We start from the raw sequence: 57,671 nt of genomic DNA on the forward strand, positions 1-57,671 counted from the left end.
TTGCGAAAATTTGCGTAATTAGCGGTTAACTTTTTTCATCACAAATAACACAAGAATATTCGTGGCTAACTTTCTTCTTTACTACAAAGTATCATACAAGAAATTCGCGTAATTTGTGGTTAAATATTCCCTCATTATAATTATAAATATTTGTGACGAAAAAAAACATTAAACCAATTCCAAAAGTGTTTTAGTATCGATAACTTGTGCAAATTCATTATGCAGACTTGCCAAAGATATTTGATGAATCATTTCTGAATCATATTTTTCTCCGTTGATACCAATGCGGTCGAAAGTGGCGGTGGCATCAGAAATTAAATAAACCTCAAATCCAAAATTCCCTGCCATTCTTGTTGTTGTAGAGACACAATGATCTGTAGTTAAACCCACAATCACAAGCGTACGGATTTCCAGAGCATCGAGTCTTTCTTTTAAATCTGTTCCGATAAAAGCGCTGTTGACATTTTTTGCAATTACAGGCTCTCCGGAAATTGGTTTTGCTTCGTCTTTGATTTCAAATTCGGAATTCGAAACATGTAGTTTTGAATTAGCGTTTGAAGAACTGTGAACGATATGAAAAACAGGCAATTCAAACGTTCTCCATTGTTCCAGAATTTGGGCGATTTTTGTTTCCGCCTCTTTATTGTTTCGGTTTCCGCCCCAATATTCTTCATCATTAAAACCTTTCTGAACATCAATTATAATCAAGGCAGTATTTTGGTCTTTAAGTTTCATGTTTTTATTAATAAAGCTCGGTATATAGTAATAAACCGTTATTGTTTCTTTCTCTTTTAGAATCTTTTAAACACTCATTTTTATGATACAAAAATAAACCATTAATTTCATTTCTGACACTTACAATAAAATACCCAATATTCCTTTGGCTTTTAACTTACATAAAAAATAGAAGTCAAAAATGATTATGTAGCCAAAAGACTATTTATGGACTGATAAAGTAAAAATGCCTATAGTAGAAGTAAAACTATAATTATCAATAATATAACTGATTTAATTACTTATTTTAAGAGAAAATGATAATCCTAATGATAAAACGACAAGTAAATTACTTGCAATTTCGTATTCCTATTTATTTAAACGTACATTTGGATTAAAACCTACTTTAATAATGGATAATAGAAAGAACATAAGGATTTTACTTACTGATGACGATGAGGATGACAGGGAATTTTTTGCTGAAGCTTTAGCAGATTTGCAACTCGAGAATCCCATCGAATTTTGTAAAAACGGTGTAGAGCTTCTGGACCGTCTTTATGATCCCAATTTTATTGTTCCGGATATCATTTTTTTAGATCTTAACATGCCAATATTGTCGGGATTCGAAACCTTGCAACAGATCAGGGAAGATGTTAAATTCAAAGATATTCCTGTGATAGCTATTTATTCAACTTCGGCAACAGAGGATGGTGTAAAGAACACTTTTGGATTGGGTGCCAATGCCTATGTTGTAAAACCTATTGCTTTTGGTGATTTAAAAAAATTACTAAAAAAAGTTATTGAAACTGATTGGAAAGAAAAACTGGAGAATGTAAGATTTGAATCTTTTATTATTTCAGTCTAATTTCAGGCACACACAATTGTAATATCTGCATTGATTTATATTACTTAATACCTAAAAATTGAAATCATGCATACGCAGAAAAACAATTTGCCGCAGGCTACAGCACAGGATTTTCCTATTGTAGGTATTGGTGCTTCGGCAGGAGGATTAGAGGCTTTCAGACAATTTATTGATGCCATTCCTTTTGATTCTGAAATGGCGTATGTTATTGTACAGCATTTACATCCGCTGCATGATAGTATGCTCACAGAATTACTTTCGCGCGTAGCGAAAATTCCAATAAATGAAATCACTGATGATATTCATTTGGCCCCCAACAATATTTATGTCATTCCGGAAAATAAAATGCTGACCTCTTATGATGGCGTTTTAAAGTTAAGTCCGCGAGTAAAAGACACCAAAAATCAGGCAATCGATGTGTTTTTTAATTCCCTTGCCGAAGTGCATCTCGATCTGGCATATGGTGTATTATTATCAGGAAACGGATCTGATGGCACTATTGGCCTTAAAGCAATCAAAAAACACGGAGGCATTACTTTCGCGCAGGATATTGACGCTGCAAATAACGAAATGCCACAGAACGCAATCAATGCCGGTGTGGTTGATTATGTATTATCACCCACTCAAATTGTGCAGAAATTAATCGAACTTTCTAAATCAACAGTTTTAGACGGCGAAGAAAATGATCCCAATGATGAAATCGTATTTCAGGAAATCATCAAAATTTTGCGTCACCACAGCGGAGTCGATTTTACCTATTATAAGCAAAGTACCATACGGCGCCGTATTGCCAGAAGAATGGCGCTGAGTAAAATCGTCAGTCTCAGGGATTATCTTAAAGTTTTGCAGGGCGATAAACTGGCACCTCAGGATTTATTCAATGATTTACTGATTCCCGTCACAGAGTTTTTCAGGGATACTAAAATCTTTCAGATTATGAGAGAAAAAGTATTTCCGTTAATGATAAACAGGGTAACAGAGGAAAATTGCATACGCATCTGGATTGCAGGTTGTTCTACAGGCGAAGAAGCCTATACACTTGCTATTGCGCTTCATGAATTTTTAGGTGAAAATCTGGAGGGAAAAGAAATTCAGATTTTTGCTTCGGATATTTCAGAAGTGGCTATTGCCAAAGCCCGAATTGGATTTTACAGAAAATCGCAAATGCGAAATGTTTCTGAAACCATTCTGACCAAATATTTTACTGCCAATACCAACGGATATAAAATTAAAAGACAAATTAGGGATCTATGCATTTTTGCTGTCCATAATTTTCTGACGGATCCTCCTTTTGCCAAAATGGACCTGATTACGTGTCGCAATGTTTTTATTTACATGGATTCGTTTTTGCAAAAGAAATCACTGACTACTTTTCATTATGCTTTAAAAGAAAACGGATTTTTGCTTTTGGGAAAATCAGAAACGGCTGTTCCCGCGGCAGAACTTTTTCAGCCTTTCGAAAAAGCGGGAAAAATTTATACCCGAAAACAGGTTTCAGGCAGATTTGTACATTCCGGAATGGGTGGAAATGATAAATTAAAAAATTTAAAAACAGATATTCTGAGAAAAGAGATCGTCAAGGAAGATTTTAGAAAAAGTGCCGAATCATTATTAATTTCTAAATATACTCCGGCCAGCGTTATTGTAAACGAACAAATGGATATTGTTCATATCAACGCTTCAATAGCTGAATTTATAGAGCTTTCGACAGGAAAACCGACTTTTAATTTGCTGAAAATGACTCGCGAAGGTTTGGCTTTTGAACTTCGAAATACCTGGCACAAAGCCAAAGAAACAAATGCTCTGGTAATAAAAGAAGGTATTCAGGTAAAAAATAAAGGAACAATAAGCGAAATTACGATTGAAATCCAACCCTTAGAAGATACTTCGGAACCGTATTTTTTAGTATTGTTTTATAAAACAGTGATACAGAAAGAACAAATAGTTTCAACTGAATTTACGGCAGAGGAAATACGTGAGAATTTGAATTTGAGAAGAATTGCGCAACTCGAAAAAGAACTCGCCAAAATACACGACGATGTAAATGCCATTAGCGAAGAGCAGGAAGCATCGAATGAAGAATTGCAAAGCGCCAATGAAGAATTGCTGAGTGGGAGCGAGGAACTGCAAAGTCTGAATGAAGAACTGGAAACCTCAAAAGAAGAGTTGCAGTCGAGTAACGAAGAGCTTTTGCAAATCAATCAGGAACTCCTGAACAAGCAGCAGCAAATCAATATTTCTAAAAATTATACTGAGGCTATTGTAGCAACTCTAAGAGAACCTATCGTAGTGCTGGACACTAATTTAAGAATAAAAAATATCAACAGGGCATTTTCTAAAAAATACAATATCACCAAAGAAGAAGCCACCGGAAAGCTGATTTACGAAATACAGAATCATCTTTTTGATAACATTCCGATGCGTGCGATGCTTGAAAAAGTATTGCCCGAAAAAACACAACTTGATGACTATCAAATCTCTGTAAATCTTTTGCCTTACGGCGAAAGTGTCATGTTGCTAAACGCCAGGCAGGTTACGAATGAAACCAGCAAAGAACAATTGATTTTACTGGCTATTGAAGACATTACAGAACGCCGAATTATCGAAAAGAGATTGCAGGTATTATCAAGCGGTTTTGAAGCAAAAGTAGAAGAACGTACGGCTGATTTGCTAACTTCTAACAAAGAACTCGAAAGTTCGATCAAAAATTTGCACGACGCCAATGTGCAGCTGCAGGAATATGCTTATGTAGCGAGCCATGATCTGCAGGAACCTTTGCGTAAAATACTGATGTTTATTAGCAGGCTTCTCGAAATGGATGAAAAAATTTCTGGCGAAGCATTACTCTTAATCGAAAAAATAAGCAAATCCTCTATCAGAATGAATACCCTGATAAAAGATTTACTGGCCTACTCATATCTTAATAATCCTGAAAGACAGTTTGTAAAAACAGACCTGAATGCGATTATAACCGATATTCTGACTGATTTTGAGTTGATGATTGAAGAGCGTGATCTTGAAATTAAAGTAGGGCAATTGCCTGTAATTAATGCGATTCCGTTGCAAATGAACCAGCTTTTTTATAACCTGTTAAGCAATGCCCTTAAGTTTTATAAAAATGACGGTTCGATTTCTAAAATCGAAATTAACTCACATACAATGACTGCCAGGCAGGTTAAAAAATATCCTGTTTTGGATGCTGCTTTAGCCTATTGTGAAATCATCGTAAAAGACAACGGCATAGGTTTTAATAAACAATACGAGAATAAAATTTTTACCATCTTCCAACGATTACACAACAATGAAGTCTATACCGGAACGGGAATTGGCCTTGCTATTGGAAAAAAAATTGTAGAAAATCATAAAGGAATTATCTTCTCAAAAGCCGAAGAAAATATTGGGGCAGAATTTCATATTATAATCCCCATTTAATAGTAAAGTATTTTAGGAAATATAAATTTCCCTGATACTATTGGGTATCCTGATAAAGCATAACCACCAAAATGATGTAACCGAATGCTGAAGTTATATCATTTGTTTTTTGACATTACTGAATTTTACCCATCAGCAACATATTTCGTTTACTAAAAAATTATTACTTACTTTTTCTTATCATGACAACAAATCCGGGTTTTACAACACCGATTAGCTTTTTAGAAAGACTAAAAAATCAAACTGCCAACGCGCATAAAAATCTGGAAAATTTACCAGTTTCTTCTTCTATACTTTCACCTGATCTTCAAATAAGCGATTATTGCCATTATCTGGCGCTTATGTATGAGGTGCACAAAAGTACGCAAGATCATATTTTTCCTTTGTTATCAGCTGTTTTTCCTGATTTGGAAGAAAGAAAAAAAATGCATCTGATCGAAAATGATCTTGATTTTCTGAACTATAAAATCACAGGGTCAAATGCCGTTTTTAGAGATCATGACATTAGTATTCCCTTTGCAATTGGAATAGTATATGTTGTAGAAGGATCCTCGCTTGGCGGAAGGTATATTCTTAAAAATATTGAAACCATTCCGGTGTTAAGCAACCAGAACGGAGTTTCATATTTTGCCGGATATGGTAATAAAACAGGCAGTTACTGGAAAGGTTTTTTAAGCGCACTGACAGAATATCAAGAAAAGCACAACTGCGAAGAAGAAATTATCGACGGCGCTGTTTATGCTTTTGATTGTATTCATAATCATTTTCTGAAGACGATCAAAAATGAAAATTAAAGATATTGTAAACCGCGATTTGGTCACTCTAACCAATTGTGAGCACGAACCCATACACATTCCCGGAAGTATTCAGCCGCATGGTTTTTTGCTTGGCATAACCTTAGATTGGAAAATTGATTTCTGTACACCCAATATTTCAGATTTTCTCGATGTGGCTTTTGATCAGATATTGGGAGAAAAATTCGATATCGTTTTTGGCATAAAAGCACAAAAAGAATTGCATGATTATATACATGACAGTAAAGTACCGCTTGTTTTTCCGCTTGAAATAACCCTAATCGATAAAAATTTTCAGGTAACGATTCATAAAAGCAATTCTATTTATATTCTGGAGGCAGAACCACAATCTGCTGGAAAAGAACAACTTGCTAACATATATGCGCAAACGATTCAGTTTGTGTCTGATATGAACAATACACGGACGCTGAAAGATTTATGTGCACTTGTTGCCGAAGGAACACGGGAAATAACCGGTTACGATCGCGTTATGATTTATAGATTTGACGCTGATTATAATGGTGAAATTTATGCCGAAAGCAGGAGGGAAGATTTAGAACCTTTTTTGGGACTTCATTATCCGCATACTGACATTCCAAAGCAGGCAAGAGAACTGTACATGAAAAATCAAATCCGATTAATAGCAGATATTGGTTACGAACCGGTTCCTATTTTTACGATTGATGATGAGCCGGATAAAAATCTTGATTTAAGTCTTTCTGTTCTTAGAAGTACTTCGCCCATTCATGTAGAATACTTAAAAAATATGGGTGTTGGTGCCACCTTAACCATTTCGCTTATTCATCATAATCGTTTGTGGGGGCTGATTGCCTGTCATCATTATTCACCCAAAAATATATCTCCTGAAATTCGGCTCGCGGCCAAGCTTCAGGGACAGTTTATTACCTCCCAGATCGATTTGCGACAGTCGAATGACGAATACGAAATTGCCCGTAAAACCAGCAGGGCACTCGAAAGGTTAACTGCCTTAGATCTTCCGTTAGTACATGAATCTTTTAAAATCATCTGTGACCATCCTGAATTACTAAAGCTTTGTAATGCTGCAGGAGTTTCGATTTCGATTGGGAATAAAATGTATAAAAACGGATTCACGCCATCTGACGAAAAAATAAAGAAAATTATCTCTGCTATAGATGCTTCTGAATATACAAGAACATTCAGTACCCATAAACTCAGTGATTTTGTTCCCGGTTTAGACGGTTACGAAGATGTTTCGGGTATTATTTATCACTCACTTGGCAATGGCAACACAATTATTTGGTACAAACCAGAAACTGTTGCTGAAATAAGCTGGGCAGGAGATCCGGAGAAAGCGATAATTATAGACAGCAAAGGGCTGCATCCCAGGAATTCCTTTAATTTATGGAAACAGATTATAAAAAACCAGAGCAGTATCTGGCTGCATTCTGAAATTAATGCAGCGGCAAGTTATGCACATGCGCTGCACAATCAGATCATTATGCTGTTGCTGAGCGAGGAAGAAGAGAAATACCGCAGTTTGAATGAGGTATTAAAAGAAACCAATTCAGAACTTGAAAACATCAACTGGATCAGTACACATGATTTGCAGGAACCTTTACGTAAAATTCAGTTTATTACATCAAAAGTGTTGTCAGATACTAATGAAATTCCTTCTGTAAGTATTATTGATTCTTTGCAGCGCGTGACCAAATCTGCCAACAGAATGCAAAATTTACTGGTCGATATCCTGAAATATACCCGAATAAAACATACAAAAGAATCCGTTCAAAAGGTGAGTCTTAATTATATTTTCGAAGAGACCCTGCAGGAAATGAAGGAAATCATTATCGAGAACAAAGCCGTTTTTGAGTGCGAAAGCCTGCCGGAAGTACATGCGATTCCGTTTTTAATGAAACAGCTTTTTTCTAATATTCTGCACAACTCATTAAAATACGCCTCCTTAGATCGGCTTCCCGTGATTACCATAACAAGTTCTAAAGAAGCAGAAATAAACGAATACTCTAATAAAGTCTACTGCCATTGGGTCAAATTTTCAGACAACGGGATAGGCTTCGAACAAGAATATGCCGAATCAATTTTTAAAATATTTACAAGACTGCATACGCTCGAAAAATACGACGGATCCGGCGTTGGGCTCGCACTTTGCAAAAAAATAATGCAAACCTGCAACGGCAATATCCGCGCCGAAGGAAAACTAAATAAAGGCACAGAGATCACGATTTACTTTCCTTGTGATCCTTTAGATTCATTGAGTTGATATTTTTATTTTATTTAAAATATATGGCGATGCAATAATGATGCATCGTCTTTTTTTTTATTTTATGGATTATGGGTTTTCATAAAATGAAAAATTTATGAATAGTATATTTATTTATGACGAACTGGGTAAAAGTATATTATTTGCTGATTTTGCATCAGAAGTAGATGTATTTTGGACAAAGTTTTATCTTACTATTTAATGATGACGCATAAAAAAAGAGACCTATAAGCCTCTTTCTCATTTAGTATATGTTTTAAAAAATCTTACTTCTCTTTTAGTAATTTCTCCAAATATTCAATTTTATCTTGTTCTGCTTTCAACAGACGTTCGTAAAGTTTTTTATTTTCATCATAAGATTCAACCAATTTATCTAAAGGATTAAACGTACAATTATTTGCAAAAATACTTCCAGTCGTTACAACATTATCTGTGAAACTATTGAAATAATTAATTGCGGCTTCGTCTGAGAAATTTTTAATCGCTTCAACAGTTACTCCCAAAGCTTTTGCCACAGCAATAAGTTTCTCTTCGTCAATCGTTTCACTATTTTCTATAGCAGATACAGCTTGTTGGTTGGTTCCTAAAGCTTGTGCCAAAGCTTCTTGTTTCATATCACGAAGTTCACGAATACGGCTGATTTTTCGCCCTATATGATTTGGTTTTGTAAGTGTGCTCATAATTCAAAGATAATAATTAAGTGTAATAAGTCGCAATATGTAAAAAACATATTTATCGCTGTACAATACGGCAAAAAATGATTGGGTACTCTGCAATCTATTTCTTTCTTCGCTGAGTCATGCAAAAGTACAATTTTTCTTATGATGAAATAGTAAAAGTTTAATTGTAAAATGATTAACAAGCGATAACTAAAACGATATACGCCATGAAAACCAATGAAATCAAAAAATTAGAGAATCTTAGAAAATTAACTGCCAAATATTGCAATATTTTAACTCCGTCTGGCGATGAAACAGGCACTCACACGGCTCAAATTAAAGTACTTAATTATTATGAACTGGGCTGTACGATTACCGAAATCATAAAATTATGTATTATAGCCTTAGAACAAGACGCACATCAAACGTCGGCTACAATTAAATATTCGCCTATAAATGTGGCGCTAATTTTAGAAATGGTGTTAGAAATGTTTCCTTTGGATGAATTTGAACTGATAACAGAAATTAATGAGTTGCTTGTTGAATAAACAAAAGTCTTATTTTGTTGTTATAAGGCATACTAATAAAAACGTATGATTTACAAATCAACAATACCGTTTTACTAAAAACCGTAGAAATACGTGTTGTCTCGTCTTTTTTTATTGTTATTGAAATCCAAAATCCCTAGCCCGGACAGCAGCGGCATCCTTTTATTTTTTTTCTTTAGAAAAATAAAAGATATAGCGAATGGCCGGATAAAGCTCGTTATAAAACCCATGAGAATTTTGTATCTTAGTTTTTAGTAACCCAATTTTATGCTGATCACGGATTTTCCTGATCAAATGAAATTATAAAACGACACAAGATGCCCTGGAATCCGGAAATTTATAATAAGTTCAAAAATATTCGTTATCAGCCTTTTTATGATCTGATTGATTTTATCAAACCCGTAAACGGAATGAAAGCCATTGATTTAGGCTGTGGCACGGGAGAACAAACGGCTATTTTAGCAGATAAATTCAAAGAGGCTGATTTTCTGGGTGTCGATTCTTCGGCAGAAATGCTGGATCAATCAAAAGCTTTAGAATCAGATAATTTGCATTTCAGGAAGGCAACTACAGAAGAAACACTGGCGTCAGGAGAGAAATGGGATTTGATTTTTAGTAATGCGGCTTTGCAATGGTCGAATGATCATGAAACTTTATTTACAGCATTAATAGATCTCGTGAACCCAAAAGGACAATTTGCAGTACAAATGCCTGTTCAGCCGGAAAATAAACTCAACGTTATTCTTGCCGAATTGGTAGAAGAAGAACCTTTTAAATCTTATCTGAAAGGCTACAAAAGAGATTCTCCGGTTTTGAGTATCGACGAATATGCACAAATACTTTTTGATGGCGGACTTGAAGACATTCAGATCCTGCAAAAAGTATATCCCATAATAGCCAACGATCACGAAACGCTTTATAATTTTATATCAGGCTCAGCTTTGATTCCGTACATAGAACGTCTGGATGGCTATGAACAAGAACTTTTTATAAAAACCTATAAGGAGAGAATTGCGGCGTATTTCCCTAAACTTCCCGCGATTTATTCTTTTAAGAGACTCTTGCTTTATGGAAGGAAAGGATAGGTTGTTTGATTGTTAATTGAATTAGATAATTAGATAATGAGTCAATTAGATAATGTGAACTTCGATGCCAAACTTTGACAAAGTTATGGGAAATCTAAAATCTAAAATCTAAAATCTAAAATCTAAAATCTAAAACCTAATGTCGTTCTTTTTTTACTTAACAAATACTTTAAGTAATACAATTCTTAACGGCTTGTTTCAGTGTGTTTTCAACATTTGTTTAAATGCGTATTTTCTAAAAAAAATTAAACCATTACAGTTGATAGATAACAAAAAATATTGTTCATTTGCGCCATAATTTAGAATTGGTTTAAATAACAATAAAATGACAACAAAAATATTATCAACTTCCTGTTCTGTAATGCGTTCAGGGAAAATGATACAAACCTTAAAACAGAAATTGACTTTCATCCTCATGTTGAGTTTGCTGACAAGTGGAGGTTTTCTTCAGGCTCAAACGGAATCAAACGGGCAAATAAAAGGTACAATCATCACAAATGACGGAAATGCAAGTCAGGGTGTTATCGTGAAGTTAATCGAAATAAATAAGAGTGCCGTAACGAATGCATCCGGTAACTATGAGTTTAAAAAAGTGCCTTTCGGAACATATACTTTAGAAGTTACCATGTCCGGTTATGTGTCTTCTACAGAAACGGCTGAGGTTACAGAACAGTCACCATCAGCGACGGTAGATATCCGCGTAAATTCATCTGTACAAAATCTTGAAGATGTTGTAATTCGTACCGGAGGAAATCGTTTTGCCAAGAAAGAAAGTATTGACGTAGCAAAAATGCCTCTGAAAAACATTGAAAATTCACAGGTTTACATCATCGTAAGCAAGGAATTGATGAAGGAGCAGGTGATTACAGATTATAATAGCGCATTTAAAAACGTTCCCGGTGCAGGTATTGCCGAAGTAAGAAACCAGGGCCGTACCACTTCTATATCAAGAGGTTTTCCGACTCCGCAAGTGGTTAGAAATGGAGTAGGAAGTTTTACGTATACCACAATTGACCCTTCGAATTTAGAACGTATTGAGGTGATCAAAGGGCCATCAGCAACGCTTTTTGGAAGTACATTGTCATCTTTTGGGGGATTGTTTAATCGTGTTACGAAAAAGCCTTTTGACACCTTCAAAGGCGAAGTTTCCTATTCTGCGGCAAGTTGGGATCTTAACCGTTTAACGGCGGATATCAATACGCCAATCAATGAAGATAAAACGGCTTTGCTAAGAATAAATACAGCTTTGCATAGCGAAAGAAGTTTTCAGGATGCCGGATTCAACAGAAACTTCTCTTTTGCGCCAAGTTTCTCTTATCAGGTAAATGACCGTTTAACGCTTTTGATCGATGCCGAATTCAGTATTTACAAAGCAACTTCGCCTACGAGACTTGCGCCGTTTGCTGTAAAAGGAACTGAAAGCAGCATTGAAGCACTTAATATTCCGTATAAATTGTCTTTTGCCAATAATACCATTAATTACACCAGCCAGCAATATAATATTTTTGCTCAGTTAAAATATAAAATGTCGGATGAATGGACGTCTCAGACTATTTTGTCCAGAACAAGATCATCCTCTGATGGTTATGTGGTGTCTTTACAGATGATGTCTCCAACAACAATCAGACAGCAGGTTACGTATCAGGAATCTCCTTTTTACGGAACAGATATTCAGCAGAATTTTATTGGTGTTTTTAAAATTGGTAAACTAAAAAACAGGGTAGTAGCAGGTCTGGATTTTTATAGCTTGCGCGCCACCCGTAATGATGCGATTGTCAATATGCCGGCAATGGATTATAAAAAACCGGGTGATGCCTACAACAATTTTAATATTGAGAAAGTGGCTCCGATGTTTGCTAATCCTAATTTAAAATTCAACAATTTCGTATCCAATGATGAGAACACATACAGCGCTTACGTTTCGGATGTTTTGAATGTAACGGATCAATTGTTGGTAATGGGTGGTATACGTATGGACCGATACGAGAATAAAGGAACATATTATCCTAGCAAAGATTCTATTGCAGGAAACTACAATCAAACAGCATTTTCACCAAAATTTGGATTGGTTTATCAAATTGTAAAAGACAAGGTTTCTGTTTTTGGTAATTATATGAATGGTTTCAGTAACGTTTCAGGTTCTGATTTTGACGGAAATACGTTCAAACCCAATCAGGCGAATCAGTACGAAGGAGGTTTTAAATTTGATTTGAATAAAATCTCGGCTACGCTTAGTTATTACGACATACAGGTAACAAACATTACGCGTGACGATCCGGATCATGCCAACTTTTCTATTCAGGACGGAACTCAGGTGAGCAAAGGTTTTGAAGCAGAATTGATTGCAAATCCAATTTCAGGATTGAACATTGTAGCGGGTTATACCTATAATGACAGTAAATACGAAAAAAGTAATGCCAGCGTTCAGGGCTTACGGCCAACTACGGCGGGATCCCCAAGAACGGCTAATTTATGGGCGAGTTACAGAATCGTAAAGGGTCCGGCGCAAGGTTTAGGATTTGGTTTTGGAGGTATTTACGGCAGTGAATATTACCAGACGAATACAACATCTTTCAAATTTTCTATTCCGTCCTACACGGTTTTAGATGCCTCGCTTTTTTATGATCAGCCCAGATACAGATTGGGTCTCAAAGTAGACAATGTAACGAATGAAAAATATTGGTCGTACAGGCTTGCGGCACAAAATCCAACGCGTATAACAGCCAATCTTACTTTTAAATTCTAATTATTATTTAATAATTTGAAATAATAAAAAGGGGAATATTTCAAAAATGAAATATTCCCCTTTTATATTAGGGTTTAATATTTCACCTCGCTGGAGTTCTTTGTTGTGTGTGTTTTATTTTCTATAAATATAGCATCCCTCTGGGACTTGAAATAGATGATCTTTTTCTTTTGATTTCTATAAATATGTCATTCTGCCTGGGTTTAAATGAATGTTTTTATTATAAAATCGTTTAATAAAAGCTCCATAGAAGCGATATATTTATAGCTATTGAATTTCTATGTGTTGGATTTTTTTCACGCAGATTTTAAAAAAGATTTAAGCAGATGTGTGCAGATAATTGGTAAAATTAAAATCTGCAAGATCTGCGTGAAATGATATTTTAATCTGTGGCTTCTATTAGGGACATTATTGAAGTTTTGTAATCTCCACCCATAATCGTGTAAAGTTTTCTGATGTGATGTGAATTAATTTTAATCCTCTGAAATAGATTGCATTAGAACAACAATTCAAACCATAATCATTATGATACATAAAATAGAAACAGCAAAGAATTTAATTGCTTTCAGAGCACTTGGACAAGTAACAACAGCTGATTTTAAAACTGTTATACTTCCTGAATTAGAAGGCTTATCTAAAGCGTCAAACGAGATTAATTTTTTGTTTGCACTGGATACAGATACTCAGAATTTTACTGAAAATGCCTGGTTTCACGATGCTGTCCTTGGATTGCAGCAATTTGAAAACTGGAATAGGGTTGCCATCGTTTCAGATTCGGATGAAATGAATTTTAATGATGGATTTGTTTTTAATGCCACCGGAGAATTGCGTGGTTTTAAAAAGGGAGCTTTTAATAAAGCCCTGAAGTGGGTCGAAGGAAATTCAACTTTATAAACCTATTATTATGAGAGCAATATGGACAGGATCAATCAGTTTTGGGTTAATTAATATTCCCATTAAAATATTTTCTGCCGTGCAGGAAAGTACGCTTGATATGGACATGCTGGACGAAAAAGACCATGCCAATATCAAGTTCAAAAGGGTAAATGAAAATACGGGTAAAGAAGTGTCTTACGGTAATATCGTAAAAGGCTATAAAATCGATGATAAATATGTGATTCTCGAAGATGCTGATTTTGAAGCTGCCGATGCCGAGAAAACCAAAACGATTAATATTCAGAGTTTTGCTTTAGAAAATGAAATCAACAGTATTTATTATGAACAGCCGTATTATCTCGAGCCTGACAAAGGGGCCCTTAATGCGTATGCTTTGCTCAGAGATGCGCTTGAAGCGTCCGGTAAAGTAGGAGTGACGAGTTTTGTTTTGCGAAACAAAGAAAGCCTGGCGATTTTGAAACCTTACAAAAATGTGATCTTATTAAACCGAATCAGATTTGAACAGGAAATCAGGGATACTTCAGAATTAAAACTTCCTCCGGCTTCTAAAAAAGCTACGAAAGAAATGGATATGGCTGAAAAACTAATCGATCAGCTGACTGAAAAATTCGATATCAGTGCTTATAAGGATGAATATACTGCGAAGCTTTTGCAGATTATAAAAAATAAAGCCAAAGGCAAAAAACAAGCGGCTCGAAAATTACAAGTCGTTCATAAACAAAGCGACGATTTAATGGCGATGTTAAAAGCAAGTCTGGATAAGAAGAAATCTTCTTAATCCGGACTTTTGTTTTCCAGTTTATGCAGTATCTTTTTGATATTGGCACCTTTTCCTAAAACAGGTTTCCATAAATCGCCTTTTTTATCAAAACGTTTCAGCACATTTTTGATGGTAAATTGCGACGGATGCAATTTCGAATTTACTTCGCTCCATTCTAATGGCGTCGAAACTGTTGCTCCCGGTTTAGGTCTTACAGAGTAAGGTGCTGCCAGTGTCTGCCCGCGACGGTTTTGCAGATAATCGATATAAATTTTATGATTTCTTTTTTTGATGCTTCGTTCTAATGAAGTTGTTTCAGGCAAACGGGATTGTATCTCAATAGCTAACAATTCGCCCAATATTTTAATGGAATCATAATCATATTGCGCACCAAGCGGAATGTAAACATGTAATCCTGTTGCTCCTGAAGTTTTGCAGTAACAATCTGTCTCAAGTTCGTCAAGGACTTCTTTTACGATCAGGGCGGTTTTTACAACTTCTTCGAAATTATCTTTTTCAGGATCAATATCGATCACAAGCCAATCGGGATTTTCGATATGTTTTATGGTAGAATTCCACGGATTCATATCAATACAGCCCAGATTTGCCATATACAACAAAGTCGGTTTGTCATTGCAGATCAGGTAATTCAGGAATTCTTCATTCGATTCAGAAAACACTTTTCTGGTTTTCAGCCAGGACGGAATCTTATCGACATCAACGTCTTTTTGATAAAATCCCGGAGCATTTATTCCGTTAGGAAAACGGTTCATCGATTGCGGACGGTCTTTGAGATAAGGCAATATAAAATCTGCTGCTTCATTATAATACTGTACAATGTCTCCTTTGGTAATTCCGTCATCAGGAAAATATATCTTGTTTTGATTGGTCAGATGCAAAGTCGTCTTGCCGATTTTTAAATCGTAATCGTTTTCTGTTTTCTGAGTTGGTTTTTCTTTCATAGCAGCAGCATTTACTTTCGTTTCGGTTGTAGTATTTGATTTAATATTTGACGGTACAAAAACTTCCGCAGGTTTCTTGTCTACTCTTAAACCCAGATATATAGGATGTCTCAGATGTTTGTCATTTGTCCATTCTGAGAATTTTACCTGACAAACCAGCTTTGGTTTTACCCATTGAATTTCATCCCTGAGTCCAATTTTTTCGCTAAGCGGAGATTCATCAACAAAAAAGGGCTGAAGTTTTGTATACAATTCTTTTAAAACAGCATCAGTAAAACCTGTTCCGCATTTCCCTATAAACTGAAGCCTTTTTCCATAATACTGACCAAGCAAAATGGCTCCAAAATATTTTCGGGATTTCTTAGGCTGTGTTATTCCAATAATAATGGCTTCTTCCTCATTTGCAATTTTAATTTTAAGCCAATCATTATTTCTTTTATCAGAAGCATAAATACTGTCCGCTTTTTTTGCAATAATACCTTCGCCTTTATTTTTTATAACCCTGTCAAATTGGCTTATTCCTTTTTCTATGGTATGTTCTGAATAGAAAATATTTGTAAAATCATATTTATTAAATAATAATTTCAGGAGTTCTTTTCGTTCCAGCAATGACAATTGAGTGATAGTATTGCCATCTAAATTAAGAAGATCAAAAACATAATATTTCAGAGTGCCCAAACCGGTTTTAAGATAGTTTTGAAGGAGCTGAAAGTTTGCTTTTCCATTTTCGTCTTCTACCACAATTTCACCATCTAAAACGGCAATATGATCTATTTTTTGAAGTTCATCTGCAACGGGCTTGAAATTAGAATTAAAAGATAGTTTATTTCTGCTAAATAATTGTACATCAGAAGGATTAATTACAGAAATAGCTCTGTAGCCATCGTATTTATTTTCAAAAATCCAGTCAGCATCATCAAAAGCTTTTTCTTTTGTACCGGCCAACATTGGTTTGATAAATACTGCCGGAGTCCGGGATGAATAATTACTTTTTGAAGATGTTTTTTTTTCGGTATTATTCTCAGCATTTTTTTTTGATTTTTTCTCTAATTCCTCCAAAGTTCTCTGAGATATAACCGATTTGTTTTTATTCAAAATATCATTTTCTGTCGCATACGGATCATGCTTTTTGATGAGTAACCAGGCGTTTTCCTGTTTTCCTTTTAGCTTTATCAATGAGAATTCGCCTTTAAGTTTTTTTCCTTTTAAAATAAAACTTAAGTGGCCTTTATTAAGATCTGCCAATAGTGCTTTTGCAGGGTTTGCAGAAGGCTGATCTGGTGTATAAGTGCCATTATCCCACACAATAACATTTCCGGCGCCATAATTTCCTTCAGGTATTGTGCCTTCAAAATCTTTATAACTGTAGGGGTGATCTTCGACCATCATGGCCAGGCGTTTATCGTCAGGATTCATAGAAGGTCCTTTAGGAACTGCCCAGCTTTTTAAGACACCATCGATTTCTAATCTAAAATCATAATGCAAATGCGATGCGGCGTGTTTTTGAACAACAAAAATCAACTCTTTAGCTGATTTTTCTCTTTTGCCTTTTGGTTCCCGAGTTTGTTTGAAATCTCTTTTCTGATTGTATTTAGACAGTGACATAAGCTTTTACCAATATTAAAACAGATGAAGAAAGGGAGTAAACTGCGGTTGCAACCAATCCGAAAATAATGTGTGCCAGAAGCAGCTGAAAGTAATAGCCTTTGAAATCGATAGCAGGCTGATGATCGCTCATCTTAAACATGAACATCCAGCCCAGAATGCCAATAACACCGCTAAGAAAACCGAATATAAAGCCGACTAAAAACGAAACGGGTAAAATATTTTTTATCCATACTACATGATACACCACGACAAAGAGAAAACCAATAAAATAATGCAGCAGCCAGGCGAGTGTGGCTTTAGATTTGGCCGGTAACTCAACGTTTAATCGGGTTAGCATAAAGGTGAGCAACACAGGTTCTTTGTACAATTCCCGAAAGCTTGCCGATGCCGCATAACTAAATAATGTCATGGCTGATGTAGCAGCGACGGAAACGATTATTAACTGAAAAAAAATAAAGATATCCATAAGTAGTGTTTTAAGTGATTTATAAACGGCTAATCAAAATGGCTGTCAGAAGATGGAATAAAAGAAAATAAACCATTGCCGTGGCGAATGGTTTATTTTTAGTAAAGCGTTCCGCTTAAAACTCCCTGGGATTATTGACAGGATCTTTTTCTTCAAGATCCTGATCAATGTCGTATTCCTGATCGAGTTCGTCTTCTTTTAAGCGATCTTTGGCAAAACTGTTGATTTCGCGATCGTTTTCGTCATAGTCTTCTACAAGATCATCGTCTAAATCACTTTCGTCAAGATCTTCCTCTTCAAAATATTCTTCGTCGTCATCGTCTCTGTCGAGTGCATTGGAGAAATCCTCATCCAAATCATCCGGATCTTCATCCTGATTTAAAATTGGATCCTCATCAAAAAAATCTTCATCAGTTCTTTTCTGGTATTCATCAACATAACTTTCGTCGTTGTTGCGGCTAACAGCATAAAGGTCATTTTCTTTTTTTTCAGATCCCAGACGAATGTCATCTTCCGGATGGTAAAAATTACGATCGTCCCGACCATAATTTTCGTTGTTTCCTGTTATCATACTGCAATGATTTAAAGGGTTATTTTTTAGTCGTTGGCGACTTTTTTGTAGCAGCAGATTTTGAAGCACTTTTTGAAGTACCCATTTTTTTATCTGTTGATTTTTCACTTGTAGTGCTGGTGTTTTTGTGGCTTGAAGTGTTCATAACATTTGAGATTAAATTAATAGATAATAAAAAGACATTTCGTTCATGTTGTTGAATTAGAAATGGTTAAGTCAAAATTAGGAGAAACAATTTTTATTTGATTATAAAATTCAATCTGGTAATTGTATAATTTTCAGCATTTTATATTGGGATGATTTTTTTTTGAATCGTTTTCTAAATGAAAATTATATAATCACAAAGGAATATTTTGTAAGTTATTTATTCTTATTTTTTAAAATATTTACATAGGATTTAGTAGGTAAAATTTACGAACATCTGAAGTACGAATTTTAAAGGTATTGGCTATGAATAAAAAAGGACCCATAGTAGTTATAGAGAATAAGCAGGAAGACCGTAAATTATTTATTGAGGTTTTTGCGGATCTTAATTACGAGAATCAAATTATATATTTTAATACGGCCGAAACGGCTTGCAATTATATGCTTCGTCATCACATTAAACCTTTTTTGGTCTTTTCTGATATTGTATTGTTGAATGTCATGAATTATAAGGTGATGGAAACGAATTCTGATAATAATGGGGTAGGGACGATATTCAATTGTCCGTATTTGTTTTTTACGACATTATTTGAACAGAGCTTCGTGATCGATCCGTATTCTTTGCCTACACATAGTTATTTTGTGAAGCCTTTTGATTATGAAAAATTCAGGCAGGTTATCAAGACCATTATTGAATATTGGAACGAACCAAAATCAATTGAGCAGTATAATAAAATCGAGATTAAGGCAGTGAAAATTGAATAAAAAAAAATCCATTCGTTTAGGCGAATGGATTTTTTGTTTTTAAAAAAGGATTTTTTTAAATAGTAAATTTAAAAATTACCGAATAGCATATCTTAGTTTAAATCCGTAAGAAACCAGTCTGATATCATTTGAATGAGAAGTATCAAGTATGCTGTTGTATTGCAGCTGCACAGGTAGTTCCGGATGGTACTGCACGAGATTTTTACTTTCTTTATTATCATAAATAGTATTTAATCCGTAATCTAAATAAACGCCAATATAAATGGCGCTTCGATCTCCCAGTTTTTGTTTTAAACCGGTTTCGAAAGTAGCCGAATAGGACACATCGGTATCGAGGTCTTGTTTGCTTGTTTTCAGGTTGTTTACACTTTCAAAGCCTGCAAATGCGGGGCTAAATAATTCGACATTATACTGCGGGTAATAACCGCTTGTCGTTAGGTTGCCGTAGGTACTTTCGTAGCTTCCGTTGGTTGCAAAACCTACTTTGGCTCCGGCTGCAAGATATAATTTTGTAGCTCCGGGAGTTTCAAATTGAATCCCTATTGGAATATTTACGTATCCTAATTTTTGCTGCTCGCGTAATCCTGTTGCTTTATATCTAAATTGAAATGCTTCATTTTCAGCATCAACAGCATTATACTGTCCGCCATAAAATCCGTATTTTACATCAGAACTGTACGTTTGATATTCGACACCAATACCAATACTTAGACCTTCGTTTAAATAATAAGAGTATCGAATTCCTGCATTTATACCGTTTCCGGGTACTGATTCTCCGGCAGTATTATACTTGAGAAACGACATTGGGCCTCCTACAGCTATCGAAAATTCTTGTTTTCTATCCTGACCGTAACCATTTAGGCAAGATCCTAAAATTACTGTAACTACTGATAGTGATGTTATATAGTTGCGTATATATTTTTTCATCTTATTTTTTTTTAATGCCAGTGCTATTCGAAAACAGCACTGACAGATTTTATTTATTTACAATTACTTTTAGTGTTTTCTTGATATTGGCAGTTTCAAGCACTACAATATACATATTGCTTTCAGCATCAGGTAACTGAATTTCAGTTAATACTTTAGAGGACTTCAGCGTTTTTACCAATTGTCCGGAAACAGAATAAAGGCTTATCTGCATGTTGGCTAATTCTTCTGCAGGGAAATCTGCTTCAACAGTGATAACTTTTCCTGCCTGAATTGGATTTGGATAAAGTTTCGCAGCCAACGATTTTTGTACGGTAATTTTAGAAGTACAAGTGCTCAGTATTTTTCCGTCTTTGGTCGTCAGTTTTACACTAAAGTCTGCAGAAGAATCTAACGAATTAGACAAATCATCTCCTGCCGAATAGTATTGGCCAGTTCCAACCAGCTGACCATTTTTGAACCATTGGTACGACACAAATTCGTAACCTCCGTTAGTCTGAGGATTGTTATTGATAAGCAATAAATTATTGAATTTTTGATGCACAATATCATAGAAACCAAACGGTTTTTCTACAGTTAAAGCATAATTAGCAGTTACTGTTCCATCTTGTGAAGTCACCGTAACATTTTGTGTATAAATTCCCGGTTTAGGCGTCGTAATCGTAAAATTGGCAGAAGGCGTAATAGTTGCACCTGTTTCGTTTAAAAAGGCAACATATACATTATTTTCATCACATCCCATTATATAATTAATGTCCTTGGAAGGATTCTGATATACTTTATTGCCTAGTGTAATTTTGCTAACGGTTACATCATTGTTTTTGATTACAAGAAGTTGCTCGACAGTAGTAGCAGGCAAATAGTTATCATTACCGTCCTGATGTGCAGTAATTAACAAATCGCCTGATCGTAACAAATTAACGAACCCAATTGCCGAAACATTAGCAGGTGGCAGGGCAGAAGTGTATGTAAAAGAATAACGAATTGGTAAACCTGAACTCGAAGTCGCTTCTAAGTTGAAGTCGTTGACTGCTCCAAGGATTTTTGCAGGTATAGCACCAAAAGTAATCTGTTGCGCTGCTTTATTAATAGTCAGTTTTGCCGTAAGTGTAATTGATGAACAATTTGGCGTAGCTGCTGTAGGTGAAACTATTGCAGTAACGGTATAAATACCGGCATTAATAGCACCATTTAAAGTACTTGCTGTTGGCGTAATAGAATACGCTACTGTAGCTCCAGCAGGAAGATTGGCAACCTGTACTGCATGAAGATTTCCATCAAAAGTAGCTATTGCATCGCTAAAAGTGACCTGATCTAACGGAGACGCTGTTACAGTAACCGTTTGATTTTGACTTGAAGTGTTTCCGTGTCCGTCATTATAGGTCCACGTGATTGTATGCGTTCCTGCGTTTGTGTAGCTTAAAGGATCGGTTGTTGTAGCATTTATAATTCCGGCACAGTTGTCAGTAGCTGTCGGCACAGGAATCTGAGCTGATACAACAGAACAAGTACCCGTAATAGCAGGTAAAGTTGCTATATTAGGAATTGGTGCTGTTACATCCGGAATTGTTATAATCGTTACAGGTTTTGTAACCTGACATCCGTTTGCATCTGTAATGGTTACCGAATAATTTCCTGCCGTAAGTCCAGTCGCTGCAGCATTTGTTCCTCCAGCCGGTGACCAAACATAAGTGTAGTTACCAGCTCCGCCTGTTGCAGTAACAGTGGCAGTAGCATCGGCTGCTCCAATACAAGTTACATCAGTTTGTGCAACCGTAACATCAAGGATAGAAGGTTCAGTAATAGTAACCGTTTCAGTTATGCTGCAAGTATTGGCATCAGTAACCGTTACGGTATAAGTTCCCGCCGCAAGTCCTGATGCAGTTGCAGCAGTTCCTCCTGTTGGCGACCATGTATAAGTATATAAACCCGTTCCTCCGGTTGCCGTTACTGTTGCAGTACCGTTATTAGCACCGTTACAATTTACGTTTGTTGACGCAATTGAAGCTGTAAGTGCAACAGGTTCTGTTATGATAAAGCTTTGTGTTGCCTGACATAAGTTAGCATCTGTTACCGTTACGGTATAAGTTCCTGCGGTAAGTCCTGTTGCTGTTGCAGAAGTTCCACCTGAAGGTGACCAGGCATAAGTATATGCACCAGTTCCGCCAGTTACATTTACTGAGGCAGTTCCGTTGGTTTCGCTATTACAAGAAACATCATTTTGACTTCCTGCAGAAACCACTAATGGAGCAGGCTCCGTTATAACAAAATTTTGAGATGTAGTACAATTATTGGCATCTGTTACAGTTACCGTATAATTTCCTGGATTAAGTCCTGTTGCTGTTGCTGCCGTTCCGCCAGATGGTGACCACGCATAAGTATAGGTGCCTGTCCCTCCGGTAACATTCACAGTAGCAGAGCCATTGTTTTCTCCGTTGCAGGAAACATCAGTTTGATTTCCTATAGAAGCAGTTAACTGAGTTGGTTCAATAATAGTAACCGTTTCAGTTGTACTACAAGTATTGGCATCAGTAATTGTTACGGTATAAGTTCCCGCTGCAAGTCCTGATGCAGTTGCAGCAGTTCCGCCAGTTGGAGACCATACATAGCTGTAAGCTCCAGTTCCGCCCGTTACAGAAACAGTTGCAGATCCGTTTGTTCCTCCGTTACAACTTACTTGTGTTGGTGTAATTGTTGCAGTAAGAGCATTAGGTTCTGTAATTGTAAATGCTTGTGTAGCCTGACATAAGTTGGCATCTGTAATTGTTACGGTATAAGTTCCTGCTGTAAGTCCTGTTGCTGTTGCAGAAGTTCCACCTGAAGGCAACCATGAGTAAGTATATGCTCCGGTTCCTCCTGTTACAGTTACAGAAGCTTGTCCTGTAGTCGCAGCATTACATAATAAATTGGTTTGAGAAGGAGTAACTGTTAAGGCTGTTGGTTCTATAATTGTAAAGTTTTTTACAATAGAACATCCATTACCAGAAGTTATTGTTACACTGTAATTACCAGCTGTAAGATTACTCGCTGTATCACTATTTCCGCCAGACGGTGCCCATACATAAGTAAAAGGTCCCGGAGCTCCTGATGCAACTACACTGGCTGAACCTGTGTTTGTACCATTACATAAAACATCAGTTTGACTTGTAGCAGCAGTTAAGGTATTTGTGGTTGTAATAATAAAGTTTTTTGTTATTGTACAGCCATTTGCGTCTGTAATTGTACAAGAGTGATTTCCTTCTGCTAATCCCGTTGCTATTGCACTTGTTTGTCCCGAAGACCACGAATAAAAATAAGGGTTTACACCGCCGCTAACAGTTACACCTGCCTGGCCAGCTGATGAACAGGTTGCATTTATTTGGCTTGTTGTAGCACTTAGGGCTACAGGTTGAACAATATTGATGGAATTCGTTACGAAACAGCCATTATTGTCAGTAATTAAACAGCTATAATTTCCAGGTGCCAGACCAGTTGCCGTTGCTGCAGTACCTCCAGAAGGTGACCATAGATAAGTATAATTGCCATTTCCGCCCAAAGGAACTACAGTAGCAGTTCCGGTTGTTCCGCCATTACATAATACATCAGTTTTACTAATTGACGATGTTAAAGACGCAGGTTGATTTATTGTAATACTTGCTGTAATAGTACATGTATTTCCATCTTGAATAGTTACAGTATAAGTTCCTTGAGAAAGTCCTGATGCAGTCGCAGCGTTACCTCCGGTAGGTGACCATGAATAAGTATATCCTCCAACTCCGCCAGAAGCAGTTACAGTTGCAGATCCGTTAGTTCCTCCATTACAAGAAACATCAACTTTTGTAATTGTAGCAGATAATGCAGAAGGACTACCAACAGTGACAGGCTGAATCAATTTACATCCTTTTGAGTCCGTAATTGTACAAGTATAATTTCCGGCAGAAAGCCCTGTAGCAAAAGCTGCAGTTCCTCCAGAAGGTGCCCATGAGTAAGTATAAGTAGGAGTTCCTCCGGATACCGTTACGCTTGCAGTACCATTAGCCCCACCAAAACAACTAACTCCTGTTGAAGCTGTACTTGCTGAAAGTGCTGCTCCAGGCTGGCTGATGCTAAAGTTTTGAGATGTCATACACTCATTATCATCGAAAATGGTTACAGTATAATTTCCAGCGGATAAGCCTGAAGCTGTAGCTCCTGTACCACCAGACGGTGACCAAGAGTAAGAGTAAGAACCGGTTCCGCCTGTTACATTTACGGTAGCTGATCCGGTTGTATCTCCATAACATTTTACATTAACAGTTGCTCCCTGAGAGGCAGTTAATGGGGTTAAAGGTTCTGTTATTGTAATTGATTTTGTAGTTGAGCAGCTGTTAGCGTCTGTGATTTTTACAGTATACGTTCCTGCCATTAAACCGGTAGCAGTAGCAGCTGTTCCTCCTGATGGTGCCCATAAATAGGTATAAGTTCCTATTCCTGTTCCTCCGGTTGCACTTACAGTTGCAGATCCAGTTGCAGATCCGTTACATAATATATCAACTTGCGAAGATGTTACAGCTAAGGCTGCAGGTTCAGTAATAGTAAAAGGTAAAGTTTTTTGACATGAATTAGCATCGGTTACGGTTACTGTATAAGTTCCAGCGGCCAATCCTGATGCAGTTGCAGCATTACCACCAGTAGGTGACCATGAATATGTATAGCCACCAGCACCTCCTGTAGCTACAACAGTTGCAGTACCATTAGTTCCATTATTGCAGCTTACATTGTTTACTGTACCTTGTGATGCTACTAATACTGGTGGTTCAGTTATTGTGAAATTTTCTATTTTTTCGCATAGGTTAGCATCTTTAATCGTTACACTATAAGTTCCCGCTGTAAGGTCGCTTATAGAAGCAGTAGTCGCATTGTTAGACCAGAGAAAGGTATAAGGAGCTGTTCCTCCGGTTGGGCTAACTGTTGCAATACCAGTTGCAACACCATTACAAGCAATATTAGTTTGTGATGCGCCTGTAATAATAGTAGGTATTGTTAATGTTCTTGCTGAAGATGTAGCTGCAGGTGTACATAAACCTGTCGTTACAACTCGGTATACATATCCATTTATACCGGCAGTAACACCTGTTATGGTAAGTGTTGCTGTAGTTGCTCCGGAATAAGGAGCAATATTTGGAATATTAAAGAAACCAGCACCTTGATTTACCTGCCATTGATATCCGGTAGCATTGGAAGCAGCAACGGTAAAAGTAGCATTTGTACCTAAACAGGTAATACTATTACTAGGTTGTGTCGTAATGGCTGGTGCAGAATTTACGGTAAGAGCTGCAGCGTTTGAAACAGCTGCCGGCGTACATCCACCTGTAGCGACAACTCTGTAAGCATAACCATTTAATCCAGCAGTTGCTCCGGTTATAGTAAGTGTTGTAGTAGTTGCTCCAGAGTAAGGAGCTCCATTTGCAATATTAGAAAAACCAGCACCCTGATCTACTTGCCATTGATATCCGGTAGCACCAGAAGCTGTAGCAGAAAAGGTAGTATTCGCTCCTGCACAGATTGTACTGGCAGAAGGTTGTGCTGTAATACCCGGTGCAGAATTAATAGTAAGTGCGGCAGCGTTTGAAACTGCATTTGGTATACATGTACCTGTAGCGACAGCTCTGTAAACATATCCATTAAGTCCAACAGTGGCTCCTGTTATAGTAAGTGTAGCTGTAGTGGCTCCTGAATAAGGTGCTCCATTTGAAATATTAGAAAAACCAGCACCCTGATCTACCTGCCATTGATAGCCAGTAGCATTCGAAGCAGTTACAGAAAAAGTGGTATTGGCTCCTGCACATATGGTAGAAGCTGAAGGGTGCGCTGTTATAGCGGGAAGAGGATTAACCGTAATGACTACAGTAATCGGTGTACCAGGACAACTATTAAGGCTGGGTGTTACGTTATAAGTAACAATACCATTGCCACTAAGAGTCTGATTGATAGAAGTTCCCGAACTAGCAGAAGTACCAGTAACTGTACCACTTGTTGTCACAACTGTCCAGGAGAATGTAGCACCACCTGGTGTTGATGTTAAAGCAATATTTGGAGAAGTTCCGCTACAAATTGATGAAGAAGCAGGTGTTGCTGTAGCTACAGGTAAAGAAGTTACATTTAATTGTGCCAAACCATTCGACGCAATTGTATTGGAGCATGAACTTGTAAGTACAACTCGGTAAGAATAGCCATTCATTCCAGAAGTAATAGAACTTATGCTAAGGTTTGCAGTATTAGATCCGGAGTAATTAGGACTAGCTCCTCCATTGGTAATATTGGTGTATCCAGAGCCGCTGTCTACCTGCCATTGATAAGTTGCAGTATTTGTTGCAGCAACTGTAAATGAAGCAGTTGACCCTGTACAAGCTGAATAAGAAGCAGGCTGGGTCGTTATTGATGGCGATGAAGCTGCTAATGTAGGTTCTGTTATTGTTACAGTATGGGTTGTAGGACATCCAATATTATCTGTAGCCGTAACTGTATAAGTTCCTGCAGTAAGATTTGTTGCAGTTGCTGCTGTTCCTCCAGAAGATGACCATGAATAGGTATATGGAACAAAACCACCTGAAGCTGATACGGTGGCTGAACCGTTGTTTCCGCCATTGCAAGTAACATTGCTTTGTGCAGTTGTAGTAACGATCGTATTAGGAACGGTTAATGTTGCCGGATTAGAAGTAGCTGTGCCAGTTCCGATTGCAATACATCTATAGGTGTAACCGCTCATAGCTGCCGTTACTCCTGTTATGGTTAAAGTTGCCGAAGTTACGCCGGAATAAGGTGCCGTATTAGAAAGGTTTACGAAACCGCTTCCTGTATTTTGCTGCCATTGATAACCAGTGGCATTCGTTGCCGTAATTGGAAAATTAGTGGTACCGCCAATACAAAGCGTTCTGTTAGGCGGATTACCAGTAATTGCTGGTGGTGTTCCTAAAAAAGGAGCAGCTGATGGCATGGTAAGTGAAATATCAGAAAGTGTCCAGTTTGCCGGATTCATGACTGCGGTTCTAATTTGTGCTATAGTAGTAATAGGATCAGTACTGCTTAGATTAAACTTTGCAGCGCTGGGAGTAGAACCTCCTGTATAAAATGCACTTGTACCTGCAATTAGAGCCGGAGGCCTGATAGAGCCATTTGTTCCGTTGGCACAGGCATCAGGATCCCAGGTTGCCTGAGAGGTTCCCGGTGCAGTAGCACAACGAAAATAATGTAATCCACTAATAAGGGTAACTCCGCTTCCGGTAACAGAGCCTGCACCGCCTTGAAAAGCGATAACCTGATCTCCCGTAAAAGATAAATTTAGTCCATTTGTCATAGTTCCTTCGGTAATAACTACGGTACCATTTGTTGTTGTAGCACCAGTAGCCACGTTATAAGTCGAAGCAGTCATACCTTTTATCATGACCTCTGTTCCTGCCGCAATAGCAGTTCCACTAGTCCATGAAATGGATCCTTCGTTACCACTTACAACTTGCCAGGTTAAGGTTTCAAAATAGCCTCTGTCTGTAAAATTAATTACAGTCCCTGCAGGTATAGAGGTAAGAAGTACAAACGAAAATACATCACCACCATCGGTTTGTGAGAAATTTGAATCGTAGCCGGTAAAAATAAGGTCACCGTTTGCCAGAGTCTGAGAATTCACAATGTAGCTTTGTAAAAATATCCCCAAAAACAGGGCGATATTTAAAAATTTTTTGATTTGAGAGTAAAAATGTTCCATAATTAAGATAGTTAAATTATAAAGTGGCAAATTGTTCACCGTTTTTGATACCAAAAGCGAGCAATTTATGCCCACTCATAAACCCTTCATCCGTATAAACTGTGTTGATACGCAATTGGGTATTATTATAACATTGTATGATTAATCCCTTGTTTTCATTTATTTCTAAAATAGTTCCGGGAGCATGCTGATCTGCGCGCAGTGTATCCGTTTGTGAGACTTCTACTATTCGTACATTTAAACCATTCCAATGCGTGTAAGCTCCTTTATTCCAGGGATTACATGCATTCACTAAAGCCTGAATTGATTTTGAATCCTGATGTTCCCATTGAATGCTGACATCAGCAATAGTGGGTTTTTTATAGTATTCCGCTACTGTTTCATCCTGATGCATACCTTCATCATTACGATGCAGAAGCGTTAATACTTCTGGCAAAATATAAGAAGCGAGGTACGATAAATGAGTGCATAACATTCCATGTGTAAAATCTGTATGCAGCGGAAGCGTTTTTCGCAAGATTATTTTTCCCTTATCAATTTCTTTTTCGATAGCGTGAACAGAAATTCCAGTTTCATTTTTTTGTTTTTTGATCGATTGAAAAACAGGATCTGCTCCACGCATTTCCGGCAACAGACCATAGTGGAAATTATAAAACAAATTAGGATGTTGTCTGATCAGTTCTTCAGGGACTTTCCATGGAAAAGTCATTGTAAAAATGAATTTAAGATCCTTAATTGCCGTGATTTCCTGAAGCTGAAATTTTAGTTTCGATTTTTCAATTATTATTAAATTAATTCCTGCGTCTGAAGCAAAAACAGCACAAAAGGCTTTTACATCTTCATTTTCTACAGGTACTCCAATAGAATGTAGTCTTCCAAGGCTATGTAAAGTTTGTATAGCCGGAAAAGCCATTCTGTTATTACATAAAATCACTATGTCTCTTATAGTACTCATGATTCCAGGCAGGCATAAGAATTAATCCAGGAATTTGAAGGTATATCTTGAACAGCCAGAATATGATATTGTAAGCGTTCACGTTCTTTCTCCAAGTCTGAAACTTCAGTTATATTTTCTAAGAGGCAATTGCCTGTTTCTTCATTTTTGGTTACAGTAGCGTAATATAGTGGTGCTTCGGAAAACCCAGTGTTTGGATTCATGTATACTTTTCCTCTCGGAGAGTCAACAGCAATATTGTCTAATGACTGGCCATCTGAATTTGTAATAAACAAAGCAGCTTCCCATCCTAAAAGAGAAAAGAGATTCGCTTTCTGCTCTTTAATATTTTTCATCGTAGCTATAAAATCTACATTTTCCTTATTGTCAGTAACTGAAGACCATGCAACTGCACAGCTCCAGTTGTATCCTGGATAAGGTATTTTATTGAGCCATAATTCTTCGGCTGTAAAGCCACTTCCGTATGTTTTTGAAGAAGCAATATTTTTTAATTTTGATGATTCTCTAAAGAAATCTTCTGCCATGTCTCCGCAAAATGAGGTAAATATGGAGACATCCTTATGCTGTTCAATATATTGATCTAATGGACTTAAGTTTAGTTCTGAACGTTTCAAAGGAGTAATGTGGTTATAACTAATAGTGGCTCCTTTGTCTTCTGCAGCAGTCAAATAGGTGTAGGGTGGGCGATATCCTGCATCATAAAAAGAACAGGTAAATACAAAATTATTTTGACCTTCTTCGATAGCTTTACGAACAATAGCCCGTGAGCATAAATTACCTTCTAATGAAATGAAATAAACGTTAGATAATTTTTTTTCAAAATTTTGAAAGTGGTAACCGCTGTCTAATACAATCAGTAATTTACCCGAACTTTCAAAAAGCGGTTGTATAAATTCAGCAGTAACAGGGTTTATATAAGCAATTATAATATCTGTACCATTTAAGAGTAATTGTTCAGAACAAGTATAAATTTCCTTATTGTTACCGCCAACTCCTATACTGGCAGTTACAATTTCATGTTTTTCGTCGTGGCTTGTTTTTTTCAGCGCAGATTTAAATCCATCCATTATGTCAAAAGACATCGAAGGGTAAATGACAGATCGGGGCAGGAGTAAAGCTATTTTCATAAGCAATTGAATAGATATTTAAAAAAAACAAAGCAACCCATTAGAAACTCTAATGGGTAATTCATGTTAGTTTCTTGAAGGGAAAAGTCCCTGAAGGCATATTATATAATTCAGGCCCAAATAAGGCTGTTGAATTGACATAGGCTGGTTATTTCCGGTTTGTCCTATTGTTATTACAGCTGTTACTGGCTTTAAAGCACTATCTGGTGTAGCTGTAGAATAAAAATTAGGTAAAGAGGCCAGACTGGCATCTGATGCAGACCCTGTATCTCCTGTATCTGCAAACGCCTTTAATGTCAATGAACCCTGAGCTGCATGTGTATGCAATGGCAGATTTGAAAGAGTTGCCGTTACAGTATTTGTACCAGTTTTGGCACCTAATGGAAATTGAGTAATTCCTTGCGCAGGACCTGTTCCTGCAGCAATTCGTCCTCTAAAATCAGGCAATTGAAAGGTTTGAATTCCGTTACCTCCGTATGTAGTCCCTAAAAGACTGAATAATGCCACGTTAGTGTTAATATTAAGTGTTTGACCCGCACAAATTGCCCAAAATTTAGGTGCAAAATTTCCAGCGAATAATCGAATTTCTGAAATTATTCCTTCCATAATTATTGTTTTTAGTTAGTTTCTAGTTGGAAAAATACCCAGCATACAAATAATGTAATTTGTAGAAAGATATGGTTGTATAATACTGAAAGGAGTAGTGTTGCCTGTATTTGTAAGAGTAACCGTTGCCGCAGCGGTTTTTAGCGTATCGTCGCCTGCTATTGCGGTATAAGCTTTTGTTAAACCGGCTAAAACATTTCCTGTTGGTGATCCTGTATTTCCTGGTGCATTAACGGTAGCTATTGCAACTGACCCGGTTCCAATATGACTATGTGTAGGCATTTGATTTATGGTCATGGTAGTTGTTTCTGTTCCGCCTATCTGACCTAGTTCAACATTAGGCAGACCTATGCCCTGACCAACACCAACTGGAACACGGCCACGAAGATCAGGAAGATTAAATGTTGATACACCATCTCCGCCATATGTGGTACCTATTATGGCAAAAAGAGCATCATAGTTAGCAATACTTTGTGAAGACCCATCGCAATAAGCCCAATTTGCTGGTGGGAAGTTTCCGGCAAATAATCGGATTTCTCCTAAATTTCCTTCCATAATTAATATATTTTTAGATTTAAATTATAGTTTTTGAGTTTGTTCGTTTATGAGCGGGGAGGAAAATTTCCAACTAAACAGATCATGTAATTCATGCCCAATGTGGGTTGAGTTATAGTGATTTGCTGCCCCGAGCCAATTGGCCCAACAGTTACACCGAATGCAGTAGGTTTCATATCATCTTCACCTGGTGCTGAACTGTACATATTGGGTTTAGCGGCAAGAGTGTTTCCAGCAGGCGTATCAAGATCACCTGCATCCGAATAAGCGGGAATTGAAATCGAAGCCGAAGAGACATGTGTGTGTGAAGGGAGTTCTAAACTTGTTAGTGTTATCCCATTTGTTCCGGATATCTGACCTAAATCATAATCTGATAAACCTACTCCCTGACCCCTTCCAATAACTGTACGACCGCCCAAATTGGGCAGTGCAAATGTAGTGGAGCCATTTCCGCCATATGTGGTACCTATAATAGCAAATAATGGTGTGTTGCTTTGTACCGCAAGTATCTGACCATTACAAAATGCCCAATTGACGGGTGCATAACTTCCTGCCATTAGACGTATTTCTCCAATTGTTCCTTCCATAATTATATTGATTTAAATAGTTAATGATTAGATTTAGTTTTAGATCACGACTATTTTTTTTATAAAACAGAACGCTACAGTATTTTTAATAGAACGCTAATTTGCTTTTTGTAGAGTGACTATATATAATTCAGATTTTGAAACAGAAACTTTCAAAAAGTAAAACCTTTCGAAGATTTAGCATTTTGTTTTATACCTCAATAGTATTGTATGTTAATTAATGCTGCTTGTTTAATTTCATTTTAAAATTAGATATCTATTACCTATCACAAGAAAAAGATGTTACAGAACAGCTTTTTTTTGTCATGAAATCTACTTTTTAGTGTCAGATGGATTGACTGAATAAACAGACTCCTCTTTCACTTAAAAAATTAAAATTTATAGAAAATTTAATGGTGGGAATATCTTTTTAAGGCTTGTAGAGATGGGGCTTTATTTGTTTGAACGAATAAATTTACAAAAAAATAACGTAACTATCAGAACTACAGACTTTTTTTAAAGTAAAAATCTTATTTAATACTAAACAGGAGCAACCGGGCTTTAATTCGGTTTACGACTATACTATTTAACGATTCCTGAAAAAAAGTCTGCATTAAAAAGCGCAAACCTTTTTAATGTAATTAAATTAGGGTTAAAAAATAATGGCGAAATTAATAAGACTTCATTTTTTTATAAGTTTTAATCATTTAAATTGAAAATCGATCCGGTTATTGCTGTAAAATGGCAAAACTTAGAGAGATCTTTCCTGAAGTAAAGGATTATTTTGTCACATCGACTAAATTTGTAAGGTGCGAAAAGTTATTATCTACATATTCATTTTTCTAATCGTATCCAATATTGGGTTCTTTCAGCAATTTTATAAATTGCCAATATTGATTGAGCATTACAAAGAACATCAGCAAAGGCAAAACGTAAGTTTTATTGATTTTCTCGAGATGCATTATTGGGGAGAAGATATCAACGATAATGATTCTGACCGTGATATGCAGCTTCCTTTTAAGCATATTTCGAGTGCTTCCTTTCAAGTTGTATTTGTTCCGGCAGAAAAACATACATTTGATATTCCTTTTGTTGCTGATTTTTCAGCGTCAGATATCATTCCGTTTACTTCAAACTTATATTCTAATCCTGCTTTGTTTGCAGTATTCAGACCTCCATTAGCATAATTTAATTTTCGAAGATTTTTATTGTGGTTAAGGCATATTTATGTTTTGACCATGACATTATTATTTCAAAAAAATTAAATTATATTATGCTCAATAAGATCATTCAGTTCTCAGTTAAAAATAAACTGGTAATTGGTGTCTTCACCTTGCTTTGGATTATCTATGGCGTCTTTGAAGTTACCCGTTTACCAATTGATGCCGTTCCTGACATCACCAATAATCAGGTTCAGATTATTACAACAGCCCCGTCGTTGGGCGCAGAAGATGTAGAACGTTTAATCACTTTTCCTATAGAACAGGCGATTAGTAATATCCCACAGCTGAAGGAAAGCCGTAGTATTTCCCGTTTCGGACTTTCGCTTGTGACGATTGTTTTTGATGATGATACAGATGTGTATTGGGCGCGTCAGCAAGTATCAGAACGTTTGCAGAAAGTAGAAATTGCCGAGAATGCGAGTATTCCGGAAATGGCGCCTGCCACTACCGGATTAGGCGAAATTTATCAATATGTCCTGAAACCGCAGCTGGGTTATGAAACGAAATATTCTCTGGAAGACCTGCGTACAATCCAGGACTGGACAGTTCGGAGACAACTTCTTGGAACTCCCGGAATTGCCGATGTGGCCACTTTTGGCGGAAAGCTAAAACAGTATGAAATTGCCGTAAATCCGTCAAGATTAAAAGCGCAAAACCTTACCATAAAAGAGGTTTTTACCGCATTGAGCAGTAATAACGAAAATACGGGAGGCGCTTATATCGAAAAAGGACCAACAGTCTTATATATCCGAAGCGTTGGTTTGACCCGAAACATAAAAGACATCCAGAATATTATTGTAAAAAATACACAGGCAGGAACTCCCATCCTGATCAAAGATATTGCTGAGGTAAAAATGTCTTCGGCCATACGTTACGGAGCTTTGACGACTGATGATATTGGCGAATCTGTTGGCGGAATCGTCATGATGCTGAAAGGCGAAAATGCCAATAATGTTATCGTAAATGTCAAAAAACGCGTTGCTGAAATCGAAAAGATTTTACCAAAAGGGTTAAAAATTGAACCGTTTTTAGACCGTACCAAAATGGTCGATAATGCGATTGGTACAGTGCAGAAAAACCTGATCGAAGGGGCCTTGATTGTGGTTCTGGTTTTGGTACTTTTTCTGGGCAATCTACGAGCGGGATTTATCGTGGCTTCCGTGATTCCGTTAGCGATGCTGTTTGCTATTATTATGATGAACACCTTTGGCGTGAGCGGAAACCTGATGAGTCTCGGCGCTCTTGATTTTGGTTTAATAGTCGATGGAGCTGTTATTATTGTCGAGGCCATATTACATCATCTTCACAGTGCCAAAAAATACAAAGGAATCGAAAATATTTCGCAGGAAGAAATGGATAAAGAAGTAACAGGTTCTGCAGGCCGAATGATGAATGCGGCTGTATTTGGACAAATTATTATCCTGATCGTATACCTGCCAATATTATCATTAGAAGGAATAGAAGGTAAAATGTTCAAACCAATGGCACAAACTGTTGCCTTTGCAATTTTAGGCGCTTTCATTTTATCGCTTACCTATGTACCTATGGTGAGTTCATTATTTATTAGTAAAAAAGTAAGTCACAAACCCAATTTTTCTGATCGGGTTATGGCAAAACTAGAAGTTTATTATGAAAAATGGCTGGCAAAAGCATTACAGTTTAGAAAAGGGATTATTGTTTCGGCATTGGTTCTCTTTGGGATTGCCCTGCTTTTATTCAGCCGAATGGGAGGTGAGTTTATTCCACAACTTGAGGAAGGAGATTTTGCGGTAGAAACCCGTTTATTGTTAGGAACCAATCTTTCGACGACAACAGAAACAATTCAGAAAATTTCATCAGCGTTAAAGAATAAATATCCGGAAGTAGAAAAAGTAGTTTCGAGAATTGGTAGTGCCGAAATCCCGACAGATCCAATGCCTATTGAAGGCGGTGATATGATTATTGTTCTAAAGGACAAATCAGAATGGACAAGTGCTTCTTCGTTTCCGGAACTTGCTGATAAAATGACCGAAACGGTAAAAGAAGTCGCTCCGGGAGTGACAACTGGTTTTCAGTTTCCGGTGCAAATGCGTTTTAATGAATTGATGACCGGAGCCAAACAGGATTTAGTTTGCAAAATTTATGGAGAAGACCTTAATAAATTGGCGCAATACGCAGAGCAATTGGGTGCAATAAGTAAAACCGTCGAAGGTGCTACAGATCTTTATGTAGAAAAAGTAACGGGAATGCCTCAAATCGTGATCGATTATGATTGGGCCGAAATGGCGAAATACGGGATTTATGTTTCAGATATCAACCAAACCGTAAATGCTGCTTTTGCCGGAGCTGTGGCAGGAAGTATTTACGAAGGCGAAAAACGCTTTGATATGGTGGTAAGGGTTGAAGCGAGCGGACGAAAAGACATCTCTGATGTTCGTAATCTGTTAATTTCGACACGTTCCGGAATGCAGATTCCGCTGTATCAGGTCGCATCTGTAAAAGAAGTCGAAGGCCCTAATCAGATTCAGCGTGAAGATGCTAAAAGAAGGATTATTGTTGGTTTTAATGTCAGAGGACGTGATGTAGAATCTATTGTCGAAGAATTACAGAAAAAGGTCAACAGCCAGATCAAATTCGATCCCGGATATTATATTACGTATGGCGGTACTTTCGAAAACCTGCAGCAGGCAAAATCACGTTTGGGTGTTGCCGTTCCCGCAGCTTTATTCATGATTCTGGCGTTATTGTATTTTGCTTTTAGATCCTTTAAAGAAGGCATTATCATTTTTACCGCAATTCCGTTATCTGCAATTGGTGGTGTTTTTGGACTAGCCTTACGCGATATGCCTTTTAGTATTTCTGCCGGTGTTGGTTTTATTGCGCTGTTTGGCGTCGCCGTATTGAATGGTATTGTTTTAATATCCGAATTCAACCGAATACAGAAACAGGGTGAAATTACAGACCCGCTCCAAATTATTATTACAGGAACCAAAAACAGGTTACGTCCCGTATTGATGACGGCTGCTGTGGCTTCTTTAGGATTTCTGCCAATGGCTTTGAGTAACGGAGCAGGAGCAGAGGTTCAGCGTCCGCTTGCAACTGTCGTAATTGGCGGACTGATCACAGCTACTTTACTGACTTTGTTTGTACTTCCGGCGATTTATTTAATGACGTATCACACAAAGGTGTTTTCGAAAAAAATTAAAAAACATAAAATGGATAAACTGACTTTATTGCTTGTTGCTTTATTGATTACAGCTTCAACTCAGGCACAACAAACTTCAATATCTCTGGATGAATCGTTATCAATAGCCATTCAGAATAATAAAAGGGTAAAATCAGCCCGACTGAACGAACAATCAAAAGAACAATTGCAAAAATCAGCGTATGATATTCCTAAGTTGGCTTTAGATGCAGATTATGGACAGTTTAACAGTGGTATCAATGATACGCGTTTTGGCGTGAGCCAGACTTTTGCTTTTCCAACACTCTACAGCCATCAGAAAAAAGCTTTGCAGGAAAACTATAATGCGGCAAAAGCGGTATCACAATTAACGGCACAGCAGATTAAGTCGAATGTGAGAAACTTGTTTTACTCTTACATCTGGCTCAACAGTAAAAAAGAATTATTGGCTTACGCCGATTCTATTTACAGGCTGATGGAACAAAAATCAGATTTGCGTTACAAAGCAGGTGAAACCAATGTATTGGAGAAAAGCGCTTCGCAATCAGCACGACAATTTTATACCAATCAGCTTACAATGGTCAATAAAGACATTGCCATTACGCTGAAATCATTTAATACCGTGCTTCAGGATAGTATTATTCACGTTCCGTCAGCAGTAAATATCAAAAATGATTTTAGTATTTCGTTAAACGAAAAAGCAAATACAGCTGAACTCCCTCAGATCAAACTTTCGAATCATGAAGCCGAAGCCGCTAAGTGGAAATGGAAAAGTGAACAGGCCAAAATGATGCCGGACATTACTGTAGGATACAACAATCTGAGTATTATTGGAGCGCAAACCAGTTCAGCCGGACAAGAAGTTTATTATGACAGCAGTCACAGGTTCAGTTATGTAAATCTGGGATTAGCTGTGCCTTTGTTCTTTTCGAGCCAGTCATCACGCAATAAAGCAGCCAAAATTGAATATGAAAATTATAAAATGATGGCGGAGACGACAAAAATCGAAATGACTACTGAACTTGCAAATGCTGTAAGTGAAGTTGAAAAATATAAAGAAAGCCTGAATTATTATGAAAATGAGGGACTCAAAAATGCTTCGGTTATTATCGATGCGGCCAACAGCCAGCTGGAGAACGGAGATATCGATTATCTGCAATGGGTTTTGGTAGTCAATCAGGCCATTACGATCAAAAATGAATATCTGGACAGGATTAATGATTACAACAAAGCGATCATAAACCTGCAAACCCTTAATAATTTATAATAGAATGAAAATATATATCATCACAATTTTAGCTCTTTTATTCTTAGCTTCCTGTAAAGGAGATAAACAAGAACAACAAAGTAAAAAAGAGATCCAAGAAGAAGAAACTATCCAGCTAAGCCCTGAGCAGGTTAAGAATGCCGGACTGATCGTGGGCAATCCCGAAGAAAGAAATGTAAAAGGAATATTGCAGCTTCAGGGAACGGTGACTGTGCCGCCAAAGAGTGTAGTGACAGTTAGTATTCCGCTTGGAGGCTATATCAAAAAAACCGACTTAATGGCTGGAATGCACGTTAAAAAAGGGCAATTGTTAGCCGTGCTTGAGGACATGCAGTACATACAATTGCAACAAGATTATCTAACGGCGAAAGAGAAATTTCAATTGGCTAAAAGCGAATACGACAGGCAAAAAGAACTGAATGCAAAAAAAGCGAGCAGTGACAAACTGTTCGAGCAAACGGCGACTGAAATGCAGACGCAACGCATTTATATGTCATCACTGGCGCAGAAATTAGCATTGCTGAATATTAATGTAAAGACGCTTACCGCTTCGAATATCAGTAAAACAGTTGCTATTGTTTCGCCTATAAATGGCCTGGTTTCTAAAGTAAATGTAAATGTGGGTAAATATATTGCACCAACAGATATGCTTTTTGAATTGATGGATAGGAGTGATATTGTTCTTGTGATGAATGCTTTTGAGAAAGACATTCATTTGCTTTCGACAGGACAAACCGTTACTGCCTTTTCTAACTCCAACCCGAAGAAGCGATACAGTGCGAAAATTTCTTATATCAACCAGAGTCTCAACGATGATCGTGCAGCAGAAGTAATCTGTAAAGTCAATACATATGACAGCTCGTTGATTCCCGGACTTTTTATGAATGCTGAAGCAGAATTTGAAAATGAAAAAGCCATTACAGTTCCGGAAGACGCTGTAGTAAGATGGCAAGGCAAGTTTTTTGTTTTTGCTGCTGCCGGAAATAATAGGTATAAAATGGTTGCGGTAGAACCCGGAACAACAAGCGAAGGCTACCGTCAGATAAAATCTTCACTGATCAATGCATCATCAAAAATTGTAACAAAAAATGCTTACACACTTTTGATGACTTTTATGAACGGCGGAGACGAATAAAAGTTTAGTTTAGTTAATTGTGAAAGGGGGAATAGTGGTAAAGCTATTCCCTTTTTTGTTTCTCTCTATTTCTGAATCGTTCTCAGTGCTTTTTTTATGATGTAAGCCGTTTCTTTTGAAGTACTTTTTCCCTGCCATTCAGCACAAACATCCAATACAAATTGAGGCTTGGTTTTACTGGCATCATTCAGCCAGTTGGCTACGCTGTTTTGTACGTACTTTGAGCTGTCTGATTTTAAAGGCTCCAAAAGAGGCAGACCCAGTTCCGGATGTTGTTTTAGCCGCTCAATATGTTCACTCCAGACACCTCTTGGACGGGTCGCTTCACTGGCAAAGCGCCTGATATTCTCATCTGAATGATACACCCATTTTGATAAAATTGCCAGACTTTCATCAAGATTTTTGATTAAGGCAGCTCGTGTAGCAAGCCAGCATATTTCTCGCACTCCAAAATGTTGGTCTGCCGCAAAAGGCTGCATCTGAATCAGTATGTCTTCAATTGGCAGTATATTGTTTTTGCCAATTGTGTATGTCGCCCAACAGCGCACCAAATCTGATGGGTGTAACTTTATTAATTCTAAAATTTCAGTATCATTTTCTTGTATCGCCAATTCCAGTAAACCAGTTCCTATTGCTTCATTAATGGTGTTGACCGTTTGTTTTTTCAAAGAGTCAAGGCGGTCAATAATAGGTTTTAAATACATAGTCCGTTTGGATTGCTGAAGCAGATTGCCCAGCAGCACTTTCTGATCTACGGCAAGCCATTCTGTTAAATTAGCAGTTTCAATTTCCCCCTTGTTCAATTGATTTAAAACAGATGCCGGAATATCTTTTGTAGAACGCGATCCTTTGCGTTTTATTTCATTCATAATGATTGTAGTAATTCGTCAATATCAAGTCGGTTTCTATAATCTGCATCAGCAAATTTATAAAGAATCGAACCATCACAATCTACTACAAAAACAGCAGGAACAGGCAAAGTATTGTCATGATTTTGATTGAATTCTTCCAGATGTATTCCCATTGCGTGATAAGTGGGCAAAGCAAAATCCTGAAGCTCAAAACTAAGCCCAAGTTGTTTGGCCAGCATATTGTTGGTATCGGTTAAAACGTCAAACGTCAAAAGATGTTTTTCAATAAGCTGCATACTTTGATCTGTACTTTGTGGCGAAACAGCTAAAAGAGTAACATTTTTATGGGTGATTTTGGTGAGGTTTTCCTGAAGTGCCCTAAGTTCTAAATTGCAGTACGGACACCAGCTTCCGCGAAAAAAAGCAAGTATCATTTTTCCTTTTCGAAGAATGTCTTTAGAATTGATCAATTGGTTTGCTGCATTGGGCAACGAAAAAGGAATTAGTTTGTCACCAATTTGTGCAATTTTATACTCAATATTTTGTGTTTTCAGATCGGCAACTGATCTTTCGAATATTTCTAATACTGTTACAGGTACCTGTTGAGTCAATTCCTTGTTAAGGCTTTCTATTTGCTTTGCCAGAGTATTCATGTCTTTTTAATTTGTTTATTTTTGTAAAGGTTTAAAATAGATTCAACATGGGCAATACCGCATAATATTGTCTCATAGGGATAAAAAAGTCACTATTATGGAAATACAGGAGAAAGCAGCCGAAAATAAAGTTTGTCCCTTAGAAATTGCAGTAAATACGATCAGCGGAAAATGGAAAATTCCTATCGTCTGGCAAATAAATGAAGGAAAAAAACGTCCCAGCGAATTTTTGCGCGGTATTGGTAAAGTAGACAGACGTGTTTTGAACCAGCAGCTCAAGGAAATGGAGCAGGACGGAATTCTGACTAAAGAATCTTTTAACGAACTTCCTCCACGGGTAGAATATTCTCTTACGGATATCGGAAAAAAATTGGTAGAGGCGCTGTGGTTGTTAAACGACTGGGGAAAATTACTGATTGACAAAAAAAAGGTTTAGTTTTGCGTTTAGACCAAACTTATAGTAAAACTCATATTCAGGTACTTTATGAAGGCAGTTATTTTTGACATGGATGGCGTAATTATTGATTCGGAACCTTTTTGGCAAAGAGCAGAATTTGAAGTTTTTTCATCATTGGGCGTATCGTTAGAAAAGGAATTTACTGATCTGACCAAAACAATGACTACTATAGAAGTAACGAAGTTCTGGTACGAAAAATTTCCCTGGGAAAGCCACAGTCTCGAAGAGGTTGAAGAAATGGTAATCTCAAGAGTAATGGAGTTGATAGGGGAGATTGGTGCCGAAATAAACGGTATCGAATTCTTTATTAAAAAACTGAAATCAAATGGTTTTAAAATTGGTTTAGCCACAAATTCGCCATATAAAATAATACCCGTAGTTTTAGAAAAAGCCGGGATTGCTTCCTATTTTGACAGTATATTCTCAGCAGAATTTGTGGAGTTTGGCAAACCTGATCCCGCTATATATTTAATGACATCAAAAGAACTGGGCATTGATCCTGAAAACTGCATTGTTATAGAAGATTCTTATTCCGGAATGCTCGCTGCTAAAAATGCGGGTATGAAAGTAGTAGCCTTTACTAACGGAAATCAGGATCTGAATCTAAGCTTAGCCGATTATAAAATGGAAAGTTTTCTGGAACATGAATTGACTATATTTTCATGATGGCAATCTTATTTAAGCAGTCTGAACCCCAAAAATATACCCGACTAATGCCGACATAGCCATTGCAAAAGTTCCCCAGATGCAAATGCGCAAAACCGCTTTTATCATTTTTGATCCGCCTGCTTTCGCAGCTAATATTCCGGATAATGCCAGAAAAAGTATCGAGAAACCGTATTGATAGAAAACCATGTCTTTGATGGGCGCAAAAAACGCCACAAGAACGGGTAACAAACCTCCAACAATAAACGATACAGCCGATGCAAAAGCTGCCATCAGCGGATTGGCCTGTGTGATTTCGTTTATTCCGAGTTCATCTCTTGCGTGAGCTTCAAGTGCATCATGAGCAGTTAATTCCGTGGCGACTTGTCTCGCCAATGTTTTGCTTAATCCTCTCTGAACATAAATATCTGCTAGTTCTTCAAGTTCAGTTTCCGGCATCGTTTTAAGCGCGAAACTTTCTCTTTCTAAATCAGCAGTTTCTACATCAGATTGCGAACTTACAGATACATATTCCCCTGCAGCCATAGAAAGTGCGCCGGCAACCAAACCGGCTACAGCAGCAAGTAAAATAGGTTCTCTGCCAACACTTGCAGCGGCAACACCAATCACCAAACTGGTCGTAGATAGAATTCCGTCATTGGCACCCAGAACGGCAGCCCTAAGCCAGCCGCTTCGATTAATATAATGATTTTCAGTTTCCATAGCGTTAATTTAATTGAATGCAATTACCTCTGAATTCTTCCTATGAAATTACTTCAAAATAGCTTTGCTTATCGACGGAAAGGCAATAGAATGATTCTAAATTTTATAAGGCAAATTCTTAGTCACGAATAATTCGCAGGAACCCAATTCAGCATAAAAAAATACAAATGTAAAACCTTTGCGACTTTGAGTCTTTGCCACTTTGCACCTTCCTAAAAAAAGAGTCCCCCAGTTTCATAAGGTTTGAAACTGGGGGACAATAAAAAAAATAAAACACAATTTTTTAGAACGAATATCTCAATCCAAGCTGTCCCTGGAATCTTGAGGCTAATTGATCTACAGTATAGGGTGTAGCCGTAGGTTTCTGGAATGTATAAGTTGGATCGCCAGTAGCAACTCCACCTAAGTTTCCTGATTTTGTTAATCCTAAATTGGCTGTTGAATTGTAAGTGTTTGGAACGAAATAACTTCTTCCCCAATCTTTGTTGATAAGGTTTCCGACATTCGCCATGCTAAAGGAGATCTGGAATGTACCAACTTTTGTAACTTTGATTTCATCCATTAATTTCAAATCTGCCTGAATGTTCCAGGGCGTAGTATCACCATTTCTTTGAGTGAATGTTCCTCTTCTGCTTTTCAAATAATCATTTCCGTTGATGAAAGCTTCATAATCTGCCACTTGTTGAGCTGCTGTTGCAGATGGTACACCCGTAGCACTTACGCCGATATATTTAGCTGCTTCTGCTGCATCTTTAAAGATATAAGCCAATCCGGCTGCCTGTCCTGTTCCTGCAATTGTTGAGTTAACAAATCCCCATGAAAACGGATTCCCTGATTGCGCATTAAAATAAACGTTGGCAGAGAACGTATTGTTGTCAGCTAATTTTACAGCATATCCTACATTAGAAACGATTCTGTGTTTGATATTAAAATTAGAAGTAGCCAATTGAGGATCATTAGGAGTCAAAGACTGATTCATCTGGAAATTACTTTCCATAGAGTTTCTGATTCCATTTGTAACGTCTCTTGAATCTCCGTAAGTATAGGCAACCATAAAGTTTAAACCAAAATCATAGGTTTTCGAAACCATTTCGGTAATGCTGTATCTGTATCCTTTATTGGTATTGGATAATAGGTAAGCATTAGAAAAAGCAGGATTTATGTTTGCTGCATAAATGGGCATTTGGTGATTGGTATCATAAGAAAAATAAGTAGGGTTGTCTGTCTTGTTTACCTGTTGAAATTCAAGATCACGAATTACTTTTGTATAAATACCTTCAGTTGTAAATTTATATCCGCCAATAATTTTATCAATAGCAAGAGAATTTCTTAAAACAGCCGGCATTTTGAATTTATTGTCTACTAAATCCGCCTGTACTTTTGGCGTTGCATCATGATATCCATTTAAACCGTTGTTGGCCAAAGGATCACCTGCTGCCGCAACCTGTGCAGGAGTAAGGTTATTTTTGTCATAACTTCCGTAACCTACACCATCATTATAATAGGCATATCCTAACCATGCAAACGGGATTCTTCCTGTAAATACTCCTGATCCGCCTCTTATAACAAGAGTTTTATCTTCGTCTACATTATACGTAAATCCTACTCTTGGAGACACTAATGCAGTGCTGAAAAAGTTATTGCTAATTTGGCTTAACGGGGTATAAGTGTATGTGTTGCCATAGTTAGGATCAGCAGGAGAATTTTGTACTTGTGGGCTTAATTTAGGTTTATTGGGCAAATCAGTATAATCAACTCTTACACCAGGCGTTACTTTTAGTTTGTTGCCAATTCTGATTTCATCCTGCGCATAAACACTGTATAGGTTTACTTTGAATTTAGCATACGGATTATTAAAAATATCATCTCTTGTAGAGCCGTCAAAAGGATAAGTTCCACGAACACGAGTAGGAAGCTTATTGTAAAAGTCTGACAGCGATTTGTATGAAACTCTTCCGTTTAGCGCATTTACGAATCCGTAATTGATATCGTAGAATTCGTTGTGCGTACCAAATAATAAAGTATGATTTCCTGTTTTATAAGTAAGGTTGTCAGTGATTTCGGCAGTATTTTGTTTCATATTAAAGACTGTTGCTTCACGATCATTTCCTAAGAAAATAGTTCCTCCGTTGTACCCAATTTCCGCCTGAGGAAACATGGCATTTGATGATTTTGGATCACGGTAATCTTTAATAGCCGAGTAACTTGCAATAAATGAGTTCGACCATTGGCTGTTAAAGTGGCTTTTTAATTCTAAAACCGTACTGCTGGATTGGTTTTTTTGCGTAAAATCCATGCTTGAAAACCTAAAGTTTGCTGCGTCACGCTCTAAGTTAGAAGCTTGTGAGATAACAGTATTATTTCTTAACGAAAGGGAATGCTGGTCATTAATTTTCCAATCTAATTTATTGAAGAATTTTTGACTTTTTGCAAAGTTGTTGTAGGCACCATAACTTCCCGGATCGAATCCGTAATTAGTTTTAACGAAGTTAGAAATTTGCTCAGCTGTAGCATTATCTACCAATGAAGTTAATTTTCCGTTAGAATCGGTTTGTCCTGCATTATAAAACAAAGGATCTGTTCGCTCTGCATATTCCATGTTGGTGAAGAAGAACAATTTGTCTTTTATAATTGGCAAACCTAATCTGAAACCAATTTGATAATCTCCAAAAGATTTTGGCATTTTCGATCCGTCACCTGCATTATTTGGACCTGTTATGGCGGCATTTCTACCATAGCTGTAAATAGATCCTGTTACTTCATTTGTTCCGCTGCGTGTAACAGCATTTACGCTTCCTCCTAAAAAGTTACCTAACTTAATATCATAAGGAGCAATATAAACTTGAATATCCTGTATAGCATCAAGACTTATAGAATTAGAACGTGTACTGCTTCCGGGCATTCCTGAAGTTCCGGACTGACCACCTAAAGAAGGGCTAAAACCAATCGCATCATTATTGATAGATCCGTCAATTGTTACGTTATTGTATCTAAAGTTGGTACCGGCAAAAGAGTTGTTTGAACTTTGCGGAACCAGCTTGGTAACATCCTGAATTCCTCTGTTGATTAAGGGTAAGCCATTAATTTTTTTCTCATTAATGCTTGTTCCGTTATTTTTAGAAGAAGGTTTAGAACCTGTAATAACCACTTCTTCTAATACATTATTATCTGTTTTACCAACCACAATTGCTGGTAAATCATTGTCACCTAATGCTAAATGTATTTGTGCATTAGAATAATCTTTGGTACCTGAACTTTTAATTTCAAGTTCGTAAGGTCCGCCGGCATTTAAATTTTCGAAACTAAATCTACCTTGCTTATCTGTTACAGCTCTGTAGACTGCGTTAGTAGGTAAATGTGTTAATGTAACCTCAGCGCCGGTTAAAGGGCTTGTACCATCGCTAACCTTTGCAGATAAAGATGAGGTTGTAATTTGAGCAAAAATGTTTCCCATAACAAGAAGCATAAATGCCGTAAAAAAGAGTTTTAGTTTTGTCATGTTGTTTTTAGTTTTTATTTGACAAAGAAACTCCCTTTGTTTCGATCGGATTTAATGCTTTTGTTAACTTAAAATGATAAAACAATTCATTGTTAACCCAGGATTATGAAGGTGTTATTTGAAGAAAAAGAAATTAGCTCTTTAAAATCAACTACTTGCATAAAATGCTAAAAATAAGTAGATTAAAGATGTATTTAAAGTAGATTAGAAAAAGATTAGAGTGTTAAGCAAATGTTACCGATTGAAAAAACCGATAACCTTAGACTTTAATATTCTAGTGAAAATATGTAATTAGTTAACGTTTTAAATATTTATTTCAACACATATTTAGTAAAAAAAATAAACCTTTACGGAAATACCAAAGAAAATGAAGTGCCTTTCCCGAGTTCTGAATCTACTATTAAATTAATAGTATGCAGTTTGAGAATTTGTATCGTGATAAAAAGCCCCAATCCCTGTCCCTGAATGTGGCGTGTATTATCGCTTCTAAAAAAGAGATCAAAGATAGATTCTTTATCAGGATCTGATATTCCGGGGCCCTGATCTGTAATTTTTATCACAAGTTTACCTTCGTTAGAAAACGCAAGCACTTCTACCGGAGCAGGAGAGGAGAATTTAATAGCATTGTCTAATATATTGTACAAGGCGATAAAAAGCATGTGTTTATTGGCATAAACAGATAGTAAACCTTCCTGATCAGCAATGGCATTTAGATTTACTGAGACTTTAGATTCAGGATATTCAATTGCTTTCTTTTCCAGTACATTCCATAAGATCTCATCTATCCTCACAGATTCCATTTGTTGAGGTTCAGACAATTCAAGTCCGGACAATACCAGAAGACCTTCAAGAGTAGCTTTAAGATGTAAGGTATCTTTTCTAAGGGATTTCAGTATTCGTTCATACTGTTCGTTCGTTCTGGGTTGTTGCAGCGCTACATCAATATCTCCTATAATAATAGTTAGGGGAGTTTTTAACTCGTGTGAAGCATTTTTTAAAAAATTATTCTGGATCATTATTCCACTTTCCAGTCTTTCCAGAAGATAATTAAAAGTGGTTGCCAATTCTTTAATTTCATCCTTACTGCTGGTTTGCGGTATTTCTAATCTTGAATGCAGATTTTCTGTTGTTATCGTATTTACTTTGGCAATAACTTCAGTAAACGGTCGAAAAGTCTGTCTCGCCAAAAATGTTCCTAAAAGATAATTTAACGGAATTCCTGCCAGATAAAACAAAACAAACATAAAACCCAGTATTTCTAATTGGTGATTACCGGTACGGTCAATTCCGGAAACTACAATAATAAAATCTCCCTGATTGTCATTATAAAAAACTGCCACAAATTGTCTTTTGTCTCTGGTAAAAGTAAACAGCTTTTCTTTTTTGATATGCTCTAAGTCTTTATCACTTAATTGAAAATCAATCGTATCATTTATATAAATTTTGTTTGTCCGGGCGTCGTAGATGCGTATCGACTCGTTGTTGATTCTTTTGTACTGAAGTTCGATTTGTTGGTAACGGGCGCTGTTCATCTCTTTTATTTCATCTTTTTCAAAATAAAACAGGGCTGCTGTCATCGCATGATCTTCAAGATTGTCAAAATAAAGATTTTTCATATGACTTCTAAACAAGAGGAAAGATCCGGCCATGAGAAGCCCGGCTATAAAAGCAAAAAGCAAAGTAGAGTTTACCGCCAGTTTGTTTTTAAGATTCATGACTTTTTTGTTTGAGCATATATCCTGTGCCTTTTATAGTATGAATTAGCGGAGTAGGGAAGTTCTTGTCTATTTTATTGCGCAGATAATTAATGTAGACATCTACGGTATTTGATGTTGTGTCAAAATCAATATTCCAGACGGCTTGGGCAATTGCGATTCTGGATAATGCTTTCTCACGGTTTTTCATAAAAAAGATCAAAAGCTTTAGTTCCCTGGAAGACAAATTCAGTTCCTTACCGTCTCTTGAAGCGCTTTGCTCTTTCATATTAATTTCGACTCCGGCATACGACTGAAAATCGAGAATTCCGGTGCTGAATTCGGCACGGCGAAGCTGCGCGTTTATTCTTGCCAGTAATTCTTCAAACAAAAAAGGTTTTGCCAGATAATCATCAGCTCCGGCCTGCAGGCCTTTTACTTTTTCGTGTGGCGTATCGAGAGCACTCAAAATAAGTATCGGCACAATAATTTTCCGGCTTCTTAAAACTTCGCAAACCTCAAAACCTGTAATATCAGGCAGCATAATGTCGAGAATAATAATATTATAGGTATTCTCCATCACCTCTTTTATGGCATCAAAACCTTTTGTGATCGTTTTGACTTCATAGAGATGTTCTTCAAGTCCTCTTGTAATAAAGGAGGCAACTCTGGGATCGTCTTCAACTAATAATACTTTATTCATAACAGGAAAAAATTGGAGTTTGTAATCGTATAAATTAAGTAATACAATAGTGATTAGGGTTTTGTATTGGATTTGTTTTTCTGTCGTTTAATTCTAAGAGTGTATTTTCGATCATTCTGGCCATCGTATCCAATGCAAGATCGTTAGGTTGTAATCCAAACGGATTTTCTAATTCATCTGCAATTGCTTCAAGTGCAACAAAGGTATATGCAATAAAAACAATTATAAAAGGCATAACCCAACCCATTGTTTCTACAAAACCAAAAGAGAGTAAAAAACAATAGATATAAACCGTTCTGTGCAGTAATACACTATAAGTATAAGGAATTGGAGTGCTGGCAATTCTCTCGCATCCGCCTACAATATTCGAGAGTTTATTCAGATTTTCTTCAAAAGCCAATTGGGTAACGCTGTCGATTTTATTTTCTGCTTTTGCATTTTTTACCCAGATGCCTAATTCCCTTAAAATAATAATGGGTTTGAACTGTACTTCTTTAAGTTGCTCAGTAAATTCTTTGGGAAGCAGCCGATTTAAATCTTCAGCAGCGTCAGTTTCTCTAAGCTGATGTTTTAGGCTATATACAAAAGCGATCAGTAAATTAGTGAAGTTATCCCGTTTAGTATCGTATGCCGGATCATGAATAAGTGTGATACTTTGCCGGGCAAGAGATCGGGTATCATTGAGTAAAGCGCTCCAAAGTTTTCTGCCTTCCCAAAACCGGTCATAACTTACACTGTTCCTAAAACCAAGAAATATGGCAAGTGCAATACCAAAAAGCGTAAAAATGGCCGGATTAATATGAAGATTATAAGCGATTAAATACGGTTTAAAATAGACTACTAAAAATGAAAACAGCAGTAATAATAAAAGTCTGGGAAGCAATTGAGGCAAAACAGAACCTTTCCATTCAAAAAGCATTCTAAACCAGTTGTGTTTTTTTTTGATAATCATGGGTCGTGATCAAATTTGATGATATAAAAGTAATTAAAAGTATTACCTCTCGCAAAAAATCATGGGAGAATAGAATGAATCTTAAAAATTGCTGATCAATCCCTGAATCCGGATTGGCGAAATTATGAATTCGCTTGGTAAATCCATTCAGAATAAGGATCTGTTTTGTGCATTTTACGTCAGAAAAAATAAATACGAAAAGTTAAGAAAATATGTATCTTTAAAATTAATTTCAAGGCATTATTCAGCCTGAATTGATGAACGATCGAATTTTTGTCAAAATACAATTCTTTAACAACAAACGAATTTTATGAAGGTAGTTTTTATTAAAACAATACTGTTTTTAATGTTGTTCACTTTTATTTCCTGCGAAACTAAAAAACAAAAAGCCGAGCCTAAACCCTATGCAGCAGGAGTAATTTTATCTTTTGATGATGCTTATGTAGACGAATGGTACGAGGCCGATCAGGCTTTGAAAAAATACGGATGGAAAGCTACTTTTAATGTTTGCAGAATAGACTCTATTGGAGCTCCACATATAAAAAAACTTCTCGAATTGCAAAAAGAAGGTCATGAAATTGCCGGCCACGGATACCATCATTATAATGCTGTAAAATTCGTCAATCAACACGGAATCGATGCTTATATGAAACAGGAAATAGATCCTATGATCGTTTCTATGAAAAGGTTAGGTTTTAATGTTACGACATTTGCCTATCCGTACGGCGAAAGGTCTGACGCGCTCGACAAAGCTTTATCTAACGATTATAAAATTATAAGAGGAAGAGCTTTTGGAGGAGAGGCTCCTGAAAAACAAGACAGTTTCTTTAATAACTCAAAAATTGTATTTGCTTTTGATATCGATAACAGTCACATTCATTTTAGTATTCCTTATGTTCTGGAATTACTGGATTATGCTAAAAAACACAATAAAATTTTACTTTTATGCGGACACAAACCCGTTAAAAATGTAACCGAAAATTATCAGACTAAAATCGAAACCTTAGAGTTCATTTGTAAGTATATAAAGCTTAACGACCTTAAATTCTATAAAACATCGGATCTGGATGATTTACTTCCGGCAGAATAATAAAGTACGTCGCCAAAGCCTGTCATTAAAGTTTGTTATCAAAGTATATCGCCAGAGTTTTTATCATTTCGACTCAGGAGAAATTTTAAATCTAAAAAATTTTAAATTCGTGAATTTGTGGCTATTTCTTAAAGATTAAAATAATCAACCCAATTTTCAAATCATTTTAATCCTCTAATCTGTAGCTATTTTTCTAGGGCTTTATCACCTTCGCTAAAATTCGCGGAATCTGAATCAAATCATAATCATCGGTAAAAACAATGTACTGATTGTGCCAGCATGGAGAAAATTTATCCTTAAAATCCCGAAGTCCTTTATAATGCGAAAAGGATTTTACCCTTTCATAAGCATATTTCATAGATTTTTCCTGAATCGTCTGCGGGTTTTCGATACCGCTCATAGGCGCCAGACCAAGATCGACATAATTGATTTCTTTCGATTTCAGATAATTAAAAAGCGCCACCATCATAAAATCGATAATGCCATTTGGCGCATCATCAGTTTTGCGGATCAAATCATAGGTGCTTTCATTTTTTGCGTAATCCGGAATGATATTCAGGAAAGCCAAAATTTTCCCTTCACTATTTTCTACCGTAATAATTGTCTGGTTTTTAAGTTCATCCCACAGAAAAATACCCTGAGAAAAAAGCATTTCTTTTCGTGAAGTTTCCTGTAGCCATTGATCGCTAACGGCTTTTATTTGCTGCAATAAGCCATCTCTTACAGGAGGCTCATTGACAACGGATTGCAGACCAAGATCCGTAATCTTTTTTAGAGAGTTTCGCAACGATTTTCTGTTTTGACCTTCCAGATGAAATTCACGAAGATCGACAATAGCAGCCTGACCCAGAAAAAAGTATTTTTTACCAATTTCAGTATACGTTTTCAAACTTGCTTCGGGTATCAAATTCAACGATACAAGATTCAATTTCAGCATCATTACCGCCAACAGGATTCTCTAAAGCAACAGCAAAATTTCCGGATAATCGGTAAGAAATAAAAGCATTTTCACTTTTAGATATAAAAATCAGTTTATCAAAATAGGTTTTAAAATAATCCAGGCTTGAGTTGCCATATTGATGAAGTAAACCCGCTGCAATTTCTTTTTCCTCGGCAGTAATGTTGTATTTATATATCGAAGGTTTTACCAAAGTATACATTAAAAAACCAAAAGAAAGCAATCCGCTAATTTTAAGAGAGATCAAAAAATGCATCGCAAAAGTTCCTGTGGGATGCAGGTTATCGCTTCCAATCAAAAAATAATTCTGAAGCGTATACCGCACCGATTCAGCTAAACTAAAATCGATATTAAAATGTTTTTTATCAAAGAAATAAAAGCCTAAAACGCCATAAATTAAAACCGCCATTATACTTAATATTGAAGTTTGCAGCCCAATAATACCAAGTCTTGGACTTGTTTTTACATAATATTCTTTTCTGGTAGCAATTAAAACGCATATGACCAAAAAAGCAATGGCAGACTCTTCAAAATCAATAGCTTTGGTCAAATTTCCAATCAAGGAAATAACTGATAACAGCAGTGCAAACCACCAGGCTGTACGAAGGCCTTTTAGCATAAAAGCGGCCGTAACCAATAAGAAAAGTCCGGCAGTTAAAACCAGATAATTTGAGGTATGAATGGCTTCAACCGGCAGGAAATTTTTAAGAATAACGAGTCGGCTATTGATTGCAGGCGTAAGCACAGAAACAATATTGATGATGCCCAGCGTGAGCAAAAGAAAAGCAGGCACAACACGAAGCAGCAGTTTCTGAATTTTTGAAATAAATAAAATTACCCCCAGAAACAAAGGAAGCCAGAATTCGAAAACACGATAAAAAAGGGTGATGGCCACGGCTTCCATATTTGTAAAATCGTATTGTATCAATACATATCCCATAGAAACTTCAACAGCACCTAAACCTCTTAAAAATGGCGATATAATCAGGAAAATAACAGCAATTACATACGCCATTGTTGCAGCAAAAAGCGACGGTTCAAACTGCAGTGCTTTCATGGCAATGTACACATGTACAATCCCGGCCGCGTCGATCAACAGGGAACACAATACGATTTTAGAAAAGGCATTTCTGTTTATTTTCTGTTCGTGCAAATCGATCAGGAAAGGTTCTATTTTTGGAAAACTTTTTAAGAGAAGCCGGTAGAATTTTCCCTTTTGAATTATCGAATTAAATAGGAGAACCAATAACGGAAGAATGACAATAACAAGACATAAAACGAGCCATTCTGTATCACCAATTGATCCTTCTAGTAAAGAAAAAAGAAACAACGGTATTGCTAAAATGATAACCGAAACAATACCCACAAAACCATAAATTGCTGATGCTAAATGAATTTCTGTTTTGGTTGTGCCTTTTTTTAGTAAAGCATCAGTAAAAAGAAAAAGAGAAGTAATGCCGCCGGTAGGAATAAAAACACTTATAAAATTGCGTTTCAGGAATAAAGTATTGGCGTCTTTCCAGGTGATTTTGGCACCAATCGCGGCAAATGAAACCACATACATTAATCCTTGAAAAAAAATGTAGAGAACTGTGACTAAAAAAGCAACGAATACCCATTGCGGTTTGGCCTCGGTAATGCTGTTTTTTATTTGATAGAGTTCACTTTGTTCTTCTTTAATAAACCAAAATCCAATTAAAAAGAAAGACAATGTCAGGACGATTTGGCCTAATAATTTGCCGTTTTTAGAAAAAAATGTAATGAATCTTTTTTTGAGTAAACCTATACTGATATTGGCGTTTTTGGGTTCTTTCATAGTAACATCACTTATTTACTTTGTTATAAAAATACTATATTAATTGATTTGTTTCCAGATAAATACAATCAAATTTTAATGTATATTTATACATCAATCGCGATGAAAACTATGGATAATAAAAAACAAGTATTTCAGACTGAAACCAAATTACGCTGGAGAACTTTTCAATGGTCAACCAGACTGGTCATTTTTCTACTTTTGATGTTGATTCCCGTTTTTATTATTACGCTGGAAAGGGGTTTAAAACCTTCTTTACCCATATTAGGCAATGATACTTCGACACAAAAACTGGTAAACCCAAGCACGCCCGCAGCACTTACTACTAAGGAACTGATCAGATACAAAGGTTTTAACAGCTTTTTGAGAGCAAAATCAAAAATGGAAAAGCTGGAAAAACAGCCTCAGGGAATTGATTTTCCAGAGATTCGTGCGGCTTTCTATGTCGATTGGGATCCGCAAAGCTTATTCTCTCTTCAAAAGAATATTGGTAAACTCAATATGGTGATTCCGGAATGGTTTTTCCTGGATCCAAAAACAGATTTGCTGCGCGTAGAAATTGATACGGCTGCTTTGAAAATAATGAAAAAGGCAGGAATAAAAATAGTTCCTCTTATTAATAATATCAATGAGTCGAAAGGCGAGGGAGAGTTTGATGGCGATATGATTCATCGAATATTGCATGATAATGTAAAGAGAGAAAGGCTGATTAACGATATTGTAAAAAACCTTAAAAAATACAACCTTCAGGGAATTAATATTGATTTTGAGGAATTTAAAGAAAATAGCGACGAACCTATTATCACTTTTCAGAAAGAACTTTATGAAAAACTGCATCCAATGGGATTTCTTGTTACGCAGGATATCATGGCGAACGATGACGATTTTAATATAAAAGCACTCTCAAAGTATAATGATTATATGTTTCTGATGGCCTATGATGAACATTACAGCGGAAGTGTTCCCGGAGCCATAAGCAGTCAGAAATGGACAGAACGAATTCTGGATCAGGTGGCTAAAGAAATTCCGTCGAACAAAATTATTCTCTGTTTTGCCGGTTATGGTTATGATTGGGAACAAAATAAAGAAGCAGTAACAATTACTTATGACGAGGCATTATCCCTGGCCAAACAATATGGTGCAACGATAACTTTTAATGATAACAGTTATAATAATTCCTTTAATTATACAGACGGAAGAGCAAACAAACATCAGGTTTATTTTACGGATGCTGCGACTAATTTTAATACCATCAGGTTTGCAGATGAATATGGCACCGCAGGAACAGCTTTATGGCGATTAGGAAGTGAAGACAGTAGGTTATGGCATTATTATAATCGTAGCCTCACCAATAAAAGCATTGTCAAAACCCCATTTGATTTTAAAACATTAGAGAAAGTGCATATGAGTTTTTCGACGCCCGATTATATAGGCGAAGGAGAAATCCTAAATGTGCTTACAGATCCCCAGCCCGGAAAAATTAATCTTCAGACAGATCCACATGAGTCGATAATCACGGAACAAAAATATGTAGAATTACCCACAAAATATGTCATAAGTAAGTTTGGGAATGTACATAAACAAGTTATTTTAACTTTTGATGATGGTCCGGACCCTACTTACACACCGCAAATTTTAGATATTTTAAAACGTGAAAAAATTCATGCCGCTTTTTTTGTAGTAGGACTTCAGGGAGAAAGTAACATTCCGCTTTTGCAAAGAATTTATACAGAAGGACATGAGATTGGCAATCATACTTTTACACATCCCAATATTGCATTAGTAAGTAAGGAAAGGGCTTCCGCGGAAATGGAAACCACCCGGTTATTGATCGAAGCGGTTACCGGAAGGAGCACAGTACTTTTTAGAGCGCCGTACAATGCTGATGCAGAACCAACAACCGAAGCAGAATTAAGACCTGTAGCTTTAAGTAAAGCCCAGAATTATTATACAGTAGGAGAAAGCATAGACCCTAACGATTGGGAAAAAGGCGTGGTGGCGGATAGTATTTATAATAGGGTAATCAGAGAATATGAAGCGGACCCGACCAAAGGAATTATCCTGCTTCATGATGCCGGAGGTAACAGACAGGCCACGGTAGAAGCTTTACCAAGAATTATAAAATACTTTAAAGACAAAGGAATTCAATTTACAACTGTTTCTAAATTATTGGGCAAAAGTAAAGATGAAATTATGCCTAAGGCAAAAGGAAATTTGATGACGATTGATAATATCATTTTTGATCTTGGATATTGGTTTGGTAATTTTATTACTGCTCTTTTCTGGATTGCAATTCTCTTAGGGTTCTTTCGCATTTTGTTAATGGCCATTATGGCTTTTTTAAAGAAATGGAAAGATTACAAACATCCGTTAAGTTATAATACGACAGGAGAGCTTTACCCAAAAGTAAGTATCATTGTACCTGCTTATAATGAGGAGGTAAATGCTGTGAAGACAATTCACAACTTATTACGGCAAGATTATCCTAATTTTGATATTATTTTTGTCGACGATGGTTCGAAAGATACCACATTCAGTCAGGTCAATACTGCGTTTAAGAATCATGATATTGTAAAAGTTCACACTAAAGTAAATGGAGGTAAAGCCTCAGCACTGAACCACGGAATTGCAATAACCCAAAATGATTTTGTAGTCTGTATCGATGCAGATACGCAACTAAAGACAGATGCACTTTCAGAATTAATGAAGTGTTTTACGTTGCAGTTCAAAAACAATCAACAAGTGGGTGCCGTTGCCGGAAATGTAAAAGTGGGAAACGAGAATACCATGCTGGCGAAATGGCAAAGTATTGAATATACTACCGCACAAAATTTTGACAGAAGGGCTTTCGATCTTATTAACGGAATCACGGTAGTACCGGGAGCTATTGGCGCCTTCAGGAAAAAAGCTATCGAAATCGCCGGAGGTTTTACAACAGATACCCTTGCCGAGGATTGCGATCTGACCATTAGGATTCTAAGGAACAACTACCGAATCGTTAATTGTGTCGAAGCCGTTGCCGTGACAGAAGCACCGGAAACCCTGAATGAATTCATGAAACAGCGTTTCCGCTGGAGTTACGGCATTATGCAGGCATTCTGGAAAAACCGTGATGCCTGTTTTAATCCAAAATACAAAGGCCTCGGAATGGTTTCATTACCAAATGTCTTAATTTTTCAGATCGTGCTTCCAATTTTTGCCCCGCTGGCAGATCTAATTCTGATTGTCAGTTTAATCTGGAACCACAACAATCCGGACAGTCTTCATAAAATTGGGATCTATTATCTTGTATTTATGTTAGTAGATATGCTGGTAAGTGTAATCGCTTTTATTTTCGAAAAAGAAAAACTAAGCAAGCTGATCTGGTTGATTCCGCAAAGATTTGTTTATCGTCAGTTAATGTACGTGATATTATTCAGAGCAATCAGAAGAGCCATAAAAGGAGAAAGTCAGAGCTGGGGCGTATTAAAGAGAACCGGAAACGTGGGATCGCTGGAGGGGTAAAATTGACTGGAGATAGCCTTATAATCTGGAAGGATTTTATTCTTTGCAGTGTGACAAAGTCATAATGGAATAAATTATAAATAAGTAATAGATATGAAGTTAATTGAACTGGTAAAACATTTAAAGAGTTTAAAAGAATCTGAAAAGTTTAGGAGTGCACAATTGCCAAATATCGAATATGATCTTATTGATATGTACATGATTGAAAAGGTTGACCTTAATTCAGAGATTGTTTTTTTTATGAAAGAATGGATTTCAATCTAACGGAAATCGACGTTATAAATGTTGCGTTTGTCAAAAGAGCCATGCTCTTTCGATCCTAAAATAAGCTAGCTCTTCCTCATCTCTTATCAAATTATCCAAACGTTCAAATCCTGATTTTTGCAATACATGCTGTGATCCACTATTGTTGACATCAGTTATCGCTACCACTTCATTCGTGTTTGTATTGACAAAGCTATAGTGCGTTAGCGCTTTGCATACTTCTGTAGCAATACCTTTTCCCCAGTATGCCTTGCTAAGCACATATCCAATTTCTATTTGGGCTGTATTATAGGTAAAAATACGAGCGACACACATTCCTATAAAATTATTATTTACAGTGTCGAATATCGCCCAGCGGCTAAGGTTATTCTTTTCGTAATTTTCAAGCAATTCACTAAACATCTCCACATATCTTTCCGGTGAAGTGACAGGAAGGTATTGTGTAACTTCATCGTCTTTGAAGAGATCTAAAAAGGTTTGTTGCTCCTGAGGTAAGAATTCGCGAATAATTATTACTGGACTGTGGTAAAGAATAGACATTGATGAGAATATTAAAATAAAGAATTTTTTTGAGCATTTTGGCTGAAATTTATAGCCTGATTTTCTTTCGTAAATACAACCGAAAGTAAAGAAAATTAATAAATAGCGCAAGCCTTCTCATAAATTTAAAGATTTATAATTTTCTTCTGATTACTGTATCAGTTTCATTTGTTGAGGAACTGTTTTTCGCCAAAAACTACTTCCGTTGAATTTGATTTTCATCATTATTTATCAAACAACTTAAGTTAGATTAGCAGATCAAGTGGTAATTGAATTGTTTTATAAAACGAACTTAGTTATTTTTGTATCTGAATTGTATTTGTATTTTAGAAAATTTTAGTACTAAAAAGAGTGTTTTATTTGTAGAACAAGTTCTACATGAGGTTTTATATTGTTCTACACAATGTTAATGTTAAGCAAGGTACTTTTGCAACTAATTAAAAAAATAAAATCAGATATAGATCCAAAAAACAAATAAAAATATGTAATTTGTTTAAACATATTTAATGAATTAAAAGAATCCCCAAGTCTCTTTTAAATATTTGTTGTCGTTGTAGAGAGTGTTGATTTGGCAAGGGATGAACTTTGCTGTTTTTATTTAAGGCGGGTTTGTTTTTTAGCTTACAATAACTTTTACCGGCATTATATTTTAGTTCGTAATACGGATTAAAATCTAAAAATTAATATTTATTCAAAATGTAGTACATCATTCATGATATTACTTCATATACCTAATTAAAACAATTGAATGAGCTATTGATTTTGTTCTTTACTCATTATTTTTTATCATTTTAATAGTATA

General features: G+C 36.6%; 41 protein-coding genes. 18 read left to right on the top strand and 23 right to left on the bottom strand.

Annotated features, from left to right (window positions below; genetic code table 11):
* Window positions 1-168: 168 nt before the first annotated feature.
* Window positions 169-735 (bottom strand): cysteine hydrolase family protein, encoded by a 567-nt coding sequence (locus B0A67_RS14480; RefSeq protein ID WP_072953963.1) that lies wholly within the window; start codon window positions 733-735, stop codon window positions 169-171.
* Window positions 736-1,126: 391 nt separating this feature from the next.
* Here B0A67_RS14480 and B0A67_RS14485 point away from each other — a divergent pair, with 391 nt between their 5' ends.
* The 4 genes from B0A67_RS14485 (at window position 1,127) to B0A67_RS14500 (ending at window position 8,065) form a co-directional block, all read left to right on the top strand.
* Entirely contained in the window at window positions 1,127-1,579 is a 453-nt protein-coding gene (locus B0A67_RS14485) for a response regulator (protein ID WP_072953962.1), read from the top strand.
* A gap of 66 nt (window positions 1,580-1,645) precedes the next feature.
* A complete protein-coding gene (locus tag B0A67_RS14490; RefSeq protein ID WP_072953960.1) occupies window positions 1,646-5,011 on the top strand; it encodes a CheR family methyltransferase in 3,366 nt (1,121 codons plus the stop codon).
* Between the two features lie 182 nt (window positions 5,012-5,193).
* On the top strand, window positions 5,194-5,805 hold the full coding sequence (locus B0A67_RS14495; protein WP_072953958.1) for a biliverdin-producing heme oxygenase: 612 nt from the start codon (window positions 5,194-5,196) through the stop codon (window positions 5,803-5,805).
* Window positions 5,795-8,065 (top strand): ATP-binding protein, encoded by a 2,271-nt coding sequence (locus tag B0A67_RS14500; RefSeq protein ID WP_072953957.1) that lies wholly within the window; start codon window positions 5,795-5,797, stop codon window positions 8,063-8,065. The genes B0A67_RS14495 and B0A67_RS14500 overlap by 11 nt, the downstream gene beginning before the upstream one ends.
* A gap of 266 nt (window positions 8,066-8,331) precedes the next feature.
* On the opposite strand, the gene B0A67_RS14505 is transcribed toward B0A67_RS14500, so the two are convergent.
* Window positions 8,332-8,745, bottom strand: coding sequence for a helix-turn-helix domain-containing protein (locus B0A67_RS14505; protein WP_072953955.1), 414 nt, complete (start codon window positions 8,743-8,745; stop codon window positions 8,332-8,334).
* Between the two features lie 206 nt (window positions 8,746-8,951).
* On the opposite strand from B0A67_RS14505, the gene B0A67_RS14510 reads away from it, so the two are divergent.
* From B0A67_RS14510 to ku, 5 genes are all read left to right on the top strand, one after another.
* Window positions 8,952-9,272 carry a hypothetical protein gene (locus tag B0A67_RS14510; RefSeq protein WP_072953954.1) on the top strand — a complete coding sequence of 107 codons (321 nt, stop codon included), beginning with the start codon at window positions 8,952-8,954 and terminating at the stop codon, window positions 9,270-9,272.
* A 317-nt stretch (window positions 9,273-9,589) separates the two neighbouring features.
* Window positions 9,590-10,357 carry a methyltransferase domain-containing protein gene (locus tag B0A67_RS14515; protein ID WP_072953952.1) on the top strand — a complete coding sequence of 256 codons (768 nt, stop codon included), beginning with the start codon at window positions 9,590-9,592 and terminating at the stop codon, window positions 10,355-10,357.
* A 325-nt stretch (window positions 10,358-10,682) separates the two neighbouring features.
* The gene (locus tag B0A67_RS14520) at window positions 10,683-13,103 is read left to right on the top strand and encodes a TonB-dependent receptor (protein ID WP_242670967.1); all 2,421 of its coding nucleotides are present in this window, start codon (window positions 10,683-10,685) and stop codon (window positions 13,101-13,103) included.
* A gap of 525 nt (window positions 13,104-13,628) precedes the next feature.
* Window positions 13,629-13,997 carry a SpoIIAA family protein gene (locus B0A67_RS14525; RefSeq protein ID WP_072953950.1) on the top strand — a complete coding sequence of 123 codons (369 nt, stop codon included), beginning with the start codon at window positions 13,629-13,631 and terminating at the stop codon, window positions 13,995-13,997.
* A gap of 10 nt (window positions 13,998-14,007) precedes the next feature.
* Window positions 14,008-14,778 (top strand): non-homologous end joining protein Ku, encoded by a 771-nt coding sequence (ku, locus tag B0A67_RS14530; protein WP_072953948.1) that lies wholly within the window; start codon window positions 14,008-14,010, stop codon window positions 14,776-14,778.
* Here the strand turns inward: ku and ligD are convergent.
* The 4 genes from ligD to B0A67_RS25290 all read right to left on the bottom strand — a co-directional run bounded on the left by ligD (window position 14,775) and on the right by B0A67_RS25290 (window position 18,512).
* On the bottom strand, window positions 14,775-17,327 hold the full coding sequence (ligD, locus tag B0A67_RS14535) for a DNA ligase D (protein WP_072953946.1): 2,553 nt from the start codon (window positions 17,325-17,327) through the stop codon (window positions 14,775-14,777). The two genes, ku and ligD, sit on opposite strands and share 4 nt — an antisense overlap.
* Window positions 17,314-17,796: a hypothetical protein gene (locus B0A67_RS14540; protein ID WP_072953944.1), complete on the bottom strand. Its 483-nt coding sequence runs from the start codon at window positions 17,794-17,796 to the stop codon at window positions 17,314-17,316. Before B0A67_RS14540 ends, ligD begins: the two co-directional genes overlap by 14 nt.
* 115 nt (window positions 17,797-17,911) lie before the next feature.
* Window positions 17,912-18,367 (bottom strand): hypothetical protein, encoded by a 456-nt coding sequence (locus B0A67_RS14545; RefSeq protein WP_072953942.1) that lies wholly within the window; start codon window positions 18,365-18,367, stop codon window positions 17,912-17,914.
* Window positions 18,368-18,386: 19 nt separating this feature from the next.
* On the bottom strand, window positions 18,387-18,512 hold the full coding sequence (locus B0A67_RS25290; protein ID WP_262494739.1) for a hypothetical protein: 126 nt from the start codon (window positions 18,510-18,512) through the stop codon (window positions 18,387-18,389).
* Between the two features lie 305 nt (window positions 18,513-18,817).
* Here B0A67_RS25290 and B0A67_RS14550 point away from each other — a divergent pair, with 305 nt between their 5' ends.
* The gene (locus B0A67_RS14550; protein ID WP_072953940.1) at window positions 18,818-19,276 is read left to right on the top strand and encodes a response regulator; all 459 of its coding nucleotides are present in this window, start codon (window positions 18,818-18,820) and stop codon (window positions 19,274-19,276) included.
* A gap of 75 nt (window positions 19,277-19,351) precedes the next feature.
* Here the strand turns inward: B0A67_RS14550 and B0A67_RS14555 are convergent, their stop codons facing one another.
* The 7 genes from B0A67_RS14555 to B0A67_RS14585 all read right to left on the bottom strand — a co-directional run bounded on the left by B0A67_RS14555 (window position 19,352) and on the right by B0A67_RS14585 (window position 31,753).
* Window positions 19,352-20,203, bottom strand: a complete 852-nt coding sequence (locus B0A67_RS14555) for an outer membrane beta-barrel protein (RefSeq protein WP_072953939.1) — start codon at window positions 20,201-20,203, stop codon at window positions 19,352-19,354.
* A gap of 49 nt (window positions 20,204-20,252) precedes the next feature.
* Window positions 20,253-27,923 carry a T9SS type A sorting domain-containing protein gene (locus tag B0A67_RS14560; RefSeq protein ID WP_072953937.1) on the bottom strand — a complete coding sequence of 2,557 codons (7,671 nt, stop codon included), beginning with the start codon at window positions 27,921-27,923 and terminating at the stop codon, window positions 20,253-20,255.
* Window positions 27,924-27,939: 16 nt separating this feature from the next.
* Window positions 27,940-28,878, bottom strand: coding sequence for a formyltransferase family protein (locus B0A67_RS14565; protein WP_084074427.1), 939 nt, complete (start codon window positions 28,876-28,878; stop codon window positions 27,940-27,942).
* Window positions 28,875-30,005 carry a type 1 periplasmic-binding domain-containing protein gene (locus B0A67_RS14570; RefSeq protein ID WP_123887413.1) on the bottom strand — a complete coding sequence of 377 codons (1,131 nt, stop codon included), beginning with the start codon at window positions 30,003-30,005 and terminating at the stop codon, window positions 28,875-28,877. Before B0A67_RS14570 ends, B0A67_RS14565 begins: the two co-directional genes overlap by 4 nt.
* Window positions 30,006-30,071: 66 nt before the next feature.
* On the bottom strand, window positions 30,072-30,611 hold the full coding sequence (locus tag B0A67_RS14575; protein ID WP_084074425.1) for a phage tail protein: 540 nt from the start codon (window positions 30,609-30,611) through the stop codon (window positions 30,072-30,074).
* A gap of 15 nt (window positions 30,612-30,626) precedes the next feature.
* Window positions 30,627-31,166 carry a phage tail protein gene (locus tag B0A67_RS14580; RefSeq protein ID WP_207557344.1) on the bottom strand — a complete coding sequence of 180 codons (540 nt, stop codon included), beginning with the start codon at window positions 31,164-31,166 and terminating at the stop codon, window positions 30,627-30,629.
* A 47-nt stretch (window positions 31,167-31,213) separates the two neighbouring features.
* A complete protein-coding gene (locus B0A67_RS14585; RefSeq protein ID WP_084074419.1) occupies window positions 31,214-31,753 on the bottom strand; it encodes a phage tail protein in 540 nt (179 codons plus the stop codon).
* A gap of 872 nt (window positions 31,754-32,625) precedes the next feature.
* On the opposite strand from B0A67_RS14585, the gene B0A67_RS14590 reads away from it, so the two are divergent.
* The 3 genes from B0A67_RS14590 to B0A67_RS14600 all read left to right on the top strand — a co-directional run bounded on the left by B0A67_RS14590 (window position 32,626) and on the right by B0A67_RS14600 (window position 38,520).
* A complete protein-coding gene (locus B0A67_RS14590; protein ID WP_242670968.1) occupies window positions 32,626-32,919 on the top strand; it encodes a hypothetical protein in 294 nt (97 codons plus the stop codon).
* 86 nt (window positions 32,920-33,005) lie between these two features.
* The gene (locus tag B0A67_RS14595) at window positions 33,006-37,385 is read left to right on the top strand and encodes a CusA/CzcA family heavy metal efflux RND transporter (protein ID WP_072954259.1); all 4,380 of its coding nucleotides are present in this window, start codon (window positions 33,006-33,008) and stop codon (window positions 37,383-37,385) included.
* A gap of 4 nt (window positions 37,386-37,389) precedes the next feature.
* Window positions 37,390-38,520 (top strand): efflux RND transporter periplasmic adaptor subunit, encoded by a 1,131-nt coding sequence (locus B0A67_RS14600; RefSeq protein ID WP_072953924.1) that lies wholly within the window; start codon window positions 37,390-37,392, stop codon window positions 38,518-38,520.
* Between the two features lie 65 nt (window positions 38,521-38,585).
* On the opposite strand, the gene B0A67_RS14605 is transcribed toward B0A67_RS14600, so the two are convergent.
* Window positions 38,586-39,389, bottom strand: coding sequence for a DNA alkylation repair protein (locus B0A67_RS14605; RefSeq protein WP_072953922.1), 804 nt, complete (start codon window positions 39,387-39,389; stop codon window positions 38,586-38,588).
* Entirely contained in the window at window positions 39,386-40,024 is a 639-nt protein-coding gene (locus B0A67_RS14610; protein ID WP_072953920.1) for a peroxiredoxin-like family protein, read from the bottom strand. Before B0A67_RS14610 ends, B0A67_RS14605 begins: the two co-directional genes overlap by 4 nt.
* A 97-nt stretch (window positions 40,025-40,121) precedes the next feature.
* Here B0A67_RS14610 and B0A67_RS14615 point away from each other — a divergent pair, with 97 nt between their 5' ends.
* Together B0A67_RS14615 and hxpB are read left to right on the top strand one after the other, a co-directional pair.
* Window positions 40,122-40,460: a winged helix-turn-helix transcriptional regulator gene (locus B0A67_RS14615; RefSeq protein WP_072953918.1), complete on the top strand. Its 339-nt coding sequence runs from the start codon at window positions 40,122-40,124 to the stop codon at window positions 40,458-40,460.
* Between the two features lie 48 nt (window positions 40,461-40,508).
* Window positions 40,509-41,147: a hexitol phosphatase HxpB gene (gene hxpB / locus B0A67_RS14620; protein WP_072953917.1), complete on the top strand. Its 639-nt coding sequence runs from the start codon at window positions 40,509-40,511 to the stop codon at window positions 41,145-41,147.
* 12 nt (window positions 41,148-41,159) lie between these two features.
* Here the strand turns inward: hxpB and B0A67_RS14625 are convergent, their stop codons facing one another.
* From B0A67_RS14625 to B0A67_RS14645, 5 genes are all read right to left on the bottom strand, one after another.
* Entirely contained in the window at window positions 41,160-41,849 is a 690-nt protein-coding gene (locus tag B0A67_RS14625; RefSeq protein ID WP_072953915.1) for a VIT1/CCC1 transporter family protein, read from the bottom strand.
* 283 nt (window positions 41,850-42,132) lie between these two features.
* Complete coding sequence (locus B0A67_RS14630; protein WP_072953913.1) at window positions 42,133-45,348, bottom strand: TonB-dependent receptor; 3,216 nt, start codon at window positions 45,346-45,348, stop codon at window positions 42,133-42,135.
* A 347-nt stretch (window positions 45,349-45,695) separates the two neighbouring features.
* Window positions 45,696-47,063 (bottom strand): HAMP domain-containing sensor histidine kinase, encoded by a 1,368-nt coding sequence (locus B0A67_RS14635; RefSeq protein ID WP_242670969.1) that lies wholly within the window; start codon window positions 47,061-47,063, stop codon window positions 45,696-45,698.
* Entirely contained in the window at window positions 47,053-47,745 is a 693-nt protein-coding gene (locus tag B0A67_RS14640) for a response regulator transcription factor (protein ID WP_072953911.1), read from the bottom strand. Before B0A67_RS14640 ends, B0A67_RS14635 begins: the two co-directional genes overlap by 11 nt.
* Window positions 47,746-47,779: 34 nt before the next feature.
* Window positions 47,780-48,697 (bottom strand): bestrophin family protein, encoded by a 918-nt coding sequence (locus B0A67_RS14645; protein WP_072953909.1) that lies wholly within the window; start codon window positions 48,695-48,697, stop codon window positions 47,780-47,782.
* 310 nt (window positions 48,698-49,007) lie between these two features.
* On the opposite strand from B0A67_RS14645, the gene B0A67_RS14650 reads away from it, so the two are divergent.
* Entirely contained in the window at window positions 49,008-49,787 is a 780-nt protein-coding gene (locus B0A67_RS14650; protein ID WP_072953907.1) for a polysaccharide deacetylase family protein, read from the top strand.
* Window positions 49,788-49,980: 193 nt separating this feature from the next.
* Here the strand turns inward: B0A67_RS14650 and B0A67_RS25220 are convergent, their stop codons facing one another.
* Together B0A67_RS25220 and B0A67_RS14655 are read right to left on the bottom strand one after the other, a co-directional pair.
* Window positions 49,981-50,700: a phosphatidylglycerol lysyltransferase domain-containing protein gene (locus B0A67_RS25220; protein WP_242670970.1), complete on the bottom strand. Its 720-nt coding sequence runs from the start codon at window positions 50,698-50,700 to the stop codon at window positions 49,981-49,983.
* Window positions 50,660-52,561, bottom strand: coding sequence for a lysylphosphatidylglycerol synthase domain-containing protein (locus tag B0A67_RS14655; protein ID WP_242670971.1), 1,902 nt, complete (start codon window positions 52,559-52,561; stop codon window positions 50,660-50,662). The genes B0A67_RS25220 and B0A67_RS14655 overlap by 41 nt, the downstream gene beginning before the upstream one ends.
* Window positions 52,562-52,672: 111 nt before the next feature.
* Between B0A67_RS14655 and B0A67_RS14660 the strand changes: the two genes are divergently transcribed.
* The gene (locus tag B0A67_RS14660; RefSeq protein WP_072954253.1) at window positions 52,673-56,065 is read left to right on the top strand and encodes a polysaccharide deacetylase family protein; all 3,393 of its coding nucleotides are present in this window, start codon (window positions 52,673-52,675) and stop codon (window positions 56,063-56,065) included.
* A gap of 93 nt (window positions 56,066-56,158) precedes the next feature.
* Window positions 56,159-56,329, top strand: coding sequence for a hypothetical protein (locus B0A67_RS24995; protein ID WP_207557345.1), 171 nt, complete (start codon window positions 56,159-56,161; stop codon window positions 56,327-56,329).
* Between the two features lie 30 nt (window positions 56,330-56,359).
* Here B0A67_RS24995 and B0A67_RS14665 read toward each other — a convergent pair whose 3' ends face one another.
* Window positions 56,360-56,869 carry a GNAT family N-acetyltransferase gene (locus tag B0A67_RS14665; protein ID WP_072953905.1) on the bottom strand — a complete coding sequence of 170 codons (510 nt, stop codon included), beginning with the start codon at window positions 56,867-56,869 and terminating at the stop codon, window positions 56,360-56,362.
* Window positions 56,870-57,671 lie beyond the last annotated feature (802 nt).

It is taken from the genome of Flavobacterium aquidurense (assembly GCF_002217195.1).
GTDB classification, from domain to species: Bacteria; Bacteroidota; Bacteroidia; order Flavobacteriales; family Flavobacteriaceae; genus Flavobacterium; species Flavobacterium frigidimaris.

What these genes read in the sequence shown, in the direction of transcription:
- B0A67_RS14480 (WP_072953963.1), bottom strand. Translation starts at nt 735, where the DNA reads ATGAAACTTAAAGACCAAAATACTGCCTTGATTATAATTGATGTTCAG.
- B0A67_RS14485 (WP_072953962.1), top strand. Translation starts at nt 1,127, where the DNA reads ATGGATAATAGAAAGAACATAAGGATTTTACTTACTGATGACGATGAG.
- B0A67_RS14490 (WP_072953960.1), top strand. Translation starts at nt 1,646, where the DNA reads ATGCATACGCAGAAAAACAATTTGCCGCAGGCTACAGCACAGGATTTT.
- B0A67_RS14495 (WP_072953958.1), top strand. Translation starts at nt 5,194, where the DNA reads ATGACAACAAATCCGGGTTTTACAACACCGATTAGCTTTTTAGAAAGA.
- B0A67_RS14500 (WP_072953957.1), top strand. Translation starts at nt 5,795, where the DNA reads ATGAAAATTAAAGATATTGTAAACCGCGATTTGGTCACTCTAACCAAT.
- B0A67_RS14505 (WP_072953955.1), bottom strand. Translation starts at nt 8,745, where the DNA reads ATGAGCACACTTACAAAACCAAATCATATAGGGCGAAAAATCAGCCGT.
- B0A67_RS14510 (WP_072953954.1), top strand. Translation starts at nt 8,952, where the DNA reads ATGAAAACCAATGAAATCAAAAAATTAGAGAATCTTAGAAAATTAACT.
- B0A67_RS14515 (WP_072953952.1), top strand. Translation starts at nt 9,590, where the DNA reads ATGCCCTGGAATCCGGAAATTTATAATAAGTTCAAAAATATTCGTTAT.
- B0A67_RS14520 (WP_242670967.1), top strand. Translation starts at nt 10,683, where the DNA reads ATGACAACAAAAATATTATCAACTTCCTGTTCTGTAATGCGTTCAGGG.
- B0A67_RS14525 (WP_072953950.1), top strand. Translation starts at nt 13,629, where the DNA reads ATGATACATAAAATAGAAACAGCAAAGAATTTAATTGCTTTCAGAGCA.
- ku (WP_072953948.1), top strand. Translation starts at nt 14,008, where the DNA reads ATGAGAGCAATATGGACAGGATCAATCAGTTTTGGGTTAATTAATATT.
- ligD (WP_072953946.1), bottom strand. Translation starts at nt 17,327, where the DNA reads ATGTCACTGTCTAAATACAATCAGAAAAGAGATTTCAAACAAACTCGG.
- B0A67_RS14540 (WP_072953944.1), bottom strand. Translation starts at nt 17,796, where the DNA reads ATGGATATCTTTATTTTTTTTCAGTTAATAATCGTTTCCGTCGCTGCT.
- B0A67_RS14545 (WP_072953942.1), bottom strand. Translation starts at nt 18,367, where the DNA reads ATGATAACAGGAAACAACGAAAATTATGGTCGGGACGATCGTAATTTT.
- B0A67_RS25290 (WP_262494739.1), bottom strand. Translation starts at nt 18,512, where the DNA reads ATGAACACTTCAAGCCACAAAAACACCAGCACTACAAGTGAAAAATCA.
- B0A67_RS14550 (WP_072953940.1), top strand. Translation starts at nt 18,818, where the DNA reads ATGAATAAAAAAGGACCCATAGTAGTTATAGAGAATAAGCAGGAAGAC.
- B0A67_RS14555 (WP_072953939.1), bottom strand. Translation starts at nt 20,203, where the DNA reads ATGAAAAAATATATACGCAACTATATAACATCACTATCAGTAGTTACA.
- B0A67_RS14560 (WP_072953937.1), bottom strand. Translation starts at nt 27,923, where the DNA reads ATGGAACATTTTTACTCTCAAATCAAAAAATTTTTAAATATCGCCCTG.
- B0A67_RS14565 (WP_084074427.1), bottom strand. Translation starts at nt 28,878, where the DNA reads ATGAGTACTATAAGAGACATAGTGATTTTATGTAATAACAGAATGGCT.
- B0A67_RS14570 (WP_123887413.1), bottom strand. Translation starts at nt 30,005, where the DNA reads ATGAAAATAGCTTTACTCCTGCCCCGATCTGTCATTTACCCTTCGATG.
- B0A67_RS14575 (WP_084074425.1), bottom strand. Translation starts at nt 30,611, where the DNA reads ATGGAAGGAATAATTTCAGAAATTCGATTATTCGCTGGAAATTTTGCA.
- B0A67_RS14580 (WP_207557344.1), bottom strand. Translation starts at nt 31,166, where the DNA reads ATGGAAGGAAATTTAGGAGAAATCCGATTATTTGCCGGAAACTTCCCA.
- B0A67_RS14585 (WP_084074419.1), bottom strand. Translation starts at nt 31,753, where the DNA reads ATGGAAGGAACAATTGGAGAAATACGTCTAATGGCAGGAAGTTATGCA.
- B0A67_RS14595 (WP_072954259.1), top strand. Translation starts at nt 33,006, where the DNA reads ATGCTCAATAAGATCATTCAGTTCTCAGTTAAAAATAAACTGGTAATT.
- B0A67_RS14600 (WP_072953924.1), top strand. Translation starts at nt 37,390, where the DNA reads ATGAAAATATATATCATCACAATTTTAGCTCTTTTATTCTTAGCTTCC.
- B0A67_RS14605 (WP_072953922.1), bottom strand. Translation starts at nt 39,389, where the DNA reads ATGAATGAAATAAAACGCAAAGGATCGCGTTCTACAAAAGATATTCCG.
- B0A67_RS14610 (WP_072953920.1), bottom strand. Translation starts at nt 40,024, where the DNA reads ATGAATACTCTGGCAAAGCAAATAGAAAGCCTTAACAAGGAATTGACT.
- B0A67_RS14615 (WP_072953918.1), top strand. Translation starts at nt 40,122, where the DNA reads ATGGAAATACAGGAGAAAGCAGCCGAAAATAAAGTTTGTCCCTTAGAA.
- hxpB (WP_072953917.1), top strand. Translation starts at nt 40,509, where the DNA reads ATGAAGGCAGTTATTTTTGACATGGATGGCGTAATTATTGATTCGGAA.
- B0A67_RS14625 (WP_072953915.1), bottom strand. Translation starts at nt 41,849, where the DNA reads ATGGAAACTGAAAATCATTATATTAATCGAAGCGGCTGGCTTAGGGCT.
- B0A67_RS14630 (WP_072953913.1), bottom strand. Translation starts at nt 45,348, where the DNA reads ATGACAAAACTAAAACTCTTTTTTACGGCATTTATGCTTCTTGTTATG.
- B0A67_RS14635 (WP_242670969.1), bottom strand. Translation starts at nt 47,063, where the DNA reads ATGAATCTTAAAAACAAACTGGCGGTAAACTCTACTTTGCTTTTTGCT.
- B0A67_RS14640 (WP_072953911.1), bottom strand. Translation starts at nt 47,745, where the DNA reads ATGAATAAAGTATTATTAGTTGAAGACGATCCCAGAGTTGCCTCCTTT.
- B0A67_RS14645 (WP_072953909.1), bottom strand. Translation starts at nt 48,697, where the DNA reads ATGATTATCAAAAAAAAACACAACTGGTTTAGAATGCTTTTTGAATGG.
- B0A67_RS14650 (WP_072953907.1), top strand. Translation starts at nt 49,008, where the DNA reads ATGAAGGTAGTTTTTATTAAAACAATACTGTTTTTAATGTTGTTCACT.
- B0A67_RS14655 (WP_242670971.1), bottom strand. Translation starts at nt 52,561, where the DNA reads ATGAAAGAACCCAAAAACGCCAATATCAGTATAGGTTTACTCAAAAAA.
- B0A67_RS14660 (WP_072954253.1), top strand. Translation starts at nt 52,673, where the DNA reads ATGGATAATAAAAAACAAGTATTTCAGACTGAAACCAAATTACGCTGG.
- B0A67_RS24995 (WP_207557345.1), top strand. Translation starts at nt 56,159, where the DNA reads ATGAAGTTAATTGAACTGGTAAAACATTTAAAGAGTTTAAAAGAATCT.
- B0A67_RS14665 (WP_072953905.1), bottom strand. Translation starts at nt 56,869, where the DNA reads ATGTCTATTCTTTACCACAGTCCAGTAATAATTATTCGCGAATTCTTA.